General features: G+C 60.1%; 57 protein-coding genes and 2 pseudogenes (2 of these 59 cut by a window edge). 25 read left to right on the top strand and 34 right to left on the bottom strand.

Translation table 11 applies throughout. The annotated features are described in order from the left end of the window. Positions 1-137 carry part of the coding region annotated (locus tag ABH944_RS36840; RefSeq protein WP_404612686.1) for a sensor histidine kinase on the bottom strand (this coding region is incomplete at its 3' end). 1701 nt of the annotated region lie to the left of the window's left edge, so 137 of the 1838 annotated nt are shown. 726 nt (positions 138-863) lie between these two features. On the opposite strand from ABH944_RS36840, the gene ABH944_RS36835 reads away from it, so the two are divergent. Beyond that, positions 864-1220 carry a DUF4148 domain-containing protein gene (locus tag ABH944_RS36835; protein ID WP_404612873.1) on the top strand — a complete coding sequence of 119 codons (357 nt, stop codon included), beginning with the start codon at positions 864-866 and terminating at the stop codon, positions 1218-1220. A 259-nt stretch (positions 1221-1479) separates the two neighbouring features. Here the strand turns inward: ABH944_RS36835 and ABH944_RS36830 are convergent, their stop codons facing one another. Both ABH944_RS36830 and ABH944_RS36825 read right to left on the bottom strand, forming a co-directional pair. Continuing rightward, positions 1480-2502 (bottom strand): alpha/beta hydrolase, encoded by a 1023-nt coding sequence (locus ABH944_RS36830; protein WP_404612875.1) that lies wholly within the window; start codon positions 2500-2502, stop codon positions 1480-1482. Between the two features lie 69 nt (positions 2503-2571). Next, on the bottom strand, positions 2572-3444 hold the full coding sequence (locus ABH944_RS36825) for an AraC family transcriptional regulator (protein ID WP_404612688.1): 873 nt from the start codon (positions 3442-3444) through the stop codon (positions 2572-2574). A 279-nt stretch (positions 3445-3723) separates the two neighbouring features. Here ABH944_RS36825 and ABH944_RS36820 point away from each other — a divergent pair, with 279 nt between their 5' ends. From ABH944_RS36820 to dmpG, 8 genes are all read left to right on the top strand, one after another. Further along, on the top strand, positions 3724-4722 hold the full coding sequence (locus tag ABH944_RS36820; protein ID WP_404612690.1) for an NADPH:quinone reductase: 999 nt from the start codon (positions 3724-3726) through the stop codon (positions 4720-4722). 228 nt (positions 4723-4950) lie between these two features. Further along, a complete protein-coding gene (locus ABH944_RS36815) occupies positions 4951-5763 on the top strand; it encodes an AraC family transcriptional regulator (RefSeq protein ID WP_404612692.1) in 813 nt (270 codons plus the stop codon). Between the two features lie 367 nt (positions 5764-6130). Beyond that, positions 6131-6763 carry an alanyl-tRNA editing protein gene (locus tag ABH944_RS36810; protein ID WP_404612694.1) on the top strand — a complete coding sequence of 211 codons (633 nt, stop codon included), beginning with the start codon at positions 6131-6133 and terminating at the stop codon, positions 6761-6763. A gap of 76 nt (positions 6764-6839) precedes the next feature. Continuing rightward, on the top strand, positions 6840-7307 hold the full coding sequence (locus tag ABH944_RS36805) for a RidA family protein (RefSeq protein ID WP_404612696.1): 468 nt from the start codon (positions 6840-6842) through the stop codon (positions 7305-7307). Between the two features lie 38 nt (positions 7308-7345). Further along, entirely contained in the window at positions 7346-8332 is a 987-nt protein-coding gene (locus ABH944_RS36800) for a pyridoxal-phosphate dependent enzyme (RefSeq protein ID WP_404612698.1), read from the top strand. Beyond that, the gene (gene dmpE / locus ABH944_RS36795) at positions 8329-9111 is read left to right on the top strand and encodes a 2-oxopent-4-enoate hydratase (protein WP_404612700.1); all 783 of its coding nucleotides are present in this window, start codon (positions 8329-8331) and stop codon (positions 9109-9111) included. Before ABH944_RS36800 ends, dmpE begins: the two co-directional genes overlap by 4 nt. Positions 9112-9139: 28 nt before the next feature. Continuing rightward, complete coding sequence (locus ABH944_RS36790; RefSeq protein WP_404612702.1) at positions 9140-10087, top strand: acetaldehyde dehydrogenase (acetylating); 948 nt, start codon at positions 9140-9142, stop codon at positions 10085-10087. Next, positions 10071-11126, top strand: a complete 1056-nt coding sequence (gene dmpG / locus ABH944_RS36785; protein ID WP_404612704.1) for a 4-hydroxy-2-oxovalerate aldolase — start codon at positions 10071-10073, stop codon at positions 11124-11126. Before ABH944_RS36790 ends, dmpG begins: the two co-directional genes overlap by 17 nt. Positions 11127-11153: 27 nt before the next feature. Here the strand turns inward: dmpG and ABH944_RS36780 are convergent, their stop codons facing one another. The 4 genes and pseudogenes from ABH944_RS36780 to ABH944_RS36765 form a co-directional block, all read right to left on the bottom strand. Further along, on the bottom strand, positions 11154-11441 hold the full coding sequence (locus tag ABH944_RS36780; protein WP_404612706.1) for a hypothetical protein: 288 nt from the start codon (positions 11439-11441) through the stop codon (positions 11154-11156). Continuing rightward, positions 11410-12459 carry a hypothetical protein gene (locus ABH944_RS36775; RefSeq protein WP_404612708.1) on the bottom strand — a complete coding sequence of 350 codons (1050 nt, stop codon included), beginning with the start codon at positions 12457-12459 and terminating at the stop codon, positions 11410-11412. Before ABH944_RS36775 ends, ABH944_RS36780 begins: the two co-directional genes overlap by 32 nt. Before the next feature lie 293 nt (positions 12460-12752). Then, positions 12753-13337 (bottom strand): annotated as a pseudogene (locus ABH944_RS36770) (YdeI/OmpD-associated family protein). A gap of 230 nt (positions 13338-13567) precedes the next feature. Beyond that, on the bottom strand, positions 13568-13900 hold the full coding sequence (locus ABH944_RS36765; protein WP_404612710.1) for a hypothetical protein: 333 nt from the start codon (positions 13898-13900) through the stop codon (positions 13568-13570). A 336-nt stretch (positions 13901-14236) separates the two neighbouring features. Between ABH944_RS36765 and ABH944_RS36760 the strand changes: the two genes are divergently transcribed. Further along, complete coding sequence (locus ABH944_RS36760; RefSeq protein ID WP_404612712.1) at positions 14237-14461, top strand: hypothetical protein; 225 nt, start codon at positions 14237-14239, stop codon at positions 14459-14461. A 24-nt stretch (positions 14462-14485) separates the two neighbouring features. After that, on the top strand, positions 14486-14878 hold the full coding sequence (locus ABH944_RS36755) for a DUF4260 domain-containing protein (protein WP_404612714.1): 393 nt from the start codon (positions 14486-14488) through the stop codon (positions 14876-14878). Positions 14879-15951: 1073 nt separating this feature from the next. On the opposite strand, the gene dmeF is transcribed toward ABH944_RS36755, so the two are convergent. The 4 genes from dmeF to ABH944_RS36735 form a co-directional block, all read right to left on the bottom strand. Continuing rightward, positions 15952-17229: a CDF family Co(II)/Ni(II) efflux transporter DmeF gene (dmeF, locus tag ABH944_RS36750; RefSeq protein WP_404612716.1), complete on the bottom strand. Its 1278-nt coding sequence runs from the start codon at positions 17227-17229 to the stop codon at positions 15952-15954. An 8-nt stretch (positions 17230-17237) separates the two neighbouring features. After that, on the bottom strand, positions 17238-17513 hold the full coding sequence (locus tag ABH944_RS36745) for a metal/formaldehyde-sensitive transcriptional repressor (RefSeq protein ID WP_404612718.1): 276 nt from the start codon (positions 17511-17513) through the stop codon (positions 17238-17240). Positions 17514-17891: 378 nt separating this feature from the next. After that, on the bottom strand, positions 17892-18287 hold the full coding sequence (locus tag ABH944_RS36740) for a hypothetical protein (protein WP_404612720.1): 396 nt from the start codon (positions 18285-18287) through the stop codon (positions 17892-17894). Continuing rightward, on the bottom strand, positions 18265-18537 hold the full coding sequence (locus ABH944_RS36735; protein WP_404612722.1) for a hypothetical protein: 273 nt from the start codon (positions 18535-18537) through the stop codon (positions 18265-18267). The genes ABH944_RS36740 and ABH944_RS36735 overlap by 23 nt, the downstream gene beginning before the upstream one ends. Here ABH944_RS36735 and ABH944_RS36730 point away from each other — a divergent pair. Beyond that, positions 18521-18877 (top strand): annotated as a pseudogene (locus tag ABH944_RS36730) (NUDIX hydrolase); the annotation flags it as partial. The gene ABH944_RS36735 and the pseudogene ABH944_RS36730 sit on opposite strands and share 17 nt — an antisense overlap. 226 nt (positions 18878-19103) lie before the next feature. Here the strand turns inward: ABH944_RS36730 and ABH944_RS36725 are convergent. The 6 genes from ABH944_RS36725 to ABH944_RS36700 all read right to left on the bottom strand — a co-directional run bounded on the left by ABH944_RS36725 (position 19104) and on the right by ABH944_RS36700 (position 26958). Beyond that, positions 19104-20246: a hypothetical protein gene (locus ABH944_RS36725; protein WP_404612724.1), complete on the bottom strand. Its 1143-nt coding sequence runs from the start codon at positions 20244-20246 to the stop codon at positions 19104-19106. A 9-nt stretch (positions 20247-20255) separates the two neighbouring features. Next, positions 20256-22157, bottom strand: a complete 1902-nt coding sequence (locus ABH944_RS36720; protein ID WP_404612726.1) for a putative bifunctional diguanylate cyclase/phosphodiesterase — start codon at positions 22155-22157, stop codon at positions 20256-20258. An 854-nt stretch (positions 22158-23011) separates the two neighbouring features. After that, the gene (locus ABH944_RS36715) at positions 23012-24223 is read right to left on the bottom strand and encodes a porin (protein WP_404612728.1); all 1212 of its coding nucleotides are present in this window, start codon (positions 24221-24223) and stop codon (positions 23012-23014) included. Positions 24224-24410: 187 nt separating this feature from the next. Further along, positions 24411-25328, bottom strand: coding sequence for an SMP-30/gluconolactonase/LRE family protein (locus ABH944_RS36710; RefSeq protein WP_404612730.1), 918 nt, complete (start codon positions 25326-25328; stop codon positions 24411-24413). Then, the gene (locus ABH944_RS36705) at positions 25325-25507 is read right to left on the bottom strand and encodes a hypothetical protein (protein ID WP_404612732.1); all 183 of its coding nucleotides are present in this window, start codon (positions 25505-25507) and stop codon (positions 25325-25327) included. The genes ABH944_RS36710 and ABH944_RS36705 overlap by 4 nt, the downstream gene beginning before the upstream one ends. Before the next feature lie 155 nt (positions 25508-25662). After that, a complete protein-coding gene (locus tag ABH944_RS36700; RefSeq protein WP_404612734.1) occupies positions 25663-26958 on the bottom strand; it encodes an MFS transporter in 1296 nt (431 codons plus the stop codon). A gap of 580 nt (positions 26959-27538) precedes the next feature. Between ABH944_RS36700 and ABH944_RS36695 the strand changes: the two genes are divergently transcribed. Continuing rightward, on the top strand, positions 27539-28195 hold the full coding sequence (locus ABH944_RS36695; RefSeq protein ID WP_404659650.1) for a DNA alkylation repair protein: 657 nt from the start codon (positions 27539-27541) through the stop codon (positions 28193-28195). Between the two features lie 140 nt (positions 28196-28335). Here ABH944_RS36695 and ABH944_RS36690 read toward each other — a convergent pair whose 3' ends face one another. The 7 genes from ABH944_RS36690 to ABH944_RS36660 all read right to left on the bottom strand — a co-directional run bounded on the left by ABH944_RS36690 (position 28336) and on the right by ABH944_RS36660 (position 35876). Next, positions 28336-29127 (bottom strand): phytanoyl-CoA dioxygenase family protein, encoded by a 792-nt coding sequence (locus ABH944_RS36690; protein WP_404612738.1) that lies wholly within the window; start codon positions 29125-29127, stop codon positions 28336-28338. 117 nt (positions 29128-29244) lie between these two features. Then, on the bottom strand, positions 29245-30072 hold the full coding sequence (locus ABH944_RS36685; protein ID WP_062091342.1) for an ABC transporter permease: 828 nt from the start codon (positions 30070-30072) through the stop codon (positions 29245-29247). A gap of 12 nt (positions 30073-30084) precedes the next feature. Further along, positions 30085-31353 carry an ABC transporter permease gene (locus ABH944_RS36680; RefSeq protein WP_404612877.1) on the bottom strand — a complete coding sequence of 423 codons (1269 nt, stop codon included), beginning with the start codon at positions 31351-31353 and terminating at the stop codon, positions 30085-30087. A gap of 14 nt (positions 31354-31367) precedes the next feature. Next, the gene (locus ABH944_RS36675) at positions 31368-32405 is read right to left on the bottom strand and encodes an ABC transporter substrate-binding protein (RefSeq protein ID WP_404612879.1); all 1038 of its coding nucleotides are present in this window, start codon (positions 32403-32405) and stop codon (positions 31368-31370) included. 28 nt (positions 32406-32433) lie between these two features. After that, positions 32434-33591 carry an ABC transporter ATP-binding protein gene (locus tag ABH944_RS36670; RefSeq protein WP_404612740.1) on the bottom strand — a complete coding sequence of 386 codons (1158 nt, stop codon included), beginning with the start codon at positions 33589-33591 and terminating at the stop codon, positions 32434-32436. Between the two features lie 27 nt (positions 33592-33618). Continuing rightward, positions 33619-34797 carry an SRPBCC family protein gene (locus ABH944_RS36665; RefSeq protein WP_404612742.1) on the bottom strand — a complete coding sequence of 393 codons (1179 nt, stop codon included), beginning with the start codon at positions 34795-34797 and terminating at the stop codon, positions 33619-33621. 155 nt (positions 34798-34952) lie between these two features. Continuing rightward, positions 34953-35876 (bottom strand): LysR family transcriptional regulator, encoded by a 924-nt coding sequence (locus ABH944_RS36660; RefSeq protein WP_404612744.1) that lies wholly within the window; start codon positions 35874-35876, stop codon positions 34953-34955. 157 nt (positions 35877-36033) lie between these two features. On the opposite strand from ABH944_RS36660, the gene ABH944_RS36655 reads away from it, so the two are divergent. The 6 genes from ABH944_RS36655 (at position 36034) to ABH944_RS36630 (ending at position 41401) form a co-directional block, all read left to right on the top strand. Further along, complete coding sequence (locus ABH944_RS36655; protein WP_404612746.1) at positions 36034-36591, top strand: flavin reductase family protein; 558 nt, start codon at positions 36034-36036, stop codon at positions 36589-36591. Positions 36592-36643: 52 nt separating this feature from the next. Then, positions 36644-38128: a 4-hydroxyphenylacetate 3-hydroxylase family protein gene (locus ABH944_RS36650; protein WP_404612748.1), complete on the top strand. Its 1485-nt coding sequence runs from the start codon at positions 36644-36646 to the stop codon at positions 38126-38128. Positions 38129-38135: 7 nt separating this feature from the next. Further along, entirely contained in the window at positions 38136-38549 is a 414-nt protein-coding gene (locus ABH944_RS36645; RefSeq protein ID WP_404612750.1) for a RidA family protein, read from the top strand. Positions 38550-38562: 13 nt separating this feature from the next. Beyond that, positions 38563-39234, top strand: a complete 672-nt coding sequence (locus ABH944_RS36640; protein WP_404612752.1) for a DUF1028 domain-containing protein — start codon at positions 38563-38565, stop codon at positions 39232-39234. Positions 39235-39587: 353 nt separating this feature from the next. Next, a complete protein-coding gene (locus ABH944_RS36635; RefSeq protein WP_404612754.1) occupies positions 39588-40715 on the top strand; it encodes a VIT1/CCC1 transporter family protein in 1128 nt (375 codons plus the stop codon). 65 nt (positions 40716-40780) lie between these two features. Further along, a complete protein-coding gene (locus ABH944_RS36630; protein ID WP_404612756.1) occupies positions 40781-41401 on the top strand; it encodes a hypothetical protein in 621 nt (206 codons plus the stop codon). A 49-nt stretch (positions 41402-41450) separates the two neighbouring features. Here ABH944_RS36630 and ABH944_RS36625 read toward each other — a convergent pair whose 3' ends face one another. From ABH944_RS36625 to hpnJ, 3 genes are all read right to left on the bottom strand, one after another. Further along, on the bottom strand, positions 41451-42476 hold the full coding sequence (locus ABH944_RS36625; protein WP_404612758.1) for a lysylphosphatidylglycerol synthase domain-containing protein: 1026 nt from the start codon (positions 42474-42476) through the stop codon (positions 41451-41453). A gap of 32 nt (positions 42477-42508) precedes the next feature. Further along, positions 42509-43663, bottom strand: coding sequence for a bacteriohopanetetrol glucosamine biosynthesis glycosyltransferase HpnI (gene hpnI / locus ABH944_RS36620; RefSeq protein ID WP_404612881.1), 1155 nt, complete (start codon positions 43661-43663; stop codon positions 42509-42511). A gap of 146 nt (positions 43664-43809) precedes the next feature. Then, complete coding sequence (gene hpnJ / locus ABH944_RS36615; RefSeq protein WP_404612760.1) at positions 43810-45231, bottom strand: hopanoid biosynthesis associated radical SAM protein HpnJ; 1422 nt, start codon at positions 45229-45231, stop codon at positions 43810-43812. Positions 45232-45390: 159 nt separating this feature from the next. Here hpnJ and ABH944_RS36610 point away from each other — a divergent pair, with 159 nt between their 5' ends. The 5 genes from ABH944_RS36610 to ABH944_RS36590 all read left to right on the top strand — a co-directional run bounded on the left by ABH944_RS36610 (position 45391) and on the right by ABH944_RS36590 (position 50188). Next, positions 45391-45564: a hypothetical protein gene (locus tag ABH944_RS36610; RefSeq protein ID WP_404612762.1), complete on the top strand. Its 174-nt coding sequence runs from the start codon at positions 45391-45393 to the stop codon at positions 45562-45564. A gap of 81 nt (positions 45565-45645) precedes the next feature. Next, entirely contained in the window at positions 45646-46320 is a 675-nt protein-coding gene (locus ABH944_RS36605; RefSeq protein WP_404612764.1) for a response regulator transcription factor, read from the top strand. Next, entirely contained in the window at positions 46284-47609 is a 1326-nt protein-coding gene (locus ABH944_RS36600; RefSeq protein WP_404612767.1) for an ATP-binding protein, read from the top strand. The genes ABH944_RS36605 and ABH944_RS36600 overlap by 37 nt, the downstream gene beginning before the upstream one ends. Positions 47610-47729: 120 nt before the next feature. Further along, the gene (locus tag ABH944_RS36595; protein WP_404612769.1) at positions 47730-48284 is read left to right on the top strand and encodes a cytochrome b; all 555 of its coding nucleotides are present in this window, start codon (positions 47730-47732) and stop codon (positions 48282-48284) included. Between the two features lie 338 nt (positions 48285-48622). Further along, positions 48623-50188 carry an alkaline phosphatase family protein gene (locus ABH944_RS36590; RefSeq protein ID WP_404612883.1) on the top strand — a complete coding sequence of 522 codons (1566 nt, stop codon included), beginning with the start codon at positions 48623-48625 and terminating at the stop codon, positions 50186-50188. A gap of 143 nt (positions 50189-50331) precedes the next feature. Here the strand turns inward: ABH944_RS36590 and ABH944_RS36585 are convergent, their stop codons facing one another. Beyond that, entirely contained in the window at positions 50332-50928 is a 597-nt protein-coding gene (locus ABH944_RS36585) for an undecaprenyl-diphosphatase (RefSeq protein WP_404612771.1), read from the bottom strand. Positions 50929-51257: 329 nt separating this feature from the next. Between ABH944_RS36585 and ABH944_RS36580 the strand changes: the two genes are divergently transcribed. After that, positions 51258-51551, top strand: a complete 294-nt coding sequence (locus tag ABH944_RS36580; protein ID WP_404612773.1) for a DUF4148 domain-containing protein — start codon at positions 51258-51260, stop codon at positions 51549-51551. Between the two features lie 97 nt (positions 51552-51648). Here the strand turns inward: ABH944_RS36580 and ABH944_RS36575 are convergent, their stop codons facing one another. From ABH944_RS36575 to ABH944_RS36550, 6 genes are all read right to left on the bottom strand, one after another. Next, positions 51649-51846, bottom strand: a complete 198-nt coding sequence (locus ABH944_RS36575; protein WP_404612775.1) for a hypothetical protein — start codon at positions 51844-51846, stop codon at positions 51649-51651. Between the two features lie 468 nt (positions 51847-52314). After that, positions 52315-52515, bottom strand: a complete 201-nt coding sequence (locus tag ABH944_RS36570) for a DUF2934 domain-containing protein (RefSeq protein WP_404612777.1) — start codon at positions 52513-52515, stop codon at positions 52315-52317. Positions 52516-52906: 391 nt separating this feature from the next. After that, positions 52907-53251 (bottom strand): cupin domain-containing protein, encoded by a 345-nt coding sequence (locus tag ABH944_RS36565; RefSeq protein ID WP_062089175.1) that lies wholly within the window; start codon positions 53249-53251, stop codon positions 52907-52909. A 30-nt stretch (positions 53252-53281) separates the two neighbouring features. Continuing rightward, positions 53282-54271: a M14 family metallopeptidase gene (locus ABH944_RS36560; RefSeq protein ID WP_404612779.1), complete on the bottom strand. Its 990-nt coding sequence runs from the start codon at positions 54269-54271 to the stop codon at positions 53282-53284. Continuing rightward, entirely contained in the window at positions 54268-55740 is a 1473-nt protein-coding gene (locus ABH944_RS36555; RefSeq protein WP_404612781.1) for an NAD-dependent succinate-semialdehyde dehydrogenase, read from the bottom strand. Before ABH944_RS36555 ends, ABH944_RS36560 begins: the two co-directional genes overlap by 4 nt. A gap of 59 nt (positions 55741-55799) precedes the next feature. Next, positions 55800-56080 carry the final stretch of a tartrate dehydrogenase gene (locus ABH944_RS36550; RefSeq protein WP_404612783.1) on the bottom strand. 802 nt of this gene lie beyond the right edge of the window, so 281 of the gene's 1083 nt are visible here — the last part of the coding sequence; its start codon lies beyond the right edge, outside the window; it ends in the stop codon at positions 55800-55802.

Below are 56080 nucleotides of genomic sequence, written 5' to 3'. Positions count from 1 at the left end.
GGTCCCAGAAAAAGATTCACACATTCAGCGAATCTGCGGCGCTCGTTATGAACCGTTTCACTCGCGCTCAGCGATGAACTGGCCGCGGGCTTTTCGTCCGCGTCAGAATCGCCTCGTGTTTGAGTACAGGACGCCATAAGAGGCCTCCGGGGATCAGCTTCAGCATGCGCTCCATTGTGCTACCGGTTCACCAGCGAGTCGATGGACAGATGTTCCTTTACTTGCCGAACAAAAGTTCGTGGTTGGCTCATCGAGGTGAACCCTTCCTGAGATTTGCGCCGGCTGTGCCGGGAATTTGGTGGAGAACCGTCGAGGCCGCCGGCGAGGCCAAGCTTGGGGCCGCTCTCGGGCGTCACGCCGTACCACCAACTTACAGTTGTCCTCATCAAGCACGGCTCGTGGTGCTCACAGGATGTGTGCCACGTCGACCTGCATCCGTAACTCAGCGTGTACGCCGTGCTCTTAAGAAATCACTGTAACGAATAACCGTAAAGCGACGCCGAACATTTATTCGCCCATAAAGGAACATTTAATGCCGAACATCAAATAACCGGTCCAGCTACAACTGACATGATTACACGGAGGAATAATGCAACATAATTCGACACAAGGAGGGCGTACTTCACCGCGCAATGACTCACGTTCTTCTCTTCTCGAATGTCTATTACGGGCACGGCTCTATAACCGACCGACAGGAAAAACGCAGTGCAACCATGCGCACCGTCGGGTTTTCGAGCAATCACGGCTTGATCGGCACGCGACTGCGTCGGCCCGGCGAGTTTCTGCACTCCGTACTTCGCCAGCTGATCAGCATTCGAGCCGTCGTAACACGACGTTCCCGTTCAACCAATTCAAGGAGCTCCATCATGAAAACCCTCGCATGCCTTGTCCTCGCCAGCGCTGCGCTTGCCAGCCCGGTCGTCAGCTTCGCTCAGAGCACCGCGCCCGTCACGCGCGAGCAGGTGCGTGCGGAACTGCTCCGTCTCGAGCAGGCCGGATATCATCCCGGCGACGGCGACCATACGACGTATCCCGCGCAAATTCAGGCAGCTGAAGCGAAGATCGCTGCAGAGGACAACCAGCAGGCGGCCAACGACGCGGTTGGAGGCACGACGATGAACGGTACCTCGGCCTCCGGCAGCCCCCTGCATTTGCCGAAGCCCTCGCCATCGTCGTGCGTCGGCCCCGCAAGTTACTGCAACCTCTACTTCGGTAACTGACCGCCGATGGCTCGCCCGACACCGCCCCGACGATCCGGGTAACGTGCCGGAATCGTCTTGGGGCGAGGTCCTGTCCGGTTCCACCTATGGTGAGGCCTATCGCCTTCCTCGACGCGGCCATACTCGACCTGGCAACGCGCTGAGAGACTGTAAGCGCCTGATTCGGTGACAGGGAGATAATCGTGAAGATCAAGCATTTAAGCGTTTTGTCGGCAACAGCCGTTGCACTTCTCTCACTCAGTGGCGCCGCACAGCTTGCTTAAGCGACGTCAGCGACATCGGTTGTGCTGTTCATCGGGATCGCCGCAGTCCGCTGCGCCAGCCATTCGACCAGCATTTTATGCACGGCGGCGCTTGTGAATATCTCGAAGTGATTCGTGTCGGGGAGAATTTTGAACGAGGTCGCAGGGGATTCCCGATTGAGCAACATCTGCAGACGTTGAGCGTCGATGGCCTCGTCATGCTCGCCGATCAGGATCGCCGCCCTGTCTTCCAACTTGCGCACATCTTCAACATACCGGTTGCGAGGGTGATAAGACGCGTTGAGGCGGTAGGAATAGGATAGCGTCTCGGTTCCGTCCCAGAGCCGCACGGGCTTATTAAATTGAATGACCGTCAGCGCGTTGAATCCGCGAACGCCGAGCGCATTCAGGACGATCAACCCGATGAGGCGTCGCATATGAAGTTGTGCCCAGCCACCACCCGACCCCTCTCTGAGGGTCGACGAAGTCGGGATGACGGGACTCAGCATCAGAAACCGCGACACAAGGCGGGCGTGGGTTCCACCCGCAAAGCGGATAACAAACCCGCCGCCGCTGGAATGCCCTCCAAGGACGATCGGCCCATGAAAACCCTGTCTCCGCAGTTCGCTTGTCAGATCCGCAATGTCATCTTCCAGTTGGCCGACGTACTCGATATCTCCTCGATGACGCCCGGACTGGAAGTGACCACGAAGGTTCGGCAAGATGACCTTCGCGGCGGCCGATGAACTCACGGCGGAGGCTAGATCATGGTAGGAGCTTCCGTGATAGGACGATCCATGGACGAAGATCAATACCTGGTCTGCGGTCGAATCGTAGAAGCGATAGGCGAGCTTCTCGCCATCTCGGGCAGAGTACCGGGAGAGAGGTGGCGGAGGTGAGTCTGACCTCACTCGCAAGCCACCAAAGTCGAAAACATCCCGTTCCTCTGAAGCCGAACGCGGAGAGGTCGCCACCATTGCCACGGCAAAGGCGACAATCGACACCAGCACCGCAAGAAGAACCGCGGTCCCAAGCAGCATAGTCAAAAACACCTCCCATATCCGGCCACGAAGGCGCCGGCACAAGTTCACCACGGCAAATCCCTCTTGTCACGTCAGGGGAATGTAAATGTCGGTCTGCCACTGGTCCTGCGGGGTGTCAGGAAAGACGCTCAGGTAGTGGAAAAACAGGGGGTGGTCCCGTAGTTCTTCTCCGCTCGCAGGAAGCCAGTCGCGGTAGATCGGATAGATCGTTTCGCCAATATGGTCGGTCGATCCCGAATGCCGGACAACCGCGCATCGACCACCTGGAATGACCAGTTCGCGGACGCCGTAGACATTCGGCGCAACAGGTTCGTCAATCTCGCCGCAAATGTCGAAGCGAAATTCATCGCCCGGTGTCGTATCCGGGTTGCTGCGCGGAATCCCGAACGTTCTGCTCGATGGCAGCGGAGATTGCCCGCTTTGCATACGCCAATCGATGAACTTGCGCACGCTCTCGTTGACGAGTCCAATCGGTCCACAGTGTTCGAGTGCCGCGTCAAAGGTTTCAGAAAAATCGACAGTTCGCACTTGCATGGTGAGTTTCCTTGAAAGGTAGGGGACGACGAAGGTCGCGCTCCAGACATGCCATTTCGGCTGCTGTCGGAAAGAGCTCGGCGCCATGCCGAACGAGCGCTTAAACGCCCGACTGAAGGATTCGGGGCTGTCGAAGCCCGCGTCCAGCGCAGCATCGAGCACGGAGCACGGCTCACGTGAGGCCAGACGCCGGGCAGCTCGACGCAAGCGCATCAGTTGCACGTAGCGTGAGACCGGCACCCCCACATAGGCGGCAAACTGCCGATGAAAATGAAACTTCGAGAAGTTCGCGACGCGGCTCAATGCGTCCACCGACAGGTCACCCTCGAGATTTACATCGATATAAGTGAGTACGGCGTCGAAGCGCTTCGCGTAAGCGGTTGTGGCGTCAGCGTGCGATGGCATGGTCTGGATTGTGCGAGTTGCACTATGTTGCCCCATAGTGGGAACGTTTCACCTAGCCGCTCTTGCTCGATCTGCAAAGGTTGCCCCGGGTAACAACCGGCGACCTGGTAAGGGTGTTATGCCTGGCCCAGCGGCGGCCGGTAGTGCGTATTGTCAATTTTTTACAAGCGCGTTCAGATGCGAGGAATCACAATATTGATAGCGTTGCGCTGAGAAATTCGGCCGGGACACGCCGGTTTGAGAGCGCTCTTCACTAAACCCGCTTGGAGGTCGAAAGACATGAAGGCCGCGTACTATTCCTCAAAAGGCCCTGCTTCGGACGTACTCGTCGTTGGCGAGCAGTCTGATCCGGCCGCTCAAGCGGGCGAAGTTCTGGTGCGGATCGCACACTCGGGCGTGAATCCTTCAGACGTCAAATCCCGGTCGGGCGTCACAAGCCCAGCAATGGAGTTTCCGCGCGTTATTCCTCACAGCGATGGCGCCGGCGTCGTCGAGGCGGTTGGCGAAGGCGTTTCGAAACAGTGGATCGGACAGCGAGTCTGGACCATCAACGGCCAGTGGCAAAGACCGTTCGGTACAGCAGCCGAACTGATCGCCTTGCCCGACAGCCAGGTTGCGCCGCTCCCTGACAGGGTGTCGACCGAGACGGGCGCCTCACTTGGGATTCCGCTTTTAACGGCCTGGTACGCGGTGCATGCTTGCGGAGGACTTCTCGGCAAGACGGTTCTTGTCTACGGCGCCACCGGCGCGGTAGGTGGCTACGCGACGCAATTGGCCGCGCGCTCGGGCGCAAGAGTCATTGGCGTAGCGGGCAGTCGGGAGAAGTGCCAACTCGCTTCCCGCCTGGGTGCCGAGTGGGTCATCAATCGCAACGAGCAGGATGTGGCTGCCTCGGTACGTGAGATCACGGCGGGCAAAGGTGTGGACGCCATCATTGAAGTCGACGCAGCGGCAAATGCCGGCAAATATGGAGAACTGTTGAAGTTCGGCGGCGATGTGATCATCTATGGTTCGGGGACCGGGTTGATCGAGGTCCCCTTCAGATCGATGATCGTTGGTTTCGCGAATCTGCGATTCTTTATCGTCTACAACTTGCCTGTCCCAGTGAGGAAGGCGGCCATCGATGTGCTCATCCCTCTGTTGGAAGGGGGGGCACTGCAACATCCCCAGGTCGAAGTTTTTCCTCTGTCGGAAATCTCGAAAGCCCACGAACGCGTCGAGTCTGGTGCAAACGCAAAGATCATCGTCGACACGCGCAGACAGGGGTCACAATCCTGAGCGTTCAGCGCACTCTTTTCATCCTTCCAGATCCCGGGACTAAAACCGCCCCGAAACGTGCATACGCTCACCGCACCATCGCGCTCGCCCGTAGCGGGTACGGGGCCCGAAACTACGTCCTGTCTATAATAGGCACCACATGTGGATGGTTTGGAGAACGCAGGGCAAGTTGCGCCTTGGGGCGGTAGTTCGCGCCAAGGTGCAGGAAAAGCCCTGCAGGAGGCCCTGATGAAGGATCGCGTCGAGTACAAACGCAGCAACGAGATTCCGGGTCTCGTGCTTAGCGAGGCGCGCTTTTCCGATTTCCGCTTCGAACGTCATTACCATCTGGACTACCATGTCGCGCTGGTGACCGAGGGTGTCCAGCGACAGGGATTCCATGGCGAAACGCTGCTGCTCACGCCAGGCAGCATCCAGTTGATGCCACCCGGCGAGGTGCATGACGGCATCAGCGCCGGGGACGAGTCTTACACACTCAAGACATTTCGCCTCTCACCTCGGTTACTGAACGGACTTGGGGAGGAAATCTCAGGCCAACATCGTTTCCCCGCACAGGGTGGGGTGGTCCTTCAGGATTCGTCGCTTGCCGGTCACCTGTCCCGATTGCACGATGCACTGCGGGCGGCTCCGCCGGGGTCCGAGCCTATGGAAGTACAGTCAGAATGGCTGACGTTACTTGACCGCCTGTTCGTCCAGACGCGTATGGTCAAGCCGCAGTTTGTCAGAGGCACACTCACACCGGTTCAGTGGCAGCGAGTCAGGGAGTATTGCGATGTCCACCTGGCCGAAAAAATTACCCTCGAAGAACTTGCGGCCCTTTGTAACCTCGAGCGCTTCCATTTCCTCAAGCTTTTCAAGCAAACAGTCGGCATGACTCCACACGCCTGGGTCGTACGGCTGAGGCTGGAGCGTGCGTGCTCCTTGCTGAATCGCACCGACCGCTCTCTGACACAGGTGGCTCAGGAAGTTGGCTTCTACGATCAGAGCCACTTCAATCGGGCGTTCCGGCAAGCCTTTGGTGTATCCCCGTCGAAGTATTGACATTCCAGACCGCAGCAGACGACCGGGTCCGAGCGCTGCGCCCTCCAGCACTCCCCCAGCAGCCAGACGAAGCTGCATCAGCGCGGCATTAGCGTCACGCGGCCCTATGCCAGGCAGCGAGTACATGCGCGGCATCTCATCGGCGCTGGGCGCCCCGTCGACGATTCAACCCCACAAGCGCAAACCCTCAATTTTTTCCAAGCGGGACGGGCGTGCGTCCTTTAACTTGGCGTCATGCGGGAAGTGAGTTGTCTTTCCGCGATTGTCGCGCTGCACGAGTCGCCTTTTGCCAACCAGCCGCGCCTCACGTCAAGTGGGTTTTGACCAAGCAGGAGCGCAATGGGGAATGGGCATTGAGGAATACGAAATGACAAAACGCACCTACTACAACAGTGACGAACTGACGATGCGTACGCAGGTACTTGACTGTTCCCCCGCCGACGACGGCAAGTTCCGTGTGACGCTGGCCGAGACCCTGTTCCACCCGCAAGGCGGCGGACAGCTGTCCGACCAGGGGAGTATTGCCGGCGTGAGGGTCGGGCGCGTGATTCAAGAGGGTGACGAGGTTGTTCACATCGCCGAACAGGAAGTCGCCGTTGGCGATGCGCTGATTGAAGTATCGCCCGGGATCCGCATGCTGCATGCACGGCTTCACTCTGCCGGTCATCTGATTTCCGGCGTCGTGGAGCAGAGCGGTTGGTACGCGAGCAAAGGTCACCACTGGCCCGGTGAGGGAAGGGTGGTTTTCGAGCCACGCGGTAACCCGCAACCGCTGACCGCGGAGGGCGTGGAGCAGACGGTCAACCAGCTCATTGCAGATGACGTACCGAGGCATCTGGCCGAAAACGACGGCATGAGGACTGTGTGCTTCGGTGACCTGCCTATGCATAGCTGCGGCGGCACGCACGTCAAGTCTGCTGGACAGGTCGGCCGCATCAGGATCCTGAAGATCAAGGAGAAGAAAGGACAGCTCTCGATCCAGTACGACCTCGAATCCTGATTTTTTCGTTTTTCACTCGTGCCGTGTGCCCACATGCGTCGGGCATCGCCCCCTGTTTCACCCTTGAGGAGATTTTATGAACCGCGCTGAGCTGGATGCCCGTCTCGCAGAACTGGGCATTGAACTCCAACCGCCGAAGGCGGCGATCGCCAACTACGTACCTACCATTCTGGCAGCTGGTTTTTTGCACATTTCCGGGCAAATCGCCTTCAAGGACGGCAAGCCGTTCGCGCTCGGCCAGGTCGGCCAGGAAGTGAGTATCGAGCAGGCGAAAGAAGCCGCGCGACTGAGCGGCATGGCGATTTTGTCGCAACTTCGTTCGCAACTGGCGGACGGCGTGAGCGTGATCCGCGTCTGCTCCGTGACAGGCTACGTGCACGCAGCCACGGAATTTACGGAGCACCCGGAAGTCATCAACGGAGCCTCCGAGGTCCTGGTTGAAGTCCTGGGCGACAAGGGAAGGCACAGCCGTGCCGCAGTAGGCGTATCGAGCCTGCCGTTTCGTTGCCCGGTCGAGGTCTCCGCTGTCATCCAGCTTGGCTGACGAAAAATGCCAACGCCTTCTACAGATGAAGTCCTGCTATGACACTGCATATCGAAACACCGCTAATCAAGTCCCGAGCTCTCTCACTTAAGACTGGCAGAACGGTTCTTCTGAAGCTTGAAGGGTTGCAACCGAGCGGCTCATTCAAGCTGAGAGGTGTTGGATTCGCCTGCGAAGAACATAAGCGCCGGGGTGCGCGCCGCTTCGTCACGGCGTCAGGAGGTAACGCGGGGTATGCGGTGGCCTACGCGGGCCGGGAGCTTGGCATTCCGGTGACGGTCATTGTGCCGCAGACAACATCCGAGCGGGCCCGTGCCCTCATTCGTGGCGAAGAAGCGGAGGTCGTGGTTCACGGGGCGTCGTTCAGCGAATCCAACGACCATGCACATTCGATTCTGGGCGATGGTGACGCGTATCTCCATGCGTTCGATGACCCTCTGTTGTGGGAAGGCCACGCAACGATGGTCGAGGAGATCGCCCGGCAAACCGAGCGCCCCGATCTCCTTGTTTGCTCGGTCGGCGGCGGCGGCCTGCTTGCAGGCGTCGTTGAAGGACTGCGGCGAGTTGGCTGGAGCGATATACCGGTGTTGGCCGTCGAGACCGACGGCGCCAGTTCTTACAACGAGGCGCTGAAGACTGGCGCGCCGGTCGCGCTCCCCAAAATCCAATCCGTGGCCACGTCGCTGGGTGCCAACAAGGTAGCCGCGCGCATCGTGGCGCTCGCCAGGGAGCATCAGATCCAAAACTGCCTGGTGACTGACGCTGAAGCGATCCAGGGCAGCGTGACCCTGCTCGAGGAGCATCGCCTTCTGACCGAACCGGCCTGCGGTGCGTCGGTGGCGGCACTCGCCCGGGTTCCCGAGTATTTCCCGGATGCGCAGCGCATCGTCGTTATTGCCTGCGGTGGTGTAGGCACAACCAGCCAGCAGTTGCTGGAGTGGTCCGATTTTTATCGGCCGGAGAGCGACCAGGCCTTCGCCGGTCATTCCGATGAAGTGAATTCGCCCGGGAGTCAGCAACCATGAACGACGTTCTTATCAGTTCGCTTGGTGACGAGCTGTACGCCGCAGCAAAAGACTGTTGCGTGCTCGACCCACTCACCAGTCGCCATCCGGATCTGACGATCGATGACGCGTATCGCATCCAGCAACGCCTGAACGCGCGCCGCATCGAAGCGGGGGAACGCATCATCGGCAAGAAGATAGGTGTGACGTCACAGGTCGTGATGGACATGCTCGGGGTCTATCAGCCTGATTTCGGCATGCTCACCGACGCGATGCTTTACGAGGAAGGCGACGTGATTCTCGCCGCCTCCCTGATCCAGCCCAAGGCGGAGGGAGAAATTGCCTTTGTGCTCAAGCACGATCTGCAGGGACCGGGCGTGACCGCGGCGGATGTCCTCGCCGCAACGGCAGGCGTGGTGGCCTGCTTCGAGATCGTCGACTCGCGCATTCGGGACTGGAAAATCCGCATCGAAGACACGGTTGCCGACAACGCATCGTGCGGCGTGTTCGTGCTTGGCAAACGCGTTGTGGATCCGCGCGAGGTTGATCTGGTCGGATGCGCGATGAAACTGGAGAAGAATGGCGAGGTGGTGACCACAGGCTCAGGTGCTGCTGCGCTTGGAAACCCGCTCGAAGCGGTTGCGTGGCTGGCCAACACGTTGGGTCGACTGAACGAGTCGTTGAAGGCAGGTGAAGTGGTGCTGTCTGGTTCATTAGCCGCGATGGTTCCGGTCGCGGCCGGCGACAGCCTGCATGTTGCTATTGACGGCATCGGCAGCTGCTCGATGCGCTTCGCGTGATCCATTCGTTTGATCCAAAGGAGGAGACATGGCAAAGAACAAGGTGAAGTGCGCGGTGATCGGTCCGGGCAACATCGGTACCGACCTGTTGGCAAAGCTGCAACGCAGTGACGTGCTGGAACCGGTATGGATGGTGGGTATCGACCCCGGGTCTGATGGCCTGAAAAAGGCACGGGAGTTGGGACTGAAAACCACGTCGGAAGGCGTGGACGGCTTGCTGCCCCATGTGCAAACCGACGACATCCAGATTGCATTCGACGCGACAAGTGCGTACGTCCATGCGGAGAACTCACGCAAGCTGAATGAACTGGGCGTGATGATGATCGATCTCACGCCGGCGGCCATTGGCCCGTATTGGGTGCCGCCCGTCAATCTGAAACTGCAAGTTGGCAAAGGCGCGATGAACGTCAACATGGTGACTTGCGGCGGCCAGGCGACGATCCCCATGGTTTATGCGGTGTCACGTGTACAACCGGTACGGTATGCCGAAATCGTCGCGACGGTGTCCAGCCGGTCGGCCGGTCCGGGAACGCGCAAGAACATCGACGAATTCACGCGTACGACAGCCGCTGCAATCTCAAAGGTCGGTGGAGCCAGGGAAGGTAAGGCGATCATCATCATCAACCCGGCGGATCCGCCGCTCATGATGCGCGATACCGTGCATTGCCTCGTAGAGGGCACGCCTGATGCCGCCGCGATCGAGAAGTCGGTACACGAAATGATTGAACAGGTACGCAAGTACGTGCCCGGCTACAGGCTTGTCAATGGCCCGGTGTTCGACGGTGATCGGGTCTCGATCTACCTGGAGGTCGAAGGCCTGGGCGACTATCTGCCCAGGTATGCCGGCAACCTCGACATCATGACGGCGGCCGCCGCGCGCACCGCCGAGATGTTCGCCGAAGAAATCCTGAGCGGCTCGCTCAAGCTCGAACCTGCCGCTCACCAAGAAGGAATCAGACATGAACGTCAAAGGTAAGAAAATTGTCGTGCATGACATGACGCTGCGCGACGGAATGCATCCGAAACGTCAGCAGATGACTTTGGACCAGATGAGGGTAATCGCACAAGGTCTGGACGAAGCGGGCGTGCCGCTGATCGAAGTTACGCATGGCGATGGACTGGGCGGCAGCTCCGTGAACTACGGCTTTCCCGCTCACACGGACGAGGAATACCTCTCGGCCGTCATCCCCCTCATGAAGCAGGCCCGCGTCTCGGCGCTGCTGATTCCCGGCATTGGCACGGTGGACCATCTGAAAATGGCACACGAGCTTGGCGTGAACACGATCCGCGTGGCCACGCACTGCACTGAAGCCGACGTCTCGGAACAGCACATCACGCTCGCGCGCAAGCTCGATATGGATGCCGTCGGCTTTCTGATGATGGCGCACATGCATACGCCCGAAGGTCTCGTGAAGCAGGCCAGGCTGATGGAAAGCTACGGAGCGAACTGTGTCTACGTGACTGACTCCGCCGGGTACATGCTTCCAGAGGACGTAAGGGCCCGCCTTTCAGCTATGCGCGCGGCGCTGAACCCTGCGACCGAACTCGGCTTTCATGGTCACCATAACCTTGCAATGGGTGTTGCGAACTCCATCGCTGCCATCGAGGTTGGCGCGACCCGGGTCGATGCAGCCGCTGCGGGTTTGGGCGCCGGTGCCGGTAACACGCCGATGGAAGTGCTCGTCGCGGTGTGTGACCGCATGGGCATTCAGACGGGTGTCGACGTCTGGAAAATTCAGGACGTGGCCGAGGACCTGGTCGTACCTATTATGGATTTTCCCATCCGCGTTGATCGCGATGCGCTCACGCTCGGTTATGCAGGCGTGTACGGTTCCTTCCTCCTTTTTGCCAGGCGCGCAGGACAAAAGTACGGCGTGCCGGCTCGTGACATTCTGGTTGAACTGGGGCGCCGTGGCATGGTGGGCGGCCAGGAGGACATGATCGAGGACACGGCGCTCACCTTGGCCAAGGTGCGAAATCTGAAACCGGCCGCTGCGGACCCGCGTGCGGCGTGAGTTCCGCTTCGGGCGCGACAGCGCGCTTCACTGCACGCGCGTTTCTCTCAGCGGGTGGACACGGTATTTGACAGGCGTGGGCCTCCGGCAGCGCGTCGCTTTGCGGGGCTTGAAGGGAGAGATTCCACGGCCGCGGTAGCGGCCGCTTGTGCCGATTGACGAAGACATTGCGCCCGACACCGCATCCACCCGCCGGTTGTGTAGAACGATGGCATCAGTAAAAAAGCTCTCACCCAGCTTCTTGCCGATGAGATCGCTGAACAAGGCACGGACTTCGTCCGTTTCATTGAGCATTGTCATTTCCACATTGAGCATCGTCATTTCCATTGTGCTGCCGGCCTCCTCTCGACCGGACCGCGATCCCGCCTAGGGTGACTGGACCGGGGGTGGAGTCCTCGATGACCTGAGACGGCGCCACATTGCCCCTTGCCCCCGGCGCGAACGCTAGAATCCGCAGGTCAGGCTCGGCATCAAGGAGCCGCCCGTCCGGGGAGATGGCGATCTTGTTCCCCGGCAAGCCAGACCCAGTGATTCCCGTGGCTGGACCGCTGATTGTCCGTACCGGCGGCACGTCGCCGTTCGCCTTGGCGGCGAAAACGCTCACCTGGATCTGCGTCATGTCCGAGGTCTGGTTGTACACGAATAACTCGTCCGTACTTGGATCGACAGCGATCGTCATGTTGTTTCTTGGAAAAAGTCCGGCCCCCGGCAGCAGGCCGGTTTTGCTACCCGTGAGGCTGCGCAGAAGCGGCGGCGAGGTCATGCTCCGACTCGTGCCAAGCGTGTCGATGATCGCCGACCCCCGTATGTCATAGCCCGCAATCAGCAGATTGTCGTCGCCGTCAATCGCAATGCTCACGTACTGGACGATATTCGGATCGGTAATGTGAATCGGATTGGTTACAGGCCCAGAGCTGTTGGGCGGAGCGACCAGCACCCCGGCTTCCGCGGGGCGAACGGTCATGACGAAGTCGTTGAGGTGGGAATCCACCGCGATGCTGAGCAGGTCATTTGTTGTCGTCAACATGAACGACCGACTGGGCGCCTCATTGCCCTCGGCCTTCCGCGGAAAGATGTCGACCGTGCTGCTGGTAAGAAACTGCGCGACGTGAAAGAAGTCCTTCTTGTCGATCACCGCCGCTCCGGCGGTCATGAGGGTGGTGAGCGGCCCTTGCAGCACCTGGCAGGGCTCGGTCGCTCCGTTGGCACGCAAGGAGTAACCGCGAATCTGATCACCGAGAACGAGGAAGACGGCATTGTTGGGGCAGGCGGCGTGCGCCAGTTGGACCCCGAACAGCATACTGATGACGGCGACACATAGCGCGGGTTTCATGACACGCCTCCTTGGTCATATTGTGCGAATGCGCTAATCAAGCATAGACCCCGGGCGGAGGCCGGGCGGAGTTCCGGCAGTTGGAACCTGTGTTTTGGCGGGCGATGCGAGGGAACACGCATCGATATGGAACGGTAGTCCGGTGTGCTAACGTGTTATGGCCTCATGTCGCATATGAACGACCGTTTTTTTAACGCATGATTGGCTCCAAAAATTCTGCATTCCTGGCGATCGTCTCCTCTGCTTGATCTCAACGATCGCCGGCTGTGCAAGCGATGCGTTAAGCATTTCCTTCACGGATATAGCTTTTCGTGGTTTCCCAGCATCTCGACGAATTTTCGAATGCGACTTTCACGCGTTTCGACCTTCTTCGCGGCCTGAATTCTGAAGAGAATGGCGTATCTATTCTGGCTGTTCAAGGATGCAAAAAATATCTTGGCTTTGGGGTTGCGATCTAGAAGCACCTAAAAATCGGCCGGTATTACGGAGGTTCTTGCCGAGTCATATGCCGCATCCCAACGTCCGTCATTCCTGGCACGCTCAATTTCCTTCATCCCGGCAGCCTTCATCTGACCGCTTGCGATGAGCGTTGTCGCCTTATCGCGGTTGATCTTGGACCACATGCTCTTCGCCGATCTCGCCGTGAAACGTTGCAGCCAGAAGTGCTCGTTATCGGTTTTCTTCTGGCCGTCGATCCATCCATAGCAAAGAGCGACTTCGATCGCTTCCGCGTAGCTGACAGAAGGGGTATCTGCGGTCTTTTTAGCGAGACGAAGCCAGATGCCCTTCGAAGCGAGATGGTTCTTGGCAAGCCAGGCGGCCCATGCAGCGCGGGTCTCGCATGCCAGCACGGGTTCATTTGTAGTTGTCGCCGGCATATCAGAGACCAGGTTGTCAGTTATAGGAATGGTTTCGCGGAAATCGCTGCTGACCTATGAGTTCGCGAATGCATTCTTCCAGGGTGAGGAAAACACGAGCACGCCATTCGACGAATCTTTTACCGGCCAGACTCCATTACCTTCGCAGGATTGCCGGCGACTTTAGCTGCGAAGCCAGGAGGCCGCTTCGGGTCCGGTCACTGTCTCATCCGATCGCTCCGGCCGGTCCCTCATTGAAGCCACTTCCTCACGTCTTTTTCCCACTCCGGATCGCCGCAGCCTTTCGGGTTCTCTGGCCCAAGTACGGTGATGTAGTCTTTGCTTTTCATACAGGACTCGTACGCACGAACTTTCGAGCATTGGTCCGGACCCGCCTTCCTCGAGACTGCTTTGCATTGTGCGGTCGTCCTGTCCATCGGACCGAAGTCCATATCGTCCGCCTGATTTAGCATCGGCGCATCGGCATCCGACGGGGAAAACTCGACAGGGCCGGTCTGCGCACAAGCGGTCAACACCAGACCAGCGAATGCGGTAATGAAGAGAAGATGAACACGCGGTCCCATGGATCGGCTCCTGCTCGAAAGAGGTTGATGAAGCATACCGCTAAGTGGATGCATATCGGGCGGACGGTTGCCATCCGACCCGTATCGCGAACGCCTGTCTCACGGTGGCTCGCCGCCCGGAGGAGGGCCGCGGTGGTCGCGGCCACGCCGGTCCCCCAGGGCTGAAGTTCGTGCTGTCAAGGAAGGTGCGGTGCCACGGCTAGTTCGGTTCGTGTTGGGGCGTGCTATACATTTTTGTATAGCTGCCATACGACTATAGGCAATTTTCGTATTGGTGATTATTGAGCAAACTAGGGCCTTCAGTAGCGGAACCGACCAAAATCGAAGGAGCAAGGCATGAACATCGCAGCCATTGATACCCGGACAACTCCCCACCAGGGCGGCTGCGAAGCAGCGGCGTGTGCTACGCGGGTCGGGGAGGTGGTATTCGCCGCTGCAGTCGCAGCGCTTGAGGCCCGGTTGGGGATGCCGGTTCAGCCGTTTCTCGACGGTTACCTGAGACCTGTGCTTTCTCGCGTTGTCTCAAACTCCGCTGCAATCTTCCGCCTCCGCCCGATTTGAACTTTCACCTCCAGGAGAACTGCCATGTCCAATGGAAAGTCAACTATGGTCCGAGCTGTCCTGTGGCAGCGCGTTGAGGGATTCATCATCTTTGCGGTCGGTGTCGCGCTCTTCTGGCACGAGAATAAAGCTATGCCGTGGTGGGGCGCACTTCTGATTTTCTTCGCGCCGGATCTCAGCTTCCTGGGCTATCTGTTTGGGCCGAGAACGGGAGCGCTTTGCTACAACGCGGCCCATATCTATGCTTTTGGTGCAGCTTCGCTCGCAATTGGGCTGATCGTGCCGATCCCACTCCTTGTGCTGCCCGGTGCACTCTGGCTGGCACATTCAGGATTCGATCGCATGCTTGGCTATGGTCTGAAATCACCCGAAGGTTTTGCTTTTACGCATCTTGGCCGGATCGGAAAGCAGCCTTGAAACAATCGGCCCAAAGCGTCAGGGCGTTGCCGTCTGCACCGCTGGCTCTATGGGTCAGTGCATGCTCTCAGACCAGCCGCGCCGTCACAGGGACTCAAGGGAATCTGTCAACGAGGTCCTGCAAATTGCGAAGATCGTCCTCCGTGTTCGCGTACGAGCTTGCCGATTTCATCCATCTCGCGAGCACGTCATTTGCCCAGTTGTAATATATCGACCTACGCCGGGGGTCGCCACGCGCCCGCTGGCGTAACTCCATAATTTGACGTTCTGCGTTATCTGTGAGCTCTCTATAGGGCTGCATGGAAAACGACTCCTCACTCGATTTCCCAATTTAAGAAGCGGCAAGCGTTCGCTGATCACGACGCTGAAATCCAATAATATTAAGCTCAAGAATCGAGAGTGAGAAGAAAATAAAACGTGGATTCCGTCTATGGCTGACCGTCGCTGCACAACTTGATGCGGCAGGTCGAGACGATCAGGAGCGGCCGCTCATTCGAGTCTTAAATCATCGATTGCTTTTAGCCGGCCGACCTTGCCTGTCCGCAATGCTCGGGCGCGTTGATGATAACGGCATGTACGCATGCCTCGGCCGGCCAACTTCACACGGCGATCGGGACAAACTCCAACATCGAAGGACGAAAGTTACATACATATGGGGAGTTCACAGATTCAAACCCATGTAACTGGCCGTATCCATACCGTCTGTCTGGCTATGCTTATTGGCGCTAAGTTCAACAGGAAAGCGTGATCGCGAAACGGCTATTGGCCACTAGAGATTGCTACGAAAAATTCTGCGATTTTCCTCTCAATATCAGCCTGGGTAGCTGCCCGATCGACACCTTGCGCGTCATTGCACAGCGCCGGCACATCTGACTTCAATGCCCGCGGGCAAACATCCGTCATGACGAAATGACCGCCTGATACATAGTCGACCTTGGGCGGGTGCGGAAGACCCGCTATCAGGGCCTCCAGGTTGTGGTCGTTCACGTTGTCGTCGGACCCAATTAACAATCTAATGCGGCTGCCTGTTCCAGGCGTGAATGTACCAGGCAGGGTGACTTGACAGCCATGTTTCAGGCCGCAGCGTGAGCGGGTTGCACTTCAACGGTGACATGCGACAGTCCCTTGAAGCGCTTAAGAGCCGCATGATAAAAGCGCGAGTCGTGCTGCGATTCATCGGTGGCAATCGACACCACCGCGCTCATGTGACCGGGACCCACCCGCCATACATGCAGGTCGACAACCTTGTCGCCATGGTCTTCTATCGTGTGACGCACATTCTCCGCCATGCGCCGGTCGGGGTTCATGTCGAGCAGGATCGCACCCGTGTCGCGCATCAATCCGTAGGACCAGTTTGCAATCACCAGCGCGCCGATGACACCGGCCAGCGGGTCCATCCAGAGCCAGCCAAATGCGCGTGCCAGTACGAGGCCGATGATAGCCAGCACGGAGACCGCCGCATCCGCCATCACATGGATATACGCAGACCTGATGTTATGGTCGCGGGTCGCTGCGTCATGCGCGTCGTCATGGTGTTCATGTTCTTCAAATTCGAGCTCGTGCTCGCCGTCCGGCATCCGCACGATGGCCTTGAATGCATGCGGCTCAGGAATGTCCTCCCTCGATTCCAGATAACCGCCACGGTCCGCCAGCGCGAATACCCGTTGCGTTCCATCGGGCCGCACCGTCGTAACGAGCACGGCGGACGCGTCCAGTCGTGAACCTTCCGTTGCCGGTGTAATGCGGAAAACCGGTGGCACGCCGTCCTCGAAGATGGAAACGGCAAACACGCCGGATGGGGCGAAAACCCTCTGCACGTCCTCTTCGTGAGCGTGGTCGTCATGACCATGGCTGTGTCCGTGGCTATGACCGTGGCTGTGTCCGTGATCGCCGCCGCTCAGTAGCCACACGCTTGCCAGGTTGACAAGCAGTCCGACCACCGCGATGGGGATTGCTTCACCGAAATGGATGGGCACCGGCGACAGAAAGCGCGAGACCGCCTCGTAGCCAATCAGCACCGCAATCATCGCGAGCACGATCGCACTCGTGAACCCTGCGAGATCACCGAGCTTGCCCGTACCGAACACGAAGCGGGAGTCGCTGGCGTGTTTGCGCGCGTAGGTGTACGCAAGAGCTGCAATGAGCATCGCCCCGGCGTGCGTCGACATATGCAAGCCGTCGGCAACGAGCGCAAGCGAACCGAACATACTGCCGCCGATAATTTCAATCAGCATCATCGCGCTGCACAGCGCAATCACGGCCCACGTCTTGCGCTCATTCTTTTCATGACCGGCACCCAGAAAGATGTGGTCATGTCCCGCGCCGAACGCGGCGTCCTTAAAATCGCTCATTTTTGACTCTACTTGAAATAGCTGTGAACAACTTCGATGAGCTGGTCAGTCGCGCTGCCGGCCGGCTCTTCGTTAGTGTCTGCATCCACGAGGTGGGTGCGAATATGGTCCTCGATAACGACGGCGAGGAGACCGTTCATGGCCCCGCGACAACTCGTGATTTGTTGCAGTACCTCGACGCATCCGTGCTCCTGCTCGAGCGCTCGCTCAATAGCGTCAACCTGCCCCTTGATGCGGCGGACCCGGTTAAGCAGCTTCTGTTTCTCGCGAATGGTGTGGCTCATTGATGACCTCGTCTATACCGTACGGGAGTATATGCATGATAGGGTAGGGGGGTATACTAATTTAACTTGACGGAAAGAGAATTGAAAGACATTGGCGGCGTCCAATCCTGCTTCGTCTTTCGGGGATTTGTTGCGGGAAAACAGCGTGTGCCAGCGAATCCACAGCAGGTGGCCGGGCACGCGATGGGGCGTCGGTGTTCGACCGAGACGCGCCAGGTGCGGCAATCATTGCAATTAGCTCGTGCCGGGTTGGGGTCCAGTCACAAGGAGGAAGCAGGCGTTCGTTTTCCTGACGTAATCGGCTGCTTCTGGCCGATGGCGGCGGTTCATCCTGGTTCGCCTCTGTCAAAGCGACTTTGCCGGCCGGTTACGGCCCGGTCAGTCCCGCTCTTCGCGATGTGCGTCGCCGGCATTCCCGTTCTCGCTCTCGCCATCGGATAGCGTGTCCGGCGGATTCTCCGGCGTGTGATGCGGCAATTTCTTCCCGGTGAACAGGTGTTTTCTGATTCGATCAGCGCTGTCCAGAAGAGGGGTTCGCATGTACCAGGGCCACCAGGCAAGGTGGTAGAACAACAGGCACGCGCCACGATACCCTCGCAGCCATTCCCGGCGGATTCCGTCTCTTGGAAAGGTGTCAAGTGTCCGATGCCCAACCGATATGACGCCAATCGTCATCCAGGCGACAGCGATCAGCAGAGTTGGAAACGACAAGGCGCAGGCCCCGATGAACAGGGCAAGCGGCAAACAGATCTCAGGTGCCGAACGCGTTTTCATGACCTGTTCCCCTCGTCACGAGCGAACTGACTTTTTTTATTAGCTTACTCCACTGGGCAAGAAGGGAAAGCCCCCGCACCGCGCGGCTGGCTGTATCCGGATCGTCGGCCGGCTGGTCCTTATGGAATGCGCTTGCGCCGTTTTCGACAAGACTTACAATGTGCGTTTTGTCAGCCGGCGTTGCGTCAACGCTGGCCTGCGCGAAGGTCAATTCATTGATGACGGGGGCGAGGATGAAGGACAGGGCCACCGTTCTGTGTGTTCGAGATAACCGCATTCTCCTGGTCGCCAGGGAGCGGTCTCGATGGGCGCTGCCGGGTGGAAGAATTCGCCGGGGTGAAGCGCCTCATGAAGCTGCGTTGCGTGAACTGGAAGAAGAAACCATGCTCGTCGCTAACGAGCTAATGTACCTTTTCCAGTTTAGTGGCTTCAACACGCTGCACAATGTCTTCTTCGCTGACGTGGCACAACACACAACCGCACAGCCCAGCAACGAAATCGCGAAGTGCAGGTGGTTTGTTCCCGTCAAGATAGCGACGCTTTCCGCCAGCGTGCCAACTCGTGGAATCGTGGAGCTTTTCTTCAAGCACATTGGCGTTTTGGGACCTGACGACAGTCGGCAGCCATCGCAGCGCATGCCTGACGGTTCACGCATATCAGTACCGACGCGAACGGCAGTTTCCGGTGCTCCCGCGCTGCTAAAGGGCCACTAAGGCCGAGCGCCTGACCGCGTTGAAGTCTCCCTGGCGTTCGATCAGGCGACAGCGTCACGGGCGCTCTTGTCCGGAGCTGGTCCTGAGGCCAGGCGATCGGAGCCTATATTCCGGATGCTTGCGCGGCACGCATGGCATCGCCCACGGTGTAGGTATAGGCCTGAAGCTCGGCCTCTGCCGGCGGCTGAATGAACAGTCCTCCGCCATTGCCTTCGCTCGGGCTGCCCATGATCGGGTACCCGTTCGGCGTGGTCATGTCGAGCATCCCGACGAAACCTTTCTCCCAGTGTTCGTCGAGGAAGTCACGGTAGGCGACGTAGCCGTACGCGAACAGGTTCGTCCTTTCTTCCATCAGGTCGCGCACCTGTTGCCCGGTCAGGTGCACCGGCTCCCTGAATGTGTATGTTTCCCCGTTGCTCACCACGTCCGAGAACTGAACCGGGGTCTTCGCAAGGCCCAAGGGGTAGCGGGGTTTCGGTTCAAGGTTGAATGCCAGAGTGGGTTTCAACGCAATGCGGATGATCTCGGCCGCGGTGCGGCCCAGATTCAGCAGGGTCACCTCGACAACGCCCGTCCGGTCTTCAAGCGATGGGCTCATGTCGTTCAACAGCAGGCGCATGGAACTCACCACCCAGCGAGGCCGCTCGGCGGCGATGGCTGCGTCCACGCTGGCCCGGGCCGCTTCGGCGCTTTTCTCCGCCGCTCTCGCGGACGTTTCCGCGGTCCTGCCGCCGGCCCTGGTTTCGCGCCAAAGACTCCGGGTGGAAAGCCACAGAAAGCCCGTAAAAATGGCCAGGACAAGGGTCACCGCACCGATCACCATGTCGTTGTACTTGATGCCGCTGTGGCCGTTGTTCCAACGGAAATACTCGTCGGGCTCTCCCTTGTTATCGTCGTTGTTACCTGGGGCAACCAGGTGGTCCCGCGCGACGGCGGTATTCCGGGCACCGGATGTTTCGATCATCGGCGGGTTCGAAGGCGGAGTGTCGACAGGCGCCGAGGCAACCGTGGCGGGCGGTGTGGGCACGGGCGCGACGGATGCGGTCGATGGTACTGGCGCGGCCGCAGCCGCGGGACTTGTCTCGGTAACCGTCCCTTTGACGGACGACGCCGGGGCCGCGTACAAGGATTGCCCCAGTGCGATTCCGCCGCTGGGCGTGGGGTCCGTGTTGTCGCCCGCTGCCGCCATGACAGTGAGGGACGGCAACAGCAGCGCTATGAGCAAAGGCAGGGCAGCTTTCAGCATGGTCGTCGTTCAGGTTTGCAAAATGCACTCCGCGCGCTCCGAGCGGCCGAGGAAAAATCCCTGCGCGCTGGTACAGCCGGAGGCGCGGACAAAGTTCAGTTGTTCGTGCGTCTCGATACCTTCCGCCGTGGTCGGAATGCCCAGTTCGTGGGCGAGCGCCACGATCCCGCGCACCACCGCCGCCGACTCCCGTCGATGAACCGATTCACGCACGAACGAGCTGTCGATCTTCAGCGTGTCGAACGAAAAGCGGCATAGATTCGACAGCGTTGAAAAGCCCGTTCCAAAATCGTCGAGCGCGAGCCCGATACCCATTGCGCGAAGTTTTTCCACATTGCGCCGGGTCGGGACATCGTCGCTCATGAGCACGGTTTCCGTGACCTCGATGTTCAGGCGCGACGGCGGCAACCGTGACTCTTCCATGACCGACGCAACCAGGTCCGCGAACGAATCTTCCCGCAGTTGCACAGGCGATACGTTCACCGCCACGACCACGGGTTCACGCCAGAGCGCCGCTTCCGCGCAGGAGCGCCGGAGCACCCATTCCCCTAGCGGCAGTATTAGTCCCGTCCGTTCCGCAATTGGAACGAAGGTCGTGGGCGGCAACTCGCCTCTCGTGGGATGGGCCCAGCGCACCAGCGCTTCGCGCCCGGTGACAACGCCGCTGGCCAAATTGACGATGGGTTGATATTCCATCCGCAAGCCGCTGCCAAACGATTGAAGCGCGCCTTCCAGATCGCTGCGCAGCAGGCTCAGGCTGTCGTCGGAGGCGTGCGTCTTGGCATCGAAGACGGCAAAGGCGCTCTTGCCGCTGCGTTTGACCGCATACAACGCCCGGTCGGCGCATATCAGGAGTTGCGGTCCCGTTTCCCCATGCTCGGGGTATTGCGAAATCCCGACACTCGCGCCAATCCGCACCAGCGCCTCGTTAAGTACAAACGGCCGCGCCAGCGTCTTCACAATCTGATCCGCCAGCAGCCGGACCTCCTCGCTCATGGAGGCGTCGTTGGAGATGGCCACGAATTCATCGCCCGCGAGGCGGCCGACAATGTCGCCCTGACGCAAGACGGCCCGCAAGCGCTTGGCGGATTCCTGGAGCACGAGGTCGCCGGCCGCATGCCCCAGGCTGTCGTTGATTGCCTTGAAGCCATCCAGGTCGATCAACAGCACCGCAAACGATCCGGGCTTGAGCGCCGGCTCGGCATCGGTACGGTTCAGCAAGAGTTCGCTGATGCGGGCGCGATTCGGCAAGCCCGTCAGGCTGTCGTGCCGGGCAAGGCGGTTACTGGTTTCCTGCGCGAGCAGCAGCGCGACAGTGTCCTTGTTGCTGCGGATGGCCACCGTGAAAAAGCCGGCAGCGCAAAACGGTGCCTGGAACAGCAAGACGATTTTTCCGGAGTCCGGAGAGAGCGCCGCGCCAATGCCCAGCAGCGTAAAGATGACCGAGATCTGGATCAGGACCAGCCGGGGCGTGCCCGCGTTACGGCCGGCCAGGCCGCCCACCACGCCCACGGCGCACACGTTGCCCAGCAGGAAAAGCGTCTGGTCGCCGCTGATATTGCATAAGAGGGCACCGAGCCCGAGCAGCGCGCTCCACAGGATGCTGGCAAGCAGGAACAGCGATGTGGGCGTGGGCTGGTTGCGGGCGCTACGCCTGCAACAAATGGCGATCAACGACAGGCGCACTGTCAGGAGCGCGATCACGGCGAGCGTCCACAACGCGTAGCCGATGCTCGGATAAAGATAAAGGGCGGTGGCGCAAACGCTGATTTCGCAAACTGACGCCATCGCAATGGACGCCGTCCTGGTGAACAGGTTTGACAGCAATATCTGTCGATTATCAGCGCTCAGGTCTTGAGCGGATCCCACTAACCATTTAAAAAATGGCAACCTCGGTTCACTAAACGCCATGGCATGCGCAATATAGGTAAGTACTTGGTTATCGGCGCGACTGGCTTTTTTTCTGAGCTCAATTATCCCGGTAATTGTGTCCGCTGCTCGAATAATCTGATGTTACGCCCGTGCGGTTACGGTGGGTATCGGGCGTATACGAGGGCGCAACAACGCGGTTTTGCGGTCAGGGCTCTCACCCGGCCGATGCCGGACGAGGCCCCAAGCGAGGACACCCGGAGCATGGCCTCATTCGCGAGGGCAATGCTGCTTGCGGAAAATAATACGGATGCGCGGTTGTTTTGCACCGCGGCACGGCAAGCCGGGACAGCATGAAGACAGACCGGCGGCGTTGAGTTGTCCGGCTCGCTTTGCGTCTGAAGGTAAAATGTAAGAAATGGCGCGGCGGATTTAGTCTTGTCCGGAGCGAGTGCATTAGCAGACTCGCATCGCGCATCGTGCCGTGCGGTCTTCAACTTGAGGGACAAAACATGAAGCGTGGTATCTGCTCATTCATTGCGTTGATGGTTGCGGCTCCGGGTGTCGCTATGGCATTTAACGAAGACGCGTCATACAACCAATGCGTGATGCAATCGCTGAAAGGGGTAAGGACCGTACAGGCGACCGATCTGATTACCACGTCGTGTCGAAAACTCTATAAGGAGAGCGCTTTCCTGAATGACAGCGAGAAAACTATCGGATCTGTCTTGTGCAGAACCTGCAGGGAATAGAGAACGACTACGCTGCGCAACAAGTGGCGACAGCCTGCCGCCGGGCGAATAGCCGCTGAGCCGGCATTGCCCCGGGCGCGTACATCACGCAATCGCCCGGACGCGGCGCACCACTCAAGCAGCGCGCCGTGTCACTGAAACCAATCAGAAGCGGTGGATGATGCCTACGCCCGCAGCAAACTGGCTGGGCGACGATGACGGCGCGGATTGGAAGCCGTCGCCAACCGTCGCGGTTGCATTGATGATGTTACCCGCGCCACTTGTGCCGAGCGTCTTTCCGTTCGCGCGCTGATAGGCCTGCAATGCATAGAGGCCGGTTCGTTTGGAGAGCGAATAATATTCGGACAGGTTGAACTGCTGGTACTGCGCGGAACTGGTAATACCGTTGGCTTTCGTCGCACGCGTATAGCTGTAGCCGGCAGCCAGGTCGACCAGCGGCAATGCCTTCCAGTGCAGCACCGCGCCGCCCGTATTGAAGATCGCCGTGGTCTTGAAGCTCGAGTTGATGCCCGGGATGTACTGCACGTTCGAGTATGAGAAGGAGACATCCAGTGTCTGCGTGAACGTATAACCGCCGGTCACGGCAATGCGCTGTTGCGCCTGAGCGGTCTGGTAACCGTTCGTGACCGCCGATACACCCGACTGGCCCGCGGTATTGGTGGTGGAATCCGCACCGAACGCGCCGCCGCCCGGGGTCGAGTTGTTGATTCGCGTGATGCCTGCGGCAATCCCGAACGGCCCGTTGAGGTACTGGACCGCGCCGCTCCATGTCGAGCCCTGGTTCACGCTGCCGGGAACGCCGGCAAACGAATACGAACCGCTGGCGGTGAAACCGAAGAGCTTGGGCGACGTGTACACGAGCGAATTGTTGGCGCGATAAACCGTGTCCAGTTCGTCCAGGTCGCCCGGATGCGCGCCGAAGAAACCGGTAAGCCAGGTCGTCGGGCTATAGGGTGAAAGCAGCGTGTAGTAGGACGTGTACTGGCGGCCGGCGGTGAGCGTACCGTAGACCGGGTTGGTCATGCCGACCCATGCTTGCCGGCCGAACATGGCGTTCGTGTATTGCTGCGCACCCGACGCCGCGTTGAAACCCGACTCCAGCTGGAAGATGGCCTTGGTGCCACCGCCCAGGTCTTCCGCGCCCTTGAGGCCGAAGCGGCTGCCCGCCCAGATTCCCGAAGCCATTTTTATGTTGGAGGCTCCGCCCTTGGTCGAACCCAGCGACGTCTGACTGCTCTGGTAGGCAATCGAGTCATCGATAATGCCGTACAGCGTCACGCTATTTTGAGCGAAGACCGGCGAGGCGAGGGTGGCGAGGCTTATTAGTACGGCTTTTTTGGCGTGGCGTGACTGCATGATTTATCTCCTCTTGTTGTATCGCTGATTGCGACGCGGCCAGCAGCGTCGCGGGTTTTTCCTGCTTGCTTGCCTGCTTAACGAAAAATCGGGCGGTGAAGTTCCTGGGCTTCACGCCGTGTGTCTGGACTGAACAATACTTTTCAGGCGATGTCTCCCGAATCACTTGAAAAGTAATCTGTATTCCTTATAGAACCCCCGCGTAACCACATTCCGGAGCACCGTGTACACCCGGACGCACCGCAAGCAGATGGCCGTCGTGTTCGTTCGCGCCATCAGCCGGCCGGATCGATGTGACAAAGAGCGTGTCGAGTTCGCGGCCGCCGAACGTGCACATCGACGGTTTCGTGACGGGCAGCGCAATGCTCCGGTCCAGCCGGCCGTCAGGCGTGAAACGCAGCAGCAGACCCGCGTCGTTTGCACAGGTCCAGTAGCAGCCGTCGGAGTCGACAGCCGCGCCGTCCGGGCGGCCCGAGAACTGATTCAGGTCGGCGAAGACGCGCCGGTTGCGTGGTTCGCCGGCATCGGTGTCGTAGTCGAAAGCCCAGACAAGCCTGCGCGCCGGATGTGAATCGGAGAGATACATCGTCGTGCCTTGCGGCGACCAGGCGAGTCCATTCTGCACGATCAGGCCATCTACAACGGATGTGGACAGCGTGCCCTCGGCGTCGTATCGGTAGAGCGAGCCTGCGGGGCTGACCGCCGCCATGTCCTGCACCATCGTGCCGGCCCAGAAGCGGCCTTGACGATCGCAGCGGCCGTCGTTGAAGCGCATGCCGGGCAGCGGAAAATCCGGGGCGGCGAGCTTGCGTACGCTCGCTTCCGGCGCAGTCGGCAGCGACACCGCGAAGAGTCCGGTCTCACATCCGGCGAGCACGGTGCCGTGACGGTCGAAGGTGATGCAGGCCACTTTTTCGGGCAAGCGCCAGCCGGTCTTCTTGCCTGTGCCAATGTCCAGACGAGCGATGGTGCGCGCCGGGATATCGACCCAATACAGCGCCTGTTCCTGTTCGCGCCAGACCGGGCTTTCGCCTACTTCGCAGGGCGCCTGACCCGCGCCTTCGAGGCGCTCGACCGTCACTGTTTCGGGTTGCATGTTGTTCATGACAGGGACCCCAGCAGCCAGTGCAGCGAACTCATGGCTGCGGGCGAGGCGTTGGCTTCAGCGCCGCCATGCAGGAGCACGCTTAATGAACCCGCGCCGAGTGCCGCCAGCACACCGCGCGGCTTGTGCGGCGAGGCGTGCAGCGAGATGTGCGGGTTGCGAGGGGAGAATCTTTTCAAAGTGTCTCCGGGTGACGTGAGCGTTGTGCGAAGAAAGGCGAATCGAAGAAGGCCGGCAATGCGGCGGCGCGAAGCTTACTTGCCTTCAACGAAGACGGCGTGAAGCCCGCGCCGCGCCCGTGGTTCGCGCATGACAACGCACCGTAACCGCAACGCTAGGCACCGGCCGGACTCGGCAGGTTGACGTCTGTGCGGCGATTGACCAGCGAAGGCCGCACAAGCGTCCAGAGCAGGACCACGCCGATCAGGTCGCCAAAGCCGAGCGCAACGAAGAACGGCGCATAGCCGATGGTCGCGACCAGCCCGCCGATCGTGAGCGTGAAAATCAGGTTGCCGATCCCCGCGGACAGTCCAGCAAAGCCCGTGACCGTTGCCACTTCGCTGCGGGGGAACAAGTCGGCGGACATCGAAATGACGGCGATGGAAAGCGTCTGGTGCGCGAAGCCGCCGAGACACAGCAGGAAGATTGCCGTGCCCGGAACCTTCACATAGCCGACGCCCGCCATGGCGGTCATGATCACCGCGCCGATCGTGAAGACAATGCGCTTGCCGTTGATTATTTCAAGGTTGAAGCGCTTGTTGAGGTACAGCGAGATCGACCCACCCATCATGCAGCCCACGTCCGCCGTCACGAACGGCAGCCATGCTGTCATTGCAATGGTCTTGAGGTCGAAGCCGCGTGCCTGGTGAAGGTACAACGGCATCCAGAACACGAGGGTGGTCCACACCGGATCGGCGAAAAACCGCGGCAGGGCGATGCCCCAGAAGTTGCGTTGTCTGAAGATCGCACGCAGGTTGGGTTTGGCGCCGCTGTCGGAGAGTTCGGCGTGTTCGCCTTCGACAATATAAGCAGCTTCCGTCGCCGTGAGCGCTTTGTGTTCGTCGGGGTGCCGGTAGAAGATGATCCACAGCACGGCCCAGACGAGGCCAAGGCAGCCCGCGATCACGAAGGCCATCTCCCAGTTGTACTTGAGGATCGACCACGCGATCAGCGGCGGCGCGGCGATCGCACCAACCGATGTGCCCATGTTGAAGATACCCGCCGCCAACCCGCGCTCACGCGCCGGGAACCAGAACGCGGCCATACGCATGCCGGCCGGGCCGAATGAGGCTTCGGCGAGCCCGAGCAGGCCGCGCAGCACGAAGAGGCCGACCCAGCCGCTTGCAAAGCCATGGGCGATACACACGACCGACCACATGACGCCGCAGATCAGGAAGCCGAAGCGCAGGCCGATACGATCCATCAGGTAGCCCGTTATCGGGCCCCCAAGCGGGTACATCACGAAGAACGCGCCGGTGATCCAGCCGTACTGCGCGGTGCTGATGTGCAGGTCCTGCATGACCGTTGGCGCGGCGACGCTCAGCGAACTGCGAGCCAGGTAGTTCATGACCGTGCCGAGGGTCAGCAGGGCGATCATCCACCAGCGCAGCCCTCTCAATTTGATCGCCATGTCGGTACGTCTCCGTTCGTTATTTGTTAGCCGCGCGGCCGGCTGCGGCTTCTGCGTGCACGCTCGTCATTCTTCGTTCGATCATTTCGGACAGCGATGACGATGCGCAATGGGTGCAGCAGTAAGGTATGTTATGCAATGTGAACGCATCGTATGTCAGATGACTAATCTCGCGCAATACACAAGGCATCCACGTTTACACCAGTAAAAACCTCGGCAAGTTCTTAAATGTTGGGGCTTTTAGGGTGGTCGGTGGGTGACAATATCCGTCGGAAGGGGTTTTGCGTGGATGGATAGTGATTTAATGTTAGATGACGTCAGACAACAAAGGGCTTGTGCTGAGGCTTTCAAACGGGATCCAGCACGCCTATCGATAAATACACAGGGTCCTGCTGTTGCACAAAATGTGACGATTCCCTATAGCGGTGCCTATCTTGGGGTCCACCCCAAATTTCCGAAGGCCGCCCTGCGCTCTATCGATTTCTTTCTTGCTCGGTCATTGATATTGGCGCCTCATGTCGCCACTCGGCGTTGACTCGCTGAACGGGAGGAGGTGGATTTGGCAATCGCTTTGCAGAGAATGGAAGAGTTGAACAATGGGGACAGTGAAAGTCGGACGCTTGCGGAGATTGTTGCCGTCGACTTCAACAGGCTGATGGCCAATCTCAATCTGCTGGATGCGGCTGGAATACGCGCGTTGCCGCAGCTGGGGGAGATCGGTATTTCCCAGCGCATGCGCGTGGCAGCCAGTCATCTGATCCGTTACGCCGACGAGTCGGCTGTGAGAGCACTGAGTCATCATCGAAGCGACACGGTGCGCGGCATAGCCGCTTTTGCGGTGGCGGAATTGGGCAGAGGGGCGGGAGTCTCAAACATCCTGTCGTCGATCGAGAGCTTTGCCGATGATCAACATTTCGGCGTGCGCGAGTGGGCCTGGATGGCGGTGAGAGAAGACTTGGCTGCCGCTCTGGGCGAGGCAATCGAGGCGCTCGTCTCATGGACCTCGTCGCCACAACCGTTCATTCGCCGTTTCGCAATAGAGGTATTGCGGCCTCGCGGCGTGTGGGCCAAGCATATTGCTGTGCTACGGGCACAGCCGGAGATCGGGATACCACTTCTCGATCCGCTGAACCGCGAGCGCGAAAAATACGTCCAGGACTCGGTCGCCAATTGGCTGAACGACGCAGCCAAAGACCATCCGGCCCTGGGGTACTTGCCGTATGCGAACGGTGGCTGAATGAATGCGACGGAGATTCTGCAACCCGGCGCATCTGCACGAGCGCGCGACGTTCACTGAAGTGAAATGTCCGAACGGAGACGGGCGCCGCACTTTGCCGAACCTAGCCCAGGCAGCACCATCGAGCCCGTCAACCGAACCTAAACAATAAACGGAAACTCCGCCTCGGGCAGCGGGTCACCGGAAGCAAGCCGGCCGGCCAGTTCAGGATACGGCGGAGACGTCTCGCCGCCCCGGTCGACGTAGTGCGCGCCATCACCGAGCCAGCGGAACGAAACCACTCGGCGCGATTGCTGACCCCCTACGTTACCCGGCGCTCCATGCACCGTGTGAAAGTCAAACGCAATGGCATCGCCGGGTTCCAGATCCCAACCGAGGATCCGATAAGCATCGCGGTTCGCATCGATATCCGGCAACTCTTCCAGCCGATCCGACTTGTGGTCATACGCCACGCCGCTGAACTTGCGCGGCCGGAAAAGCTTCCCCCACTTGTGCGACCCGGCCACGAATTCGACGCATGTCTCGCGAGGCACCGGATCGAGGGGGATCCACAGGCTGACGGCTTGCTCGGCGCTGACACAGTAGTACGGCTCATCGTGATGCCAGGGCGTGAGCTTGGCTGCACCCGCTTCCTTCACCAGCACATGCTCGTGAAAGATGCGTGCACGCTGCGAGCCCATCAAGGCCTGAGCCACCGACGCGGCCGGACTGTTCTCGACGAAATCCTTAAACGATTCAATGCGCTGCCAGTTGCAGTAGTCGCCGAAAAAGCGCCCGGTCGTTTTCTCGGGCGTGTAGTTCCTGAACGAGGGTCCCGGATGAGTGGCGTTGTATTCCACACCTTCACGCAAGGGCTCGATCCAGTCCTTGAACACTCCGCGGAGGACGGCGGCGCCATCAATCTCAAACGCTTCCCGTTCTTCTGCCAGCATGCTTATCTCCTTTAATGTTTGATCAAGCGGCAAGACGTGCCAGGTCCATGTCAACGCGATTCGCCACTGGCGAAGCAAGAGTACCGGCAAGGACCACCGCCGGCTCTCTTTAAGCCTTCAGCTTCCCGGCAACGCCGCTGCCGCGCTGCGTCCGCGAAGCCAGTTGATACTGGTGAACAGCGCCACCGCGAACAGGATCAGCATGGTGGCCACGGCGAGAATGGATGGATCGATCGAATCGCGAATGCCGCTCCACATCTGCCGCGGCACGGTCCGCTGATCCGGCCCGCCGATAAAAAGAATCACGATGACTTCATCGAACGAGGTAGCGAACGCAAACACGCTGCCCGTCGCCACGGCCGGCGCGATCAACGGCAGCGTTACCCGTCGAAAGGCGATCCACGGGGTCGCCCCAAGTCCCGACGCCGCGCGAATCAGGCTCTGGTCAAACGAGAGCAGGGACGCGGTCACCGTGATCACCACGAACGGCGTGCCGAGCGCCGCATGTGCGAGCACCACGCCCACGTAGGAGTTGACGAGACCGAGCGGCGCGAAGACCAGATAGAACCCGGCGGCAACGACCACGATAGGAATGATCATCGGCGAGATGAGCAGCGGCATGATGACCGCGCGAAACGGAAAGTTCGCTCGGCTCAGGCCCAGTGCCGCGAGCGTGCCGAGGCAGGTGGCAAGCACCGTGGACGCGGCGCCAATGCCGATACTGTTAAGGAACGCACGTTGCCAGTCGCTGCTGCCAAGCGCTTTCGCATACCAATGCAGCGAAAAGCCTTGCATCGGATAAGAAAAGTACGAGCCTGTGTTGAACGACAGCGGCACGATGGCCAGGATGGGCGCAATCAGGAAGAACAGGATGAGCGCCGAATGCACGCGCAACCACTTCGACGCAATGCGTTCCGAGAGCACTAGATGGCGCTGGCTTTGCATGAGTCTTTCCCCCTAGCCGAAGCGCAGCCGGTCGATACCGACGAGCCGGTTGAACACGAAATAAAACACGGCCGTGAAGATCACGAGATACGCCGACAACGCACCGGCAAGCCCCCAGTTGAGTTGTTCATTAGTCTGCGCCGCAATCAACTGGCTGATCATTTCGTCACCGGCGCCGCCCAGCAATGCGGGCGTGATGTAGTAGCCCAGCGCGAGCACGAATACCAGGAAGCAGCCTGCGCCTACACCGGGCAGGGTCTGTGGCACATAGATGCGGACGAACGCCGTGACCGGATGCGCGCCAAGCGATTGCGCGGCGCGCATGTATATCGGCGACACGCTCTTCATGACCGAATAGATGGCGAGGATCATGTACGGCAGCAGGATATGCGTTATGCCGATCAGCACGCCGGTTCGATTGAACAGGAGCGGCAAGGGATGGCTGACGAGACCCATCCCCATGAGCAGGCTGTTGATGACCCCGCCCGGTTGCAACAGCACGTACCACGCGGTCGTGCGCACGAGCAGCGAGGTCCAGAATGGCACGATCACCAGCAGCATCAGGCGATTGCTCTTGTCCGCCGGCAGGGTGGCGAGCAAATACGCGACCGGATAACCCAGCACGAGGCACAGCAAGGTGACCGATGCACTGATCCATACGGTGCGCGCAAACGCGTTGATGAACACCGAACTGTCAGCGGGCAGGGCGGTGACGCGACCGTCAGGCGTAACGGTGGCGTCGACGGCGGCCAACAGATAGTCGGGCGTAGGCGACACGGCAGAACGCTTCAGGATGCGCCAGATGTCATGCGTGCCCCAGCGCGGATCGAGTTCGATCAGCGCCGGCTTCCAGGCGGGTGGCGCCGTTTCGGGCAACTGGCGCGCGGTCCGCATCAGCAAGCTGCGAAACTCCGGCAGGTAGAAATTCAGCCGCCGCGCAACGGTTCCCAATTGCCCTTCGGCGGACGCACGGCGCATATCCGCTGCGAGGATGGCGAAGGTGTGCTCGTCGGGCAGACCTTCGCCGTTCCATGCCTTGAGCGCTTGCGAGAGCGCCGGCAGGTTGACCGGCACCTCGCGATTCTCGACACTCCGTGACAGCAGGATCGCGATGGGCGCAATGAAGGTGGCGAGCAGGAACAACAGCAGCGGCAGCGCGAGCAGGAGCGCCTGGGCCGAAGCCCGGCGGCGGGTCCTCGCGTACGCCGCACGGCCGTCGGCCCCGGAGCCAGAACCGGTGGATGCATCAGCCGGCTCCCGCAGATTGCTGGTCACTGTCACGGTCACGAGTCGCCTTACTGTGTCAGCCAGACCTGGAAGCGCTTGTTGATCTGGTCGGCGTTATCCGCCCAGAAGCTCGCGTTGATCTGCAGTGCATGCTTGAAGTTGGCGGGAGCCGTCGGCAGGTCGTTCAGGCGATCCTTCGCAATCAGCGGAATGGCATCCTTGCGCGGCGGCGCATAAGCAATGTACTTCGTCAGGTCTGCATAGCTTTTCGCGCTCGAGGCGGAAACGATGAACTTCGCCGCGGCGTCGCCGTTCTTCGCGCCCATCGGAATGCCCCACCATTCGAAGTCATAGACTTGGCCGTCCCACACGGATTCGAACGGCTTGTGGTCCTTGTGCACCGCGTCGTCAATGCGGCCGTTGTAGGCCTGCGTCATGACCACCGCGCCGTCGGAGAGCAACTGCGGCGGCTGCGCGCCGGCTTCCCACCAGACAATGCTCGGCTTGATCGTGTCGAGTTTCTTGAACGCGCGGTCGACGCCCGCGGGTGTGCCGAGCACCTTGTACACGTCGGCGGGTTTTACGCCGTCGGCGAGCAACGCCCATTCGAGCGTCACCTTCGGCGATTTGCGCAACCCGCGTTTTCCGGGATATTTCTTCAGGTCGAAGAAGTCATTGATGGTGGTCGGCGGGGTCTTGAGCTTGGTCGTGTCGTAGGCGTACACGGTCGACCACACCATGGCGGCTACTGCACAATCCATGATTGAGCCGGGGATGAATTCGCTGGTGTTGCCCAGCGACTTGCGGTCGATCTTGCGCAACAGGCCTTCGTCGCAACCGGTGATGGCGTCGTTGGATTCAAGGTCGATCAGGTCCCATGTCGGGTTCTTGGCCTGTTCCATGGCGGACAGCTTGGCGAGGCCGCCATCGTACGATTCAGTCGAGAAGCCGATGCCGGTCGCAGCCGTGAACGGCTCGAAGAACGCTTTCTTGGCCGCTGCCTCGTAAGCGCCGCCGAAGGTCACGACCGAGATGGTATCGGCTGCATGCGCGGTGGCGGCGAACAGGCTTGCCGCCGCCAGGGTGAGTCCGGCGATGCCCGTCATACCGGTTCGAACAAGTGTTGCTTTCATGTCAGTGGACTCCTGCGGTGAAGGACGGAGCAGGGCCGCGAGTAACAGTAACGGCCGTTGCGAGGATCTTGCAGTCGTCGTGGCGCCATGCCACGGCGGTTGCACTGCCGAGTGACGGAAGATCGTGGTGCTGCGTATTCGGGACTTTGACAATGAGGTTGTCGCCATGGCCAAGCTCCCCGAGTTTCAAGTGAACGCGGTGGTGATCGCCGCAATACACGAGTTCTTCCACGCGCGCGCTCACCACATTGATGTCCTCGTGGTTCTGCGCGGCGTCAACCGACGCCAGATGCGCGCGCTCAGGGCGCAACGCGAGCATCGCTTCCTCGCCGTTCCTGAGACCCCGCCCGCAGCGGCCGCGAATGACCGCGCCGTCCGGCAGTTCCAGCGTCGCCCAGTTTGTGTCCTGTTCGAGCACCCGGCCCGTCAGGCCGTTGTTCTCGCCAACAAAATTCGCCACGAACGCGTTGTGCGCGTTTTCATAAAGTTCGGTGGGGGTTGCCGCCTGCTGGATGCGTCCGTCGGAGAACACGGCTACACGATCCGACATGGTCAGCGCCTCCGCCTGGTCGTGCGTCACATAAACCACCGTCAATCCCAGTTCGCGATGCAGCCGCATGATTTCGTATTGCATGGTTTCGCGCAGGCGTTTGTCGAGTGCGCCCAAAGGTTCATCCATCAGCACCACGCTTGGTTCGAACACGAGCGCGCGGGCGAGGGCGACACGCTGTTGCTGTCCGCCTGACAACTGCGACGGCCGCCGGGAAGCCAGTTGCGGCAACTCCACCATCTCCAGCGCCCGCTTCACGCGCGCCTTTTGTTCCGCTTTGCCGACGCCTCTTACCGACAACGGAAACGCAACGTTCTGTTCAATCGTCAGATGGGGGAAGAGTGCATAGTTCTGGAACACCATGCCGATGTCGCGTTGATGCGGCGGTTTGTCGTCAAGGCGTTTTCCGTTCAGGCGGATCTCGCCCTGCGTCGCCGATTCAAACCCGGCGAGCATCATCAGCGTGGTTGTCTTGCCTGAACCGGACGGTCCGAGCAGCGAGACGAACTCGCCTTTCGCCACCTCGAGATCGAGCCCTTCCACGACGTAATGAACGCCGTCATACGTCTTGCTCACACCCGCGAAGGAGATGAAGGAGTGGGTTGACATCGTGTCGTGCTCTGGTGAGTGAGTTTGTCAGGCAAGCTGCTGCGCGAGGTAATGCGCGAAATCGTAGTTCGGCCGTTCGAGATGACTGAGATGGCCGGGTTTTGCCAGCGGTGCCTGCACGCCGCGGAACACCGCCTGTACCCCACGCCGGTCTTCCTCGTTGACCGCATCCAGCAACTCCTTGAGCGACGCCATATATTGCGTGGCCAACGGATCCGCGATGAACTCGGGCGCCAGCCCGCCGCCGAAGCGGATATGGACGCGGCTCGTGCCCAGCGGCTGCAGCACGAGGTACCAGAAGTAACCCGGCGTCAGCGTGACCAGATGAGTCGGATAGATCGCGAGCAGCGCGGTCGTCTTGCGCCAGTGCCCTTGAAGACGCCGGTTATCCGGATGTGCTTGGCCGATGGGAAGCGACGCTTCCTTCGTGATCCAGTGGTAATTGAATGCATCGCTGCCGGGTGGGCATTCCATCTCGTCCAGGCGAGAATGCGGCCCGACGGTTGCCCGATGCAGCATGGGCAGGTGGTAACTCTCCATGAAGTTTTCGGCGAGGATTTTCCAGTTCGTATCCCAGACGTGCTCTTCGTAGAATGTTTCCTTGTAATCAGTCATGCCGTAGTCGGCGATCAGATCCGTGAGGCCGGCAAGCTGTTGCGCCACCGGCGGTGCATCCGGGTCGAGCGTGACATAGATCCAGCCTTGCCAGGTTTCGCATCGCACCGTGGGTAATCGGTAGTTTTCCTTACAAAAGCCGCTTTGGTGTTCCATCATGGGGGCGCCGTGGAGCTGGCCGTCGAGGGTGTAGTTCCATGCGTGGTATGGACATACGATGCGGCGGGTGTTGCCGCGCCCTTCGAGCAGCACCGACATCCTGTGAAGGCACACGTTGGAAAATGCCTTCAATGCCAGATGCTCGTCGCGCAACACGACAATCGGCTGACCGTCTATATCCGCTGTGAGATAGTTGCCCGCTTCAGCGAGCGCACTCGCGCGGCCAACGCACAGCCACTCGCGACGGAAGATGCGCTCCTGTTCCAGCGCCAGGAAATCGGGCGAGGTGTAGACGGCGGGCGGCATCGAGCGTGCGTCGCTGAACGGGCGTTCGCAGTTGGCCTGCAACTGACGGACGATGTGCAGGCCAGCGCCGGATGCTGTCGACGCTGTTATCGACGCTGCCGCCGAGGATGCCGTTGAAGAACCCATCGCGCCTCCCTGTCCCATTCATTGACGGTGGCAACCCTATCAAGCCTGGCTACTGGTTGCTCGCTGCATGGACATCAATCTATCAAGTCAAATTACCAGCCAAAATATTGTTTTTGCATGTAGAACCAAGCTTTTTCCTATCTAGCGGGATTGTTTCAACGGCCGTGCTGGCATTTGATTTCCGCCTCGCAGAACGCGGCGAAATGCTGGACGACCTGACGGGGTTTCATGCTGCTGGACTGCGCGATGCCCAGGGTGGTCGCGTTCACCTCATCCTTGAACTGCTTGATCACGAAATCCTCGCCGTCCACGGTGCGGTTTGATTTGAGCGGGAAGTTGAGGATGCTGTAGCCCAGGCCGTTCGCCACCATGCCGCGTACTACTTCGGGCTGCGACGACTTGAATGCGGGGATTGGCCGCGCACCGACCGCGTCGAAGAGTCCGGCGAAGTATTCGCGGCTGTGCGGCAGGTCGAGCATCACGTAAGGCTCGTCGCGCAGGTCGGCCAGCGCGATGCTGCGCGCGCGGGCAAGCCTGTGGGTCTTGGGCAGGATCACATAGGGCGGCAGGGAGAGCAGCGGGGTGAAGGCGATGTCATCGGTCAGGTCGAGGTTGTAAGTGAGCGCCATATCCAGCGAACCGTCGTGCAGGCCCCGCAGCAAATCCTCCTGATGCGCCTCGAGCGTACGGAACGCAATGCCCGCATGATTGGCGAGGAAACGGCTCATCATGGCTGGCATGAGCGGCGGCGCGAGCGAGACAAGGCAGCCGAGCGTGATCGCGCCTGACATGCCGCCGTCCATTTCCTTGGCGGCTGTCTGCAGGTCCTCCGCGTTCTTGAGCAGGTCGCGCGCGCGCCCCAGCATGTCCCGGCCTGCCTGCGTCAGGGATAACCCGCTCGCGTGATGGCGGATAAAAAGCTGCACCCCGAACGACACCTCCAGGTCCGCCAGCGCCGTGGAAATGGACGGCTGCGAGATATGCAGCAGCTTGGCTGCTGCCGTGAACGACAGGACTTCCGCAGTGACAACGAAGTACCTCAATTGTCGCAGCGAGTAGCGTAATTGCGCAGGTTCCATGGTCCACCCCGTTGGCTCTTCCAGCGCTTATTGTGCGTGGACATAAATCGGCTTGCATAGGCAAAAGCGATGATTTGCATTTTTGAAATATGTTTTTCGGATGCGTCGCCCGAGCGTAGATTTTGCGAAAGGCTAGTGCAAACGCGAGGGGGACGACATGCAACGAGACAGCGATTTATTGGAATGTGCGGCGGAAGGTAAACGCGAGGCGGTCACCGAAGAAGATACCTTGCGCACCGCGTTCCTGGATTCCATGGCGTCGAACTCCACCTCGGTTCACGTGGTGACGACCGGCGCCGGCGACCAGCGCTTCGGCGTCACGGTCAGCGCCTGCAGTTCAGTGTGTGCGGACCCGCCCACGTTGCTGGTCTGCATCAATACCCGCAGCCCGGCGAATGCGGCAGTAGCTGCCAACGGTGTGTTCGCGGTGAACCTGCTGAACGTGGCGCAGCGCGGTATAGCGGATACGTTCGCCGGACGCTCGGCAACGGCCAAGCCTTTCGACTTTTCCTGCTGCACGCACACGGCCGGCACGCTGGGCGTACCGCTTATCGACGGTGCGGTGGCGGCGCTTGAATGCCGGGTGGTGGCGCAGCAGGTTATTGGCACGCACACGGTGTTTTTCGGCGAAGTGGCGGCCATCAAGCGCGCGCCGGTGACGCACATGCCCTTGCTGTATTGCAAGCGCGATTACGGCCAGTTCCTGGCGTTCTAGACGATCCCGTTTTATAGACGGACGACATTCCCAACGGACCGAGGCACAGTAAATGATCAGAACCGGCGAGCAGTATCGCGATTCCATTCGTGACGGACGGCAAGTCTGGATCAACGGCGAACGCGTGAACGACGTGACCACGCACCCCATGTTCAAGCCTATCGTCGACATCCGTGCGCGTATCTACGACATGGCGCACGAGAAAGCGACGCAGGGCGTGATGAGCTATGTCGATGAAACCACGGGCGAGCGCAACGCTATCGGCCTGAAGCTGCCGTACACGCAGCAGGATTGGCACGACAAGCGGCTGGCGGTGGATATCGTGCTGGATGACATTGGCGGTATTGCCACGCGGGTGGGTGATGAAACCATCGGCGAGATGTGGTCGCTGTACGACGGCAAGGATGTGCTCAATGAAGTGGACCCGCGTTTTGCGGAGAACATCGAGCGCCACATCCATCGCACGTTGCACGAGGACCCGTTCCATGTGTCCGCCAACACGGACCCGAAAGGTGATCGTTCGAAGCCGCCCCAGGAGCAGGACCCGGACATGCTGCTGCATGTGGTGAAGGAAACCGATGCCGGCATTGTGGTGCGCGGCGCCAAATATGAAACGGCCGCCGCGTATGCGAACCAGGCGTTCGTCAAGCCGACTATCGCCAACTGGGGCGACGCGAAACTCTCCGACTATGCGGTCGGGTTCATCGTCAACATGTCCGCGCCGGGGCTCAAGTTCATCTGCCGCACGGGCTTCGCGGGCCGCGCGAATCCGGAGGACTACCCGCTCTCCAACCGCTGCGATGAGATCGATACGCTGCTGATCTTCGACAACGTCCTGATCCCTTGGGAAGACGTGTTGTTCTATCAGCACACGAAGGCGGCTACGTTTATTCGCGCCACGCTGCATCGCTATAGCGCGTTCGCGTTCGTTCAGCGCAACCTGCGGCTGGCCGACCTGATGATTGGGGCCGCGCTGTTCAATGCGCGTCAGACGGGGCTTGAAAAGCAACAAGCCGTGCAAGAAAAATTGTCGACCCTCGCGGTCTACAGGGAGACGATCAACGCCCATCTGACGGCGTCCATAGCGTGCGGCGAGCGTAGTCCCGCCGGGTTGATGATGCCCAACCAGTCGCTGCTTTATACCGGTCGAGTGCAGGCGTGTTCGCGGCTTCACGAGATGATGCATCTTGCCCGCGAGTTGTGCGGCGGCCAGATCTGCGTCACGCCGGATGCGGCGTCATTTGCGAATCCGGAGATCAGCGACTGGCTCGACAAGTACTACACCGTCAATGAAAACTGGGTCTCCGACGACCGGCGCAAGTTGCTCGCCTTTGCCCGCGACTTGCTGAATTCCGACTACGCCGGGCATCGGCTGACGTTCCAGCTGTTTGCCCAATCGCCGCCGTTCGCGCATCTGGGCGCCGTGTTCCGCAACTTTGACTTCGACAGTACGCTTGGTTATGTGAAGAAGGCTGCGAACCTGTCGGACCGTGTTGTTCAATCCAGCGCAGAGCCGCGGCTCAAGCGCGTTGTGTGAGGTGTCCATGAGCCATACCCGCATCCGCAAATTCAATACTCGCGAGACCTACCCCGAGCAGAAACTTGACAATGACTTATGCCAGGCGGTGGTCGCGAACGGCACGATTTACTTGCGCGGCCAGATTGGCCAGGATCTGGATACGCGCGAATCGGTGGGCGTAGGCAACGTCGCCGCCCAGACCGAAAAGGCCATGGCAAACATCGCAATGCTGCTGGACGAAGCCGGCAGCAAGCTCGAGGATATCTGCAAGATCACGGTCTATCTCGTCGATGTCCGTTATCGCGAGGCAGTCTATACGGTGGTGGGCAAGTGGTTGAAGGGCGTGTACCCCGTCTCCACCGGGCTCGTGATTTCAGCACTCGCGCGGCCCGAATGGCTGGTTGAGATCGATGTGATCGCCGTCATTCCGAACAGTTGAACGGAGCCTTCTCATGACCTTTTCACTGGCTGGCCGATGCGAGCGTACAGGCATGGTCGGCGGTATCGTGTGCAGTTCGAGCATTGCAGTCCCCAGCCGTTGCTTGTGGGCCAGTCCGCATGGCGTGGTGCTGAGCCAGAACGTGACTGACCCGCGCCTTGGCGTGCTTGGGCTGCAATTGCTGGCGCAGGGATTCGGCGCGCAGAGCACCTTGCGGCAGTTGCAGGACGCGCGGCCCTACGCCGAGTGGCGACAGCTTGCGGTACTGGACGCCGATGGTTCACGAGAAGCGGTGACCGGCGCGAAAGGACTTGGGGTTATCGCAACGAAGGCGGGGCGCGACTGCATCGCGGCGGGCAATCTGCTTGCCCACGATGGTATCCCCGCCGCCATGGCGGCTGCCTTCGAAGCGTCTCATGCGAGTTCGCTAGCCGAGCGCTTGATCCTTGCGCTGGAAGCGGGCGCGGCGGCGGGCGGTGAGGCGGGACCGGTGCATTCAGCGGGGTTTTGCGTTTACGGACGGGACGTCTGGCCGCTCGCGGAATTGCGGGTGGACTGGTCCGATGAACCCATCGCCGACTTGCGTGCGCTCTGGCAGCGCTACGAACCGCAAATGAACGACTATGCGACGCGTGCAAAGCGTCCCGAGCAGGCGCCTTCGTATGGCGTACCCGGAGACCTCTAGCTCATCACGTCTGCCTTGCCGGTTGATCGCGGCCAGGCACTAGCCGGCATTGACACCACCCTCGCTCCCTGGCGATTTCGTGTGACATCCACGTTAAGCGATGTCCCGGCGAGATCGCCTTTTCTCAAAGTCCATCATCTCCCTCTTTCAGCGCGCATTGTCTGCACACTGAAAGGCACGGCTAATTCTTGTCTAAGCATGGCGGCATAGCCTTAAGTCGAACCGGTCGATCGTCGTACAAACCATTGCTATTCGCAGTTACTCGCCTGTTAAGGGTCTTTAACCAGTTGGTACGCTTGATCCGTTAGGATTTACTGAGAAATTTTCCGTAATCCAGCGAGGAGAGCAATCCTTTGGCATCCAGGGCAGAGCTAAAAAGGTTCAGGTCGAACCTCGCCGATGAACTCGACAGCGCGGCGCTTTACGAAACGCTGGCAAGCGTCGAGAAGGATGGTTCGAAGAAGGCCATCTATGCGGAACTCGCTGCGTCCGAGTTCACGCATGCGCAAGTGTGGCGGGAGAAACTTCGGGCGAACGGCGTCAAGGTCCGGGCGCATCAGTACAGCACCAAGACCCGGGTCATGCGGGCGCTCGTGCGACTCTTCGGACCGGATTTCGTATTGCGCACCGTCGCTGCCGCAGAATACGCGGACAGGGACAAATACGCGGGGCAGCCGGATGCTGCGCAGATGGCCGAAGAAGAGCATCGGCACGCGGACATGGTGCAACGCGTGGCCAATCACAAGCGCCCCGCGCAGTCGAAGGGCGCCGAGATTGCCGCAGCGGAATCGTGGCACAAGGGCGTTGCGTCCGGCAATGATCTTCGGGCAGCGGTCCTTGGGGCGAACGACGGACTGGTATCGAATTTTTGTCTGATCATGGGGGTGGCAGGCGCGGGGACCAACAACAAGACGATCCTGCTGACGGCCTTTGCCGGTCTGATCGCGGGCGCATGTTCCATGGCGCTGGGTGAGTGGCTTTCAGTGACCAACGCACGGGAACTCGCCCGCACCCAGATCGCGAAGGAAGCGGACGAGCTTGAACACACGCCTGACGCTGAGCGGCATGAACTCGCGCTCATCTATCAGGCAAAGGGTCTGGATGGCGATGAAGCCCGGCGGGTTGCCGCGCAGATCATGCGAGACAAGGACAAGGCGCTCGACACGCTCACGCGGGAAGAACTCGGCCTTGATCCTGGGGAGTTGGGCGGGAATCCGTGGTCGGCTGCCGGCGTGTCGTTTTGTCTGTTTTCGATGGGCGCTATTTTTCCGGCGATGCCTTTCTTGTGGAGCAGCGGGCTGGCGGCAATCGCCCAGTGCGTGGCGCTAAGCGCGCTGGCGCTCGCTGCGATCGGCGTGTTCACGTCGCTTTTCAACGGGCGTAGTGCGGCGTTTTCGGCTATGCGGCAAATCGTTATCGGGTGTATCGCAGCGAGCTTCACGTTCTGCGTGGGGCGCTTGCTGGGCGTGTCAATATCCTGAGGGTTGCATGGGTTCGAAGGCGGTAAGCGGGTGTTTGTACCACGGGGTTTTCACGGAGCAATGTGATGAGCATTAAAGCGACGAAGATGCCCCTGATGCCGGCTGCCGGCATGACGGTCTTTGCGCTTGTAGCGGGTTTTTACGCGTACGGAACGTCGACGGGCACGGTCGATTCTCTCTACAGCACACTGGGGAATGTCGTCGGCGTTGGGGTGGGTCTTGCATTACCGGCTCTGCAGGCAATCCGCGCGAGACGTGCAATGCACATGCTCAGGCTCGAGCGCTTGCGTGAGACGGTCACCGTAGTCAACATCAGCCGCGGACTCGCCGATCAGGCGAACGCCGCGCTCTGCCGCGGTGCGTGCGACAACAGTTACTTCCAGCAGACCTACAACCGCTCCCAGATCGAATACGCATGCCGGCTTGTCGACCAGATCCAGCCGGTTTCATCGACACGGCACGCGAACGATGCGGTTGTGGACACTTGGCGCGACCTGCGCACGTTCTTCTCGCTTCTCCACAGCGCGGCGTCCGATTTCCGGGACTGTCAGGCAGTACCGGAAAGGGTGATCGGCAGTCTGCGTGCGTCGTACGGCAAGGTGGCGCACGACATCGATTGCCTCGAAACCGAGTGCCGGCGGCTGCAGGAAAAAATCGACTTCTGGCAGGTTGCGCGCAAGGTTTGAACGCTGGTGTTCACCGCGCGTTCACCGCGCGGCGCGGGGCCGAAAACGCCTAACGGTCTGCGTATTGGTGTTCAACGCCGGGTCCTGAACTATCGGCGCCCGACGATCCCGGCTTGCGCGCCACCGCAAGCTGCCATGCGAACAATCCGGGAACGAAGACGAGCAGGTCGCGCAACCGTCTTGCACCGGCCAGTGCGAGACTCACGGACGGATCGAGACCCAACGCGCCTCCGATCAGCACAAATCCCCCTTCCTGAATGCCCAGCGCACCGGGTACAAAAAACGCGGCGCTGCTGAGTGCCTGAATCAGCGATTCAAGCACGACAGCTTCGGCAAAACTGATCGGCGAACCTAGAAAGTGGAGTGCCAGCCAGATCTCGAGAGACGTGGCGAGGCACTGCAACGGCTGCCAGATAAACAGATAACGCAGGACAACCCCGCGTCTTCTCCAGATCCGCTTGATCGACTGGTCGATGCGTAGCGACGGGCCGGCTAGTGCCGCAATCTGGCCGCTGGTCATCCGATTGAACAAGCGGGTCATTCTTTCGAACAGGTTCACGTGCTGGATCAGTGCAAAGCCTGCCAGGAGCGGTGCGAGCAGCGCCAATCCCCAGAGCACATCTACTGCAAGCTGGCGTTCGCCGGGTGTGGCGTGGCCCATCAGGAAGGCTATGCCGACCAGCGTGAACACGAGCTGGCTGATCAGCGTGAGCTGCATGTCGACGACGAGGCTCGCTGCAGCAGTGGATGCCCGCAAACCGGCGCGGGTCAGGAGGCGGAACGAGACGATCTCGCCGCCAACCCGTGCAACCGGAAGCAGGCTGTTGACGGACTCGCGAATCCACACCAGCCGCAGCATGGCCATCAGACCCGGCCGGCCGGGTCCGATAATGAGCGTTTGCCAGTCCCGGGCATTGGCCAGCATTGGCAGCACATGGACGGCGGCGGCGAGGACAAGGCCGGGACCCGCGGTGCGCAACAGCGCGAACACCGAGCGTGGATCTTCGCGCCACACCAGCGCCAGTGCCACGATCAGTCCAAGTGCCGCGACAACACGGCCGATATATTTAGTCATGCGATTCAAGTCAATAAATTACGCTGCAACGATCACTTCTCCCCAAGCGGATAAAGCAGGCCGTCGCGGCCGACTTTGAACTGGAAACCTCGCCAGAGTACGCGCGTCGAGAAAAAGCTGCTGACGAAAATGGCGAAGCAGACGAGATCCCAGATTGGCAATAGCCATAAATCACCCGACGCCTGGCCAAGCGCGTGGTCCAGTTGCAGTTTCAGCGCAAGCCGCGTGAACAGTGCCGCCAGCGTGAGCGGCCAGGTCCACACGGCGGCGCCGGACAATGCAATCGCGAACAACGCGAACACAAGCGGATGCGTGAGCGCCGAGCCCAGGTGGCCGGCCGGATCGATTGTCCGGATAGTACGACTCCAGCGCAGTTCATGGGAGATCAGTTGCGCTGCGCTGGTTTCAACGCAAGCATGCGTCACGATGATGGGCGGAACAACGACTTTTTCTCCCAGTTGCCGCACCGCTTCACCAATTGCATGGTCCTCGGCAAGATGATGAGTGAACTGCGAGAAGCCGCCAATCTTTTCAAGCGTTGCCCGGCGCAAGGCAATGGTTTGCCCGAAACAGGGGCGCGCAAGCCGAAGCGCCATGCCGACCACCACGCTGGGAAGAAACTGGTAGTTGCTCGCCTTGGCGGACAGTCGAGGCCAGAAACCGGCATCCGGCAGCCCGCGATAAAGACACGTGACCAGCCCGACTCCCGGCTTTTGCAACTCGCCGACAATACCGCGCAGGTAGTCGGGGCCGACCCCCACGTCGCTATCGGCGAACACCAGGATGTCATGCTGCGCGTTGGGCAGCATATTGAGGATATTGCTCATCTTGCGGTTCGGGCCATACAGCCGGGAATCCACCACGATCGCAATTTCAGCCTGAGGATGCAACTGCCGCAAACGCTCCACTACATCGAGCGCGGGGTCTGTCTTGTCGTGGACACCGAACAGGTACTGCACGGGCCCGGGATAATCCTGCTTGCAGAATCCCGACAGGTTTTCGAGCAGCGCCTGCTCGTTCCCATGCAGGGGCTTGATGATCGTCACACCCGGAAACGAACTGGGCTCCGCGCAAGTGCGCGCGAGAAAGCGCCTCGTCAACTCCGCGGCAGCCAGCATGTACACGATCCCGAAGACCGCGCTTGCGCCGCACACATACGCTGCCCAGTGCAAGGTTGCGTGCGCCATGGGCGGGTTGCCTGCGTAGATAGCGAAGGCGACCAGCAGGCCGGCGCCTGCCAGCCACGCGGATCGCACATAGAGCCTTCGAAGCCGTCTGTGTTTCGCGGGTGACACGTCGGGGAACTGACCGGGCGTGTCGGGCACGTCCGGGGTCATGCCTCGTGAGCCCGGAGAAACTTGAAGAACTCCACGCCTTCACGCAGGCGCCGCTTCATCATCTCCCAGCTCATCAGCATCTCGCGGACGATTTCCCAGATCTTCGACGGCCTGAAATAGAAGCGCTTATAGAACTCTTCGAGGCCGTGATAAATCTCCTCGCGCGACAGATGCGGATACCCGATCGCCGAAAGCTGGACGCCCTTTGAACTGACGAGGTTGATCACCTTGTTTTCCTGCAGCCAGCCGTTGTCGACCGCTTGCTTGTAAAGCGTGGTGCCCGGGTAGGGCGCGGCAAGCGACACCTGGATGGTGTGCGGATTGATGTCCTTCGCGTATTCAATGGTCTTCTGGATCGTTTCGCGGGTTTCGCCAGGGAGGCCAAGGATGAACGTGCCGTGGATCTTGATGTCGAGCTTGCGGCAATCTTCACTAAAGCGCCGCGCGATATCGGTGCGCAGGCCTTTCTTGATGTTGAGCAGGATCTGGTCGTCGCCAGACTCATAGCCGACGAGCAACAAACGCAGGCCGTTCTCCTTCATGATCTTGAGCGTGGCGTAAGGCACGTTCGCTTTCGCATTGCAGGACCACGTGACGCCAAGCTTGCCGAGTCCGCGTGCAATCTCTTCCACGCGCGGCTTGAAGTCGGTGAAGGTATCGTCGTCAAACATGATCTCCTTCACTTCGGGCATGTTGTCCCTGATCCATTTCACTTCTTCGAGCACGTTTTCGACTGAACGCGTGCGGTACCGATGCCCCCCGACCGTCTGCGGCCAGAGACAGAAGGTGCACTTCGACCTGCAGCCGCGTCCGGTGTAGATCGATACATACGGATGTTTCAAGTAACCAATGAAATAGTTTTCGATCTTCAGGTCGCGCTTGTAAATGGGCGCGACAAACGGCAGCTCGTCCATGTTCTCGAGAATCGGCCGGGCCTCGTTGTGCATGATCCCGCCATCCGGCTGGCGGTAGCTCAAGCCTGGAATCGAGGCAAGCGGCAGGCCCTGCGCAATGTCCCGGCAGGTGAAGTCGAATTCCTCGCGGCATACGAAATCGATTGCCTCGCTAGCCACGAGCGAATCGTGCGGGTCGACGGCGACTTTTGCACCCACCATGCCCACGAGCACCGCGGGATTGCGTTGCTTCAACTGTTCGGCAAACAGCGTGTCGGTCGGAAACGAGGGTGTGCTCGTGTGAATCACGACAAGCTCGTATTGCTGTGCGATGTCGAGTGACGCTTCCACCGAGAGGCCATCGGCGGGGGCGTCGAGCAAACGGCTTCCTTCAATCAGGGCGGCCGGCTGCGCGAGCCATGTCGGGTACCAGAACGACCGGACTTCGCGCTTGGCCTGATATCGCGAGCCTGCTCCGCCGTCAAAACCGTCATAGGAGGGGGCCTGCAGGAACAGTGTTTTCATGGGCACTCCGGGAAGGCGCGATGTGGGTAAATACAGGGACCGATTGGACGGAACGAACGTTACGGCCGTGTGATGAAAGGCTTGATCATGTCGAATGAAGCGGAGATTCTGCGAGCCGCATACTGAACACGTGTCTTGAGAGAAGGAACCGGCTTTCAAATGAAAATGAAAGTTAGCCGATGGCCTTTAGTGATTTATATCGGGTCGCGCTCCTCGCAAAAGGCGCACGAATCCACCACGCTCGGCGAACATGTCGAGGGCATGACAGACAAGGAAAATGTTGATAACGGTTACGTAAAAAGTGTCGGCCTGATGACCATCGAAGTAAAATAGACCGGCATACTTAGCCGATAGTTAGGCAACCTTAACCGTTTGTAAGGTTGTTTCCAATCTTGCTCAACGGAAGACATTCGAATGCGCATCCTGGTGGTAGAGGACGACGACTTGATCGGTACCGCGATTGCTCGTGCGCTGCGCGACGCGGCTTACGTCGCGGACTGGGTCATGGACGCGCCCTCGGCAATGGGCGCGTTGCTTGGCCATGAGCATGACGCGGTACTGCTCGACCTGAACCTTCCTCAGGGAGATGGCCTGAGCATCCTGCGCGACCTTCGCAAGCGCGACGCGGATACGCCTGTGCTCATCATGACCGCGCGCGACGGTGTGGATGACCGCATAGAAGGGCTGGATAGCGGAGCGGACGATTACCTGGTCAAGCCATTCAACCTGAACGAAATGCTGGCGCGGCTTCGTGCGGCAACACGCAAGCTCGGCCACCATCCGGACGCCACGCTTTCGAGCGGCAAGCTGTCGCTTGATCCCCGCACGCTGGTCGCGGTGTATAACAATGTCGAGTGCCGTTTGTCGGGCCGCGAGTTCGCGGTGCTGAGGGCGCTGCTCTCGCGCCCCGGCATCATCCTGTCGAGGAGCGAGCTGGAGGACCGGGTCTACGGCTGGAACGAACAGGTCGACAGCAACGCCGTCGAATACCTGATCCATACAATTCGAAAGAAGATCGGGCATAGCGCGATCCGCAATATAAGAGGTGTGGGATGGATGGTCGACAGGGACGAAGGCCACGCTCGCTGACAAGACAGCTCACCTGGTCGATCATCGGCATCATTGTGGTGTTCGCACTGATGGGCGGGGCGTTGTCATTCGCCGGTGGGTACCGCGAGGCGAGCCGGCTGCAGGACAGCCATCTGCATGATATCGGCGTGTTGATCAACAGCGGCAAGCTGATGCTCGCGGCCCCCACCGTGACGTGGCCCGATGCGCATGGCAACGGTATGTCGATGATCATTTCACGCGTTAGTCCGGGGGCGTCCGGTACCCCCGTTGACGTGCCGCTGCCGCGAATCGAAACGCTTGCGGACGGGTTCCAGAACGTCGACTTCGAGGGCAGGCGCTGGCGCGTCAACGTGCAGACCCTGCAAGGCGGCGACCGTCTCCTGGTAGCGGAGCGCGCGACTATCCGGGACGAGATCGCTCATGACGGCTCGTTGCGAACCCTGTTGCCCATGCTTGCATTGACACCGCTTCTGCTGATTGTCATCGCGCTGATTACTCGCGCTGCGCTGGCGCCTGTACGGCGCCTTGCCGCAATCGTGGATGAACAGGACGAGGTCACGCTCGGCGCGTTGTCGGAGGTGGGAATCCCGAAGGAGTTGCTGCCGTTCATCCGCTCGATCAATCGCCTGATCGGCAGGCTCAAGGACGCCATGGCGCAGCAGCGGCGGTTTATCGCCGACGCCGCGCACGAGCTGCGCTCACCCCTGGCTGCCCTGACGTTGCAGGCTGAAAGCCTCACTGCGGCTACCGGTCCGGAGGACGCGCGCGGGAGGCTGACGGCCTTGCAGGCCGCCGTGCATCGCACCGCGAGACTGGTCGAACAACTCCTGGCGCTGGCTCGTTCACAGCATATGGCCGCGCCTGTACGTTCGCATGTGTCGCTTCACAAGCTCGCCACGGACGCGATCCAGGATGCAGTCAACATAGCCAATGCGAAAAACGTGGATCTTGGACTCAAGCAGGTGGACGACACCCAGGTCGATATCGACGCATCGGCTGTCACCATTGCACTGCGTAACCTGGTGGACAATGCAGTGAGGTATGTGCCCGCAGGCGGCAAGGTCGACGTTGCCGTGGTGAGCCGCGAAGGCTACCTCGTTTGCAGCGTCAAGGACTCGGGACGGGGTGTGCCCGATGACCAGCTTGTCCGCGTGACCGAGCGGTTTTATCGCGTGCCGGGAACCGTGTCCAGCGGAAGCGGGCTTGGGCTGTCCATCGTTTCTGAGATCGCTCGCCGTAACGGCGGCCGTCTGGAATTGCAGAACGCGAGCGATGGTTTTCATGCGACTTATTATCATTTGCTTTAGCGCTCGACGCCGCCTAAGTCTGCGCTAAGGCGTTTGTTCTATTAACGTCTTGCACGTCACGATGCAAGTCAATCACGTGAACGGCCACCTGCCCGTCAACTTTCTCCCGGCGTTCTATCGATGCAAACAAGCCAAACTCCTGCCTTCGGCGCGCCCGCCAAGCTCTTCCACTGGCTTACGGTACTGCTGCTGGCCGCGCAGTACGCGATCGGCTGGCTGATGCCCGATGTCCATCGGGACACGCAGCCTGTTGGTTTGATCGGGCTGCATCTGTCTTTGGGCGCGACGATCGTATTGCTGGTACTGGTGCGGCTCGCATGGCGTTTCAGTCACAAGCCGCCCGCGGAATCGAGCATCCTGCCGGCGTCCATGCGACTGGCCGCGAGGGTCACCCACGCGTTGCTTTACGTGTTACTGATCGCGCTGCCATTGATGGGATGGGCGAACGCTTCGGCAAGAGGTTGGGCTGTATCGCTGTTCCATGTCGTGCCGCTGCCCGCACTCGCCGCCACGGGCTCGGCATTCGGGCATACGCTTGGCGACGTCCACAAACTCACCGCGTGGGTCCTGCTGGTGCTCATTGGACTGCACGTGGCTGCTGCGTTGTTCCACCAGTTCGTCATTCGTGACGACACCCTCGGCAGGATGCTGCCCGGCGTGCGCAAGATACGCTGAGAGCGGCTGACGTTCCTGTTTTCATCGCTGTGCTGACCCTGGAGCCCTCGTGCCCAGAAGGTCAGGCAGCCTCACGCTCGCCGAAAGCAGTGTGGGCTCTCCTGCGGCCGGGTGGTCCGTCTGCATGAGCGGTAAAGCTAATCGAAATAATTCGGTAATAGCGGTGACTCGTTGTTGACCCAGACTAACGGGAAGTGTGCCGGTTGAATCGGCATGCACTGCTGCTCATTAAAATGATTCGATAGCCTGGAGATACGGGAATGAAAATTCGATTTCGCCTTGCAGGAGTGACCAGTTTGCTGGGCGCGGCCATGGTGGCCGGCTGCGGCACCGGCAACATGCTTTCCGGCACGCCTGCAAACGGGATTGCCAATGCGGGGCACGTGCTGCTGGTCAGCATCGACGGCCTGCATGAGCAGGATCTCGCGTACTGCGTGGCAGCGAAGACCTGTCCCAACATTGCATCGCTTGCCCAAACCGGCGTTACGTACTCGAATGCGTACACGCCGGGATTGTCCGATTCGTTCCCGGGGCTGGCGGCCATCCTGACCGGCGGCTCGCCGAAGACAGCGGGCTTGTTCTACGATGTCTCGTATGATCGCACGCTCTACGCGCCGGGCGATACGCAATGCACCGGTCCCCAGGGCTGGAACGTCGCATTCGATGAAACCACTGGTTTTGACGCGATCAACGGCGGCGCGCTGACCCACCTCGACGGCGGTGGTGCGTTCAACCCGCAGGCTATTCCCAACGCGAAGGTCAATGGCGTTTGCACGCCGGTCTATCCGCATAACTACTTGAAGACCAACACCGTTTTCGAAGTGGTGAAACAGCAGCTTGCGAACTCGCGCACCGCATGGGCCGACAAACATGCATGGGGCTACGACTGGGTGAACGGACCGTCGGGCAAGGGCGTGGACGACCTCGCGCGCACCGAGATCAACTCGCTGGACCCGGCCACGAAGACCGACTACACCGACGTGTACACGCACACGGAAAAATTTGACAACCTTCATGTGCAGGCCATCATCAACCAGATCGATGGCAAGGATTCGAGTGGTGCGAACAGCGCCCGCGTGCCGACACTCTTCGGGACCAATTTCCAGACCTTGAGCGTGGCGCAAAAGACGCCGAATGCGGGCGGAGGCGGTTACACGGACGCGCGCTTCACACCCGGCCCGCAGGTGGCTGCCGCGATCGCCTACACGGACGATGCGCTGGGAAAGATCGTGGCTGAACTGAAGGCGGAAAACTTGTACGCGTCGACGGTCATGATCGTTACGTCGAAGCATGGCCAGTCGCCGGCCGATCACACGAAACTGGTCAAGAACGGCGACACGCTCACGGCGTTGCTCGAAGCGAATAACTACCTCGACCGGCAAGGCAAGTTCGGACAGGCGGTGACCCGAAGCGGCAACATGAACGACGGCTCGGGCCTGGCCGGAACGGGCCTCGTACAGACCGACGACCTTGGCCTGATCTGGTTGCGGGATCAGTCGCAGACGGGCGCTGCTGTCGCGTCCCTGCAAGCAAATCTTGCATGTACACCTAAGGGTATTTGCGCCGATGACCCGCAAGCGTCGATCCTGTCAGGCGCGGCGCTCGCCGCGAAGTTCGGCGATCCCGCGCAGGGCCGCGCGCCCGACATCATCGTGCAGCCGAACCCGGGCGTGATCTATACGAAGAGCAAGAAGAAAGACGCGGAACACGGCGGCAATGCGCCTGATGACAGTCATCTGGGCCTGCTGGTGTCGTATCCCACGCTGCAGCCCGCCACGAACGCCAGCACGGTCAGCATGACGCAGGTTGCGCCGACCATCCTGAAGTCGCTGAACATCGATCCCGCGCTATTGCAGTCGGTTGCGGCCGAAGGGACGCCGGTGCTGCCGGGCCTTGGCTTTTGATGAGGTGAAGGTGAAGCAGACGGTGCTCGGGGCCGTTGTGGCTCCCGGCACCGGCAGCCTGTGGCGGCGTGTGAGCTAGCAGCTTCCCGGCAACTCGTCCGGGAAGCTCGCGAGTCGTACGGGGAGAAGCGAGTTATCGCGGCTTATCGTGTCACCCAGCCGCGCCGGATCAGCGGCGCGAATAGCGGCCGGTACGCAAGCATCGCGGCCCGCACCACAGGTGCTGCGAACCAGCGTCCGCCGAGGGCACTCAGCCACGCACTGAAGACCGAGACCGACGCAGCGCCCGCTATATCGAAGGGGAAATGCACGCCAAGATAAATTCGCGCCCATGCCATAGGCAGGCCAAGAAGGGCGAGTACCCAGCCTGCGCGACGCGCCTCGGGATGCATCAGGAAGCTAAACGCCACGGCCCACAGGAAGGTCAGGTGATCGCTCGGAAAGGACGAATCCGCACTGTGCACGATCAGGGCATGGCCGAGGCCAATCGCAAAAGGCCGTGGATGCGGCCACAGCACACCAATTATCTGCGCCGCCAGTAAAGCAAGCAGAGCGGACGCACTGGCTTCAATCAACCAATGCCGCAGGGTGTCGCTGCCGCGCAACCAGCCGAAGACAAGCGTGACGGGCACGAGCCAGATGGCGTATTCGCCGAACAGGATGGCCAGGGCGACAACGCCGCGATCTGGTTGCGCCGATGCGCCGATCAACAAAAAAAGAGACTGGTTGATTGCTTCCATAGCCTTCGATAGATCAGTGGATGATCGGCAAGCTTATCGAACGAGGCTTAGCGGACGCTTATGAGAACCGGGAAGACAACGCTTGATCCGGTTTCGGGTTCAGAATCCCCATAGCGCGGTGACTCAAGATTCACCAGGGTCAGGGGACAAGCACGCAGATAACAAGCTTGTAATCGCCGTGTCAGGGTGCGGTCATGGGTGGTTGCACAGAATGGAGTCCTGCTCTTCGCTGTTTCACGTTGATGATTTCAACGCGATGATTTCACCACGATGAGTCGGGGGGCTTCAATCATGGTGACTGAGGCCATATTTAGAGAGGTCTACTTATCATGAAAAAGATTATCTGCACACTACTGACCGCTGCTCTGATTGTTCCGGCCGTATCGTTCGCGCAAACCAGCAATGGTCCCGTTACTCGCGCCCAGGTACGCGCCGAACTCGTGCAACTTGAAAATGCGGGCTACCGGCCCGGCACAAAGCAAATTCACTATCCCGATGAGATACAGGCGGCTGAACAACGCGTGCAAGCGAGCAATAACGCGTATGCGTCAGAGAGCGGTGCACACGGAAGCAGCTCAGTGGCAGCGGCTACGGCGTCACCGCGCAGTGACGCGGCTAACTAGGGCCGGGCGAATGGACAAGCGGGGCGCTTGCCGCATCGACCTGGTCGGTGCGGCCTTCTCCTTGCAGCTTCAGAAGAAAACCCCTGCAACAACGCGGCTAGTTATACCCAAGTATTGCAATGGCCGTAATGTCGGCACGATCGGACACGTTGCAGGCGAGCACGGTCATGGGCGCCTGCAGCATCGACACGTACGAGGAGCATTGCTTTTCGGTTTTGGGGATTGCCTTGGATACCTTGCTGCGGGTGATTGCAGGCGACGAGGTCGAGGCATTGAGATGATTGAACGTCTTCATGTTGAACACCACTTCGTTTAGTTATTGGCGAAAACAACGGCGTGCCGCGGTAGACATATGTGCGCCATCGCACAATCCCGAGACTAAGCACCGGACAGCCGAAGTTCGTGTTCTTCCAGTAAGCGCCAACTGCTAACTTCAGGACATTGGTAGTGTTACCAATGCGGCCGCACAGGCCCGTGCCGCCTGAGGCCTGTTCGGCGTTAAGCGTATGTTTGGGGCAACAGTATTGAAGGTTCGCAAGCGCAGCCGTCTGGCGTTATCGCGTTGTGCTTCACAAAGCGGATACGTTGCAAGAATGACCACGTGAACAGCGATGCGATATCAAGCGCGATGCATACGTGGTGTGCTGCTTTCCGAGGGTGTCACCGTCGGCCCTGAGCGCGATGCGCGGGGTGAAAACCAAACCCGTGTTGCACCAAATGCCCCACGTGTTTTCACGGACGCAGCGTTCCGGCGTAGCGGCTTTTATTCTGCCAGCGGACGGTTCGACGTCGCTTCAGCTTCTTCACCAACTCCTGCCGTCTCATCCTGCGTCGTACCCTCAAGACCTAGTTGCCGCCGTGCTTTATCCCAATACTCGTCTGCGCGTCCTTCGGGACTACCGTCTTGTTCCCAAAGATGGAACGCAAGCGTGCGAATCTGCTCTTCCGACATTTCGACGTCCATAGTCTGCCCCGTAAAAGTGAGTATCCGATCCGAAAAACTTCAGTCAACGCAAAGCGTGACCGCGCCAAGCTCGCTTGAGCTTAATGACCTTGGCAGCAATTTTCGTGACACCGAAGACTCAAGCTGAGGCGCGGGAGAAGGCGGAGGGCGCCGGGGCGTGTCGAAATACCTGCCGAACGGCGCCGCGGCGGTCAAAACCGCACTGAACGTATGAGGATTGAATCGCCAAGGCAGAAGGCCTGGAAAAGGGGCAGGGTGCTCGAACCTTGGCGCATCAGGGAGGCTCGTCGCACACTATCGGGCCATGAAAAAACGCGGCCGCCCTTTAAGAGCGGCCGTTATGAGTCACATCGCTTAAGCCGGGCGGCGTATCGCCCGGGTATTTCAAGGACTAAAAAATCACATACACCTTGCGCATGGCTTCTTCCACTTCCCACAGTCCCTCGGTGTTCGCTTCGAAAAACAGCGTGTCGCCGCTGGCGAAGTGAATCGTGTCTTCGCCGTCCGGCGTAAAGCGGCCGCGTCCCGCGAGGAAATGCATCACCTCCGCCTGCTTCACCGAACGCCGGTACGTCCCCTCCGTGCATTCGAAAATCCCGGTGTCAATCGCCTCGCTGCCTTTGATCACGCGTTGCACGCCCGAGACTTTGATTGGCGTCGTGCCGGGCAAACCGGCGCTGCCCCAATCCTCGAGATTTTGCAGGCTGACGCTCTGCTTGATTTGCTGAACCTTCATGTGGACCTTATTGATTCGTTATTCGTCATGTCAGACCGCGCTATCCCGCTCTACGGTTCGCTCGATTTTCCCCAGCCGCACAACGGTCACGCCGGGGCGCAACTGCCGCAACGAAGGCATCACCAGCATGCAGTCGTCGTAAGGCGTATGGATCGGCTCGCCATTCGACCAGCCGATCAAACTGCCCGCTTCGGGGAAAATTTCCAGACCCGTGTAAGGCGCGGCAAAGCGAAAATCCATGCTCTGCGCCACAACCGGTTGCGTCACGCGCACAACGTGCATGGTTTGCGGCAGGGGGCTAAGCCAGTCTTCAGGCAGGTCTTCACTGTCGACCACTCCGGACAGCAGCAGGAAGCGTGCGGTGGTATCGCGGGCGACCGTGACGGCGCTGCGTTCCCAGTGCTGTCCGCATTCGATCAACAGCGCGTTCCTGGGGCTGCCCGCATCGCCGAAACCCTCGTAGTCGCGCATGCGGCGGCCTTCGGGATGGCCTTCGTCGCAGATCACCGTGGCCGGCGTGCCGAGCCGCAATGACAAGTCGATGCCCTTGTCCAGCGGACCCGCGACAATCAGCGGCTTGCTGCGTTCGTGCATGGAGTGGAGGTCGAGCAGGGCGTCCACGGTATCAATGACCGGACGCATCTCGCGAGCTCGTGCAAGCTCGCTGGATGTACGCGATGTGTCGTCGAGCACCTTGCTGGTCCACACGCGGTTGAAGTCCTGGTCGACGAAACGCGCGGCATCGGGCTTCGACGGATCGAAGCTCGCATATGCCGCGACGTTCGCGAACGAGAGCGTCAGGCGTCCGCGTCGTGGCCGCAATTTCAAACGCAGCAGCGCGTCGACCACAATTGCGCCGCACACCTCGTTACCGTGTGTCAGCGCGTTGATCATCACGTGCGGTCCCGGCAGACCGGAGTCGAACGTGTGCACATACGGAATGCCCGTCCCGGACTCCGCATGCACCGAGATATCGGGGAACGTGACTTCGATTGGATAATGCTCGGCCGGTGTGCTCATGCGAGATTCCCCTGGCACAGGTATTTGATGGAGAGGTAGTCGTCGAGGCCGTACTTGGATCCTTCGCGGCCATAACCGGATTCTTTCACACCGCCGAAGGGCGCTGCTTCGCTGGACAACGCGCCTTCGTTGATGCCCACAATGCCTGCTTCCAGCGCGCGCGACACACGGTCGATACGGCGCAGGTCCTGGCTGTAGAAATACGAAGCGAGGCCAAACGGCGTGTTGTTGGCGGCTTCGATGGCTTCAGGTTCATCGTCGAAACGGAACAGCGGCACGACCGGCCCGAAGGTCTCTTCGCCGCACAGGAGCATCTCGTGATTAGCGTCGGCGAGCACGGTCGGCGCGTAGTAATTCGGGCCGAGTTCCGGCAGACGCTTGCCGCCGGCGAGCACGCGCGCGCCGTGAGCAAGGGCGTCGTCTACATGGCGGGCGATCTTGTCGAGTGCGCGGATGTTGATCATCGGGCCGATCTGCGCGTCGGGATCGGTGGCCGGTGCGACCTTCAGTTCGGCAACGCGGCGGCTCAGCATGTCCGCGAATTTGTCGTAGACACCTGCTTGTACATACACGCGGTTGGGGCATACGCAGGTCTGTCCGCCATTGCGGAACTTGGAGGCGAGAAGGCCGGTGACGGCGGCGTCGAGGTCGGCGTCATCGAAGACAATGAACGGTGCATTGCCACCCAGCTCCAGCGATAACTTCTTCAGCGTCCCCGCCGATTCGCGCGCCAGATATTTGCCCACCGGCGTCGAACCGGTGAACGTGATCTTGCGCACGCGCGAATCTTCGAGCCAGTCGGCAACGGTCGCCACCGCATGATCCCGCGAAGCCGTGATGAGGTTGAGCACGCCCGCCGGCACACCGGCTTCGTGCGCCAGCAGGACCAATGCCGAAGCAGTCAGCGGCGTGTCTTCGGCGGGCTTCGCGACCACCGTGCAGCCGGCCGCGAGCGCCGGCGCGATCTTGCGCGCGATCATCGCGAGCGGGAAATTCCACGGCGTAATGGCAGCAACAATGCCGACCGGTTCCTTCGCCGCCGTCATGCGTTTGCCGCGCTGCTGCTGCGGAATGATGTCCCCGTAAATGCGCGTGGCTTCGTCGGCGAACCATGCAACGTACGACGCGCCATACGCCACTTCACCCCGGCCTTCGGCCAGCGGCTTGCCTTGTTCCAGCGAGATCAGCGCGCCGAGCGCGTCCTGGTTCGCCACGATCAGCGCGTTCCATTTATGCAGGATCGTCGCGCGTTCTTTCGGCAGCAAGTTGCGCCACGCAGGCGCTGCGCGTGCGGCGGCGTCGGTGGCGGCGCGGGCGTCGGCGGGGCTGCTGTCGGCGACTTGCGTGATGACCGTGCCGGTGGCCGGATCGCTGACGGCGAAGCGTGCGCCGTCAGCGGCCGCGCACCATTGGCCATCGATGAAATTGTCCGAGCGGATCAATTCCTTCAGTTCGAACTGGCGTGTCATAAGTCCATGCTCCTGATTTAAGCCAACTATGTTCACCGCAATGCGTCACGCGTGCTGGTTCAAGCCAGCCGCGCAGCAATTGCCTGGCCGACTTCCGTCGTGCTTGCCTTGCCGCCGAGGTCGCCGGTATGCGGACCTTCCTTGAGGGTTGCTTCAATAGCCGCAAGGATCGCATCGTGCGCGTCTTTTTCAGGGCCTTTGAAGTCACCGACGAACTCGAGCATCATGGCCGCCGACCAGATCATGGCGACCGGGTTGGCGATGTTCTTGCCCGCAATGTCCGGCGCCGATCCATGCACCGGTTCGAACAGCGACGGGAATTTGCGCTCGGGGTTCAGGT

Source organism: Caballeronia udeis, from assembly GCF_044909315.1.
In the GTDB taxonomy this organism is placed as follows: Bacteria; Pseudomonadota; Gammaproteobacteria; order Burkholderiales; family Burkholderiaceae; genus Caballeronia; species Caballeronia udeis_A.
The sequence above is the reverse complement of the archived record's forward strand: the minus strand, read 5'-3'. Positions and strand labels throughout refer to the sequence as shown.

Bases quoted from the DNA above. Each gene is read 5' to 3' on its own strand.
- ABH944_RS36830 (WP_404612875.1), bottom strand. From the start codon at position 2,502: ATGCTGCTTGGGACCGCGGTTCTTCTTGCGGTGCTGGTGTCGATTGTC.
- ABH944_RS36825 (WP_404612688.1), bottom strand. From the start codon at position 3,444: ATGCCATCGCACGCTGACGCCACAACCGCTTACGCGAAGCGCTTCGAC.
- ABH944_RS36820 (WP_404612690.1), top strand. From the start codon at position 3,724: ATGAAGGCCGCGTACTATTCCTCAAAAGGCCCTGCTTCGGACGTACTC.
- ABH944_RS36815 (WP_404612692.1), top strand. From the start codon at position 4,951: ATGAAGGATCGCGTCGAGTACAAACGCAGCAACGAGATTCCGGGTCTC.
- ABH944_RS36810 (WP_404612694.1), top strand. From the start codon at position 6,131: ATGACAAAACGCACCTACTACAACAGTGACGAACTGACGATGCGTACG.
- ABH944_RS36805 (WP_404612696.1), top strand. From the start codon at position 6,840: ATGAACCGCGCTGAGCTGGATGCCCGTCTCGCAGAACTGGGCATTGAA.
- ABH944_RS36800 (WP_404612698.1), top strand. From the start codon at position 7,346: ATGACACTGCATATCGAAACACCGCTAATCAAGTCCCGAGCTCTCTCA.
- dmpE (WP_404612700.1), top strand. From the start codon at position 8,329: ATGAACGACGTTCTTATCAGTTCGCTTGGTGACGAGCTGTACGCCGCA.
- ABH944_RS36790 (WP_404612702.1), top strand. From the start codon at position 9,140: ATGGCAAAGAACAAGGTGAAGTGCGCGGTGATCGGTCCGGGCAACATC.
- dmpG (WP_404612704.1), top strand. From the start codon at position 10,071: ATGAACGTCAAAGGTAAGAAAATTGTCGTGCATGACATGACGCTGCGC.
- ABH944_RS36780 (WP_404612706.1), bottom strand. From the start codon at position 11,441: ATGCTCAATGTGGAAATGACAATGCTCAATGAAACGGACGAAGTCCGT.
- ABH944_RS36775 (WP_404612708.1), bottom strand. From the start codon at position 12,459: ATGAAACCCGCGCTATGTGTCGCCGTCATCAGTATGCTGTTCGGGGTC.
- ABH944_RS36765 (WP_404612710.1), bottom strand. From the start codon at position 13,900: ATGGGACCGCGTGTTCATCTTCTCTTCATTACCGCATTCGCTGGTCTG.
- ABH944_RS36760 (WP_404612712.1), top strand. From the start codon at position 14,237: ATGAACATCGCAGCCATTGATACCCGGACAACTCCCCACCAGGGCGGC.
- ABH944_RS36755 (WP_404612714.1), top strand. From the start codon at position 14,486: ATGTCCAATGGAAAGTCAACTATGGTCCGAGCTGTCCTGTGGCAGCGC.
- dmeF (WP_404612716.1), bottom strand. From the start codon at position 17,229: ATGAGCGATTTTAAGGACGCCGCGTTCGGCGCGGGACATGACCACATC.
- ABH944_RS36745 (WP_404612718.1), bottom strand. From the start codon at position 17,513: ATGAGCCACACCATTCGCGAGAAACAGAAGCTGCTTAACCGGGTCCGC.
- ABH944_RS36740 (WP_404612720.1), bottom strand. From the start codon at position 18,287: ATGAAAACGCGTTCGGCACCTGAGATCTGTTTGCCGCTTGCCCTGTTC.
- ABH944_RS36725 (WP_404612724.1), bottom strand. From the start codon at position 20,246: ATGCTGAAAGCTGCCCTGCCTTTGCTCATAGCGCTGCTGTTGCCGTCC.
- ABH944_RS36720 (WP_404612726.1), bottom strand. From the start codon at position 22,157: ATGGCGTTTAGTGAACCGAGGTTGCCATTTTTTAAATGGTTAGTGGGA.
- ABH944_RS36715 (WP_404612728.1), bottom strand. From the start codon at position 24,223: ATGCAGTCACGCCACGCCAAAAAAGCCGTACTAATAAGCCTCGCCACC.
- ABH944_RS36710 (WP_404612730.1), bottom strand. From the start codon at position 25,328: ATGAACAACATGCAACCCGAAACAGTGACGGTCGAGCGCCTCGAAGGC.
- ABH944_RS36700 (WP_404612734.1), bottom strand. From the start codon at position 26,958: ATGGCGATCAAATTGAGAGGGCTGCGCTGGTGGATGATCGCCCTGCTG.
- ABH944_RS36695 (WP_404659650.1), top strand. From the start codon at position 27,539: ATGGAAGAGTTGAACAATGGGGACAGTGAAAGTCGGACGCTTGCGGAG.
- ABH944_RS36690 (WP_404612738.1), bottom strand. From the start codon at position 29,127: ATGCTGGCAGAAGAACGGGAAGCGTTTGAGATTGATGGCGCCGCCGTC.
- ABH944_RS36685 (WP_062091342.1), bottom strand. From the start codon at position 30,072: ATGCAAAGCCAGCGCCATCTAGTGCTCTCGGAACGCATTGCGTCGAAG.
- ABH944_RS36675 (WP_404612879.1), bottom strand. From the start codon at position 32,405: ATGACGGGCATCGCCGGACTCACCCTGGCGGCGGCAAGCCTGTTCGCC.
- ABH944_RS36670 (WP_404612740.1), bottom strand. From the start codon at position 33,591: ATGTCAACCCACTCCTTCATCTCCTTCGCGGGTGTGAGCAAGACGTAT.
- ABH944_RS36665 (WP_404612742.1), bottom strand. From the start codon at position 34,797: ATGGGTTCTTCAACGGCATCCTCGGCGGCAGCGTCGATAACAGCGTCG.
- ABH944_RS36660 (WP_404612744.1), bottom strand. From the start codon at position 35,876: ATGGAACCTGCGCAATTACGCTACTCGCTGCGACAATTGAGGTACTTC.
- ABH944_RS36655 (WP_404612746.1), top strand. From the start codon at position 36,034: ATGCAACGAGACAGCGATTTATTGGAATGTGCGGCGGAAGGTAAACGC.
- ABH944_RS36650 (WP_404612748.1), top strand. From the start codon at position 36,644: ATGATCAGAACCGGCGAGCAGTATCGCGATTCCATTCGTGACGGACGG.
- ABH944_RS36645 (WP_404612750.1), top strand. From the start codon at position 38,136: ATGAGCCATACCCGCATCCGCAAATTCAATACTCGCGAGACCTACCCC.
- ABH944_RS36640 (WP_404612752.1), top strand. From the start codon at position 38,563: ATGACCTTTTCACTGGCTGGCCGATGCGAGCGTACAGGCATGGTCGGC.
- ABH944_RS36630 (WP_404612756.1), top strand. From the start codon at position 40,781: ATGAGCATTAAAGCGACGAAGATGCCCCTGATGCCGGCTGCCGGCATG.
- ABH944_RS36625 (WP_404612758.1), bottom strand. From the start codon at position 42,476: ATGACTAAATATATCGGCCGTGTTGTCGCGGCACTTGGACTGATCGTG.
- hpnI (WP_404612881.1), bottom strand. From the start codon at position 43,663: ATGGCGCACGCAACCTTGCACTGGGCAGCGTATGTGTGCGGCGCAAGC.
- hpnJ (WP_404612760.1), bottom strand. From the start codon at position 45,231: ATGAAAACACTGTTCCTGCAGGCCCCCTCCTATGACGGTTTTGACGGC.
- ABH944_RS36610 (WP_404612762.1), top strand. From the start codon at position 45,391: ATGAAAATGAAAGTTAGCCGATGGCCTTTAGTGATTTATATCGGGTCG.
- ABH944_RS36605 (WP_404612764.1), top strand. From the start codon at position 45,646: ATGCGCATCCTGGTGGTAGAGGACGACGACTTGATCGGTACCGCGATT.
- ABH944_RS36600 (WP_404612767.1), top strand. From the start codon at position 46,284: ATGGATGGTCGACAGGGACGAAGGCCACGCTCGCTGACAAGACAGCTC.
- ABH944_RS36595 (WP_404612769.1), top strand. From the start codon at position 47,730: ATGCAAACAAGCCAAACTCCTGCCTTCGGCGCGCCCGCCAAGCTCTTC.
- ABH944_RS36590 (WP_404612883.1), top strand. From the start codon at position 48,623: ATGCTTTCCGGCACGCCTGCAAACGGGATTGCCAATGCGGGGCACGTG.
- ABH944_RS36585 (WP_404612771.1), bottom strand. From the start codon at position 50,928: ATGGAAGCAATCAACCAGTCTCTTTTTTTGTTGATCGGCGCATCGGCG.
- ABH944_RS36580 (WP_404612773.1), top strand. From the start codon at position 51,258: ATGAAAAAGATTATCTGCACACTACTGACCGCTGCTCTGATTGTTCCG.
- ABH944_RS36575 (WP_404612775.1), bottom strand. From the start codon at position 51,846: ATGAAGACGTTCAATCATCTCAATGCCTCGACCTCGTCGCCTGCAATC.
- ABH944_RS36570 (WP_404612777.1), bottom strand. From the start codon at position 52,515: ATGGACGTCGAAATGTCGGAAGAGCAGATTCGCACGCTTGCGTTCCAT.
- ABH944_RS36565 (WP_062089175.1), bottom strand. From the start codon at position 53,251: ATGAAGGTTCAGCAAATCAAGCAGAGCGTCAGCCTGCAAAATCTCGAG.
- ABH944_RS36560 (WP_404612779.1), bottom strand. From the start codon at position 54,271: ATGAGCACACCGGCCGAGCATTATCCAATCGAAGTCACGTTCCCCGAT.
- ABH944_RS36555 (WP_404612781.1), bottom strand. From the start codon at position 55,740: ATGACACGCCAGTTCGAACTGAAGGAATTGATCCGCTCGGACAATTTC.